The sequence below is a fragment of the Luteimonas changyuni genome (assembly GCF_039548395.1).
Lineage (GTDB): Bacteria > Pseudomonadota > Gammaproteobacteria > Xanthomonadales > Xanthomonadaceae > Luteimonas.
In genome coordinates this window covers 1-55,057 of sequence record NZ_JBCLUZ010000008.1, presented here as the reverse complement: position 1 = coordinate 55,057, position 55,057 = coordinate 1, and the positions used below count along the sequence as shown (strand labels likewise).

The following is a 55,057-nucleotide window of genomic DNA, read 5'->3' as shown; positions in this document are numbered from 1 at the left end:
GCCTGGTGGTGTTCATCATCGGCAAGCCGATGCTGATGGGCCGCGGCGAGCCGCGTGATCCGCAGCGGCTTGTGGCGCCGATGTTCGGCATCCGCTTCGAGTGGCTGCTCTACGCGCTCAGCTTCCTGACCGTGGGCCTGGTGTGGTGGATGATCCAGCACCAGAAGCTGGTCGGCTTCCTGCTGGGCGGCGCGGGCCTGATCCTGGTCTGCTACGTGCTCTACAAGGCGGTGTTCTCGATGCAGCGCGAAGAGCGCAACCGCATCTTCGCCGCGATGTACCTGATCATCGGCTCGATCCTGTTCTGGGCGCTGTTCGAGCAGGCCGGCGCGTCGCTGAACCTGTTCACCGACCGCTCGGTCGACCGCAATATCCTCGGCTGGGAAGTGCCGGCCTCGATGTTCCAGTCGCTGAACTCGATCTACATCGTCTGCCTGGCGCCTCTGTTCGCGATGATGTGGCTGGCCCTGGCCAGGCGCGGCCTCGAGCCGTCCACTCCCGCCAAGTTCGCACTCGGCGTGGTGCTGGTGGGCGCGGGCTTCCTCGCCCTGGTCGCCGGCGCCAATGCGTCGACCGTGGGCGCGACTCCGGTGATCTTCATCTTCGTGATCTACCTGATCCACACCCTCGGCGAACTGTGCCTGTCGCCGGTGGGGCTGTCGGCGATGAACCGGCTGACGCCGGCCCACATGGCCAGCCTGATCATGGGCACCTGGTTCTTCGCTTCGGCCACCGGCAACTTCGCCGCGGGCCTGATCTCGGCCGCCACCGGCGGCGAGGGCGCGGGTCCGGAGAAGGTGCTGGATGTCTATTCCAACGTCGGCTGGCTGGCGGTGGGCGTGGGCATCGTGATGCTGCTGATCGCACCGCTGGTGAAGAAGCTGATGCACCTCGACACCCTGCGCGACGACGATCTCGCCGGACAGGACGAGCTGGCCGAGCCGGCAGCGGCAGGCATCGACATCACCGAAGAGCGTCGCTGACGCGAGAGTGTGCGGGACGACCCGGTCCGATCGGCCGGGTCGTCCCTGATCGGATCGGTTTGGAATGCTTCAGGCCGGAGTGCTTCAGGCCTTGATGACCGGATCCACGCCCAGGCCCGAGGCCAGCGGGCCCAGGCGATCGCGATAGGGAAGCCAGTCGGGCGCACGCGGCGCCCGCAGCCCGGCGCGCACCTGCGCCGCGCTTGCGGTGGAAACGGCACCGCCGCCGCGCGCCGGCGTCAGCACGGCGGGATCGAAATCCAGGCCGATGTGCGCGAGGACGCGGTGCATGGTGGCGTCCGCGTCGCGCAGCAGGTCGTCATGGGCCACGTCGAGCAGCCTTGGGCCGGCCACGCCGTGCCAGTGCGCCATCAGCGCCGCGTGACCCTGGTGCCACGCCGCCAGTTCGCGCTGGTCATAGGACCAGCGCGCCGAACCGCCATAGAGCATGCGCAGGTTGGAGAAGCACACGTCCATCGGCGCGCGCCGGGTATGGATGAACCGCGCCCGCGGCAGTGCGCGCGCGATGCAGCCCAGCAGCAGGGAATTGGTGGGCAGCTTCTCCGTCCACAGGCCGCGGCCGCGCGCGCGCCATGCGTTCGCCTCGAGGAAGGCCCGGCCCAGCGCCGGCCAGTCGATCGTTTCCAGGCGATCGAGGAGCGCGGCGTCGATCAGGCCCTGGCCGCGATGGTCGGCGGCCAGCCGCAGAGCCGCGGCAAAGCCCATGCTTTCGCCGCCCTCGGCTACCGCGGGGTGGCCTCCAAGCATGCGTTCGAGCACCGTCGAGCCGGAGCGGAACAGGCCGACGATGAACACCGGTTGCTGCGCGCCAGCGCCCGGGTCATGGCCCGGACCGGCAAGGAATCCCGCGTCGCAGCGGTCGCGGATGGCTTCGAGCAGACGCAGGTCGTCGGCGACGTCGTAGCGCATGGCGGCGCGCTTGGCGCGCATGCCGCGCTCGAGCTCGGGCCAGGCGGCCGCGTGTTCGCCGAGCTCGTGCAGCTCGTCGAACAGGGAGTGGCTGAAGTGGATGTCGTGCTCGCTCCCCGGGGCGACGCGCGCCCGTTCGTCGCGCAGGCGGGCGATGCGCGCCGGCGTGCCCGTCGTGTCCTGCGCGCGCAGCTGTGACAGGCGGCGGTGGGCATGGGCGAAGTGCGGCGTCACGGCGATCGCCCGGTCCAGGTCCTCGCGGGCGCCGGCCATGTCGCCCAGGAACAGGCGCGTGCTGCCGCGCACGTAGCGCGCGGGGGCGTGGCCGGGGTCGCGGGCCACCGCGCGGTCCAGCCAGGCCATCCCGGCTTCGTGCAGGTCCTCGGCGCCAAGCAGGTCCGCCAGCGCGACCATGTCGTCGACGCTGGCCTGGTCGGCGCGCCCGGCAAGCGCGAGCGACAGCTCGGTCAGCGCGCGTGGCTCGTGCAGGTCGCGCAGCAGTCGCGCGAGCGCCAGCGCGTGCGGCCAGGAGCGGGGGCCGGCTGCGTGGGCCCGCATCGTGGCGGCATGCATGTCGCGGTAGCGGCCGGCGCGCGCCTGGGCCTTGGCCAATCCGAGCCAGGGCGCCGCATCGCCGGGTGCCGCGTCGGCCAGTCGTGCATAGGCAGCGGCGGCGCCGGCCCAGTCGCAGGCCGCGGCCAGTGCGTTGGCTTCCAGCCAGGCCTGGGCGTCGGGCAGGCTGGCGTCGTCCGAGCGGGTGTCTGCTTGCATCGTGACCAATCTACTAGAGCCCGTAGCGTTCGCCGAGCCTGTCCAGCATGCGCGAAAACTGCACGCGCTCGTCCTCGCTCAGCGGCGCCAGCAGTTCGCGCTCGTAGGCCAGCGCCAGCGGCGCGACCTGCGAATACACCTCGCGTCCGCCTTCGCTGAGTTCCAGCACCGAGCGCCGGCGGTCTTCGTCATGCATTTCCCGGTGCAGCAGGCCGCGCTCGAGCAGGCGGGCCACGGCGCGGCTCACCGCCACCTTGTCCATGGCGCTGCGTTCGGCGACGCCGGCGGCCGACAGCCCGGGGAAGCGGCCGAGCACGGCGATGATCCGCCACTCGGTGACGGCCAGGCCAAAGCGTTCTCCGTAGGCCTCGGCGATCTCCTGGCTGACCACGTTGGACAGCAGGCTGAGCTGGTAGGGCACGAAGCGCTCGAGGTCGAGGACCGCGTCGCCGGCGGCATCGATGGCGGGGGCGGTGGGGCCTTTCCTGTCTGGAGGCTGGGACATTGCTGCGCTGCGCCTTGCAACTAGTTTCATATGAAACTATAACATCGCATCCCTCCCGTCCACTGCAGGAGCCGCCATGAGCGCCCAGACCCAGACCCAGCCGAACCTCGGCATGCAGGTCACCACCTTTGAAAACCCGATGGGCATCAACGGCTTCGAGTTCGTCGAATTCGCCGCGCCCGCCGGCCGCGCCGACGCGATGCGCAGCTACCTGGAGAAGCTCGGCTTCACCGCGGTCGCAAGGCACCGCCAGCGCGCGATCACCCTGTACCGCCAGGGCACGATCAACTTCCTGCTCAACGAAGAGCCGGACTCCTTCGCATCGGACTTCGCCGCCAGCCACGGCCCCTCGGCCTGCGGCTTCGCGATCCGCTTCAAGCGCCCGGCGGGCGAAGTGCTCGAGCACGTGCTCGCCAACGGCGGCGAGAAGGCCGACCACAGGACCGATACCGGCGCCGTCGACTTCCCCGCGATCAAGGGCATCGGCGACTGCATGTTGTACCTCGTCGGCGACGGCGCCGACGTCTACGCCGACTACGCGCCGCTGCCGGGCGTCGACCAGCACCCGAAGGGCTTTGGCCTGACCTTCATCGACCACCTGACGCACAACCTGTTCCTGGGCAACATGCAGAAGTGGTCGGACTACTACGAGACGCTGTTCAACTTCCGCGAGATCCGCTACTTCGACATCAAGGGCTCCAAGACCGGCCTGCTGTCGAAGGCGATGACCGCGCCCGACGGCGTGGTCCGCATCCCGCTCAACGAGTCCAGCGACGAGAAGAGCCAGATCAACGAATACCTGCGCGACTACAAGGGCGAGGGCATCCAGCACATCGCGCTGTTCACCGACGACATCTACGCGTCGGTGGAGAAGATGCGCGAGGCCGGGATCGCCTTCCTCGACACGCCGGCCACCTACTTCGACGTCATCGACCAGCGCGTGCCCGACCATGGCGAGGACGTCGAGCGCCTGCGTCGCAACGCGATCCTGATCGACGCCGATCCGGAGACCAAGCAGCGCAAGCTGCTGCAGATCTTCGGCAAGAACGCGTTCGGGCCGATCTTCTTCGAGATCATCCAGCGCAAGGGCAACGAGGGCTTCGGCGAGGGCAACTTCCAGGCGCTGTTCGAGTCGATCGAGCGCGACCAGATGGAGCGCGGGGTGCTGTAAGCGCGCTTCGGAGGGGGAGGGAAGCGCGCGCTGCGCTTGCCCACCCGCGTAAATCCGTGGCAAACGCTTTTCCGGGAGACAGCCGTGGTCGATTACATGTCGGGTTTTGGCAACGAGTTCGCCACCGAAGCGGTGGCCGGGGCGCTGCCGGTGGGGCGGAACTCGCCGCAGCGGGTGGCGCACGGGCTCTATGCCGAGCAGCTCACGGGCACGGCGTTCACCGCGCCGCGCCACGCCAACCGGCGCAGCTGGCTGTACCGGATCCGTCCGGCGGCGATGCACGGCAGCTTCCAGCCGTATGCGCAGCCGCGCCTGCACGAGGATTTCGGCGATGGCCCGGTGACGCCGGACCAGCTGCGCTGGGATCCGCTGCCGATGCCTGCGGGCGGGACCCGGGTCGACTTCGTCGATGGCCTGTTCACCATGGCCGGCAACGGCGGTTCGCGCGCAGGCACGGGCGTCGGCATCCACATGTACGCGGCCAACGCTTCGATGCACGGCCGCTTCTTCTACAGCGCCGACGGCGAGCTGCTGATCGTCCCGCAGCAGGGTCGCCTGCGCATCGCCACCGAGCTCGGCGTGCTGGAGGTGGAGCCGCAGGAGATCGCGGTCATCCCGCGCGGCGTGCGCTTCCGGGTCGAGCTGCCTGATGCCGAAGGCGACGGCGGCACGGTGCGCGGCTACGTCTGCGAAAACTACGGCGCGCTGCTGCAGCTGCCCGACCTCGGCCCGATCGGCTCCAACGGCCTGGCAAACCCGCGCGACTTCCTGGCGCCGGTCGCGGCCTACGAGGAAGGCGAAGGCGACTTCGAACTCATCGCCAAGTTCCAGGGCCACCTGTGGCGCGCGGATATCGACCATTCGCCGCTGGACGTGGTCGCCTGGCACGGCAACTACGCGCCGTACAAATACGACCTGCGCCGCTTCAATGCCATCGGCTCGATCAGCTTCGACCATCCGGATCCGTCGATCTTCCTGGTGCTGCATTCGCCCAGCGACACGCCCGGCACCAGCAACATGGACTTCGCGATCTTCCCGCCGCGCTGGCTGGTGCAGCAGGACACCTTCCGCCCGCCGTGGTTCCACCGCAACGTCGCCAGCGAGTTCATGGGCCTGGTGCACGGCGCCTACGACGCCAAGGCCGAGGGTTTCGCGCCCGGCGGCTGCAGCCTGCACAACTGCATGACCGGGCACGGGCCCGATGCCGCGACCTTCGAGAAGGCCTCGGCGGCCGACCTGTCGCAGCCCGACGTGATCAGCGACACCATGGCCTTCATGTTCGAAACCCGCGCAGTGATCCGACCCACGCGGCAGGCGCTTGACGCCGCACACCGCCAGCGCGGCTACCAGGCGTGCTGGGCGGGTCTGCGCAGGCACTTCCAGGCCGGCGGCTGAGCGACACGGCGCGCCCGCCGCCGCCGCGCTGGCCTCGTCGCCGGATCTCCACACCGTCCGCGCACGGTTTTGTCGTAGCCTTGGACTTCCGCCATCCGGAGCAAGCGCATGCGTCGTGCCCCCACAGTTGTCCTGCTGTCCCTGACCCTGGCGCTCGCCGCCTGCGACGCCGAGCGCAGCGCCGAGAACGGCGTGGAGGCGGCCACCGACGCCATCGAGGCGATCGAGCCCGTGACCGAACCCGCGGCGGCCGCCGCGGCGATTCCGGCCGCGGGTGATTCACGCATGGACGGTTACGCGGACCTGGAGTTCGGCATGACCGCCGCGGAGGCGCGCGCGGACTGGAGCGGCAACCCGCTCGAATCCCTGGGCGAGCCTGCCGACGGCTCCAGCTGCCACCACCTGGTCCCGGCAGGCCAGGCGACGCCGGCCGACCTGGCCTTCATGTTCGAGGACGACCTGTTCGTCCGCTACAGCGTCGAGTCGACCGAAGTCACCGCTCCCGGCGGCGGCCGCGTCGGCATGGACGAGGCCACCCTGCAGGGCCTCTACGGCGAGCGGCTGCAGTCGGCCCCGCACAAGTACGTGGAAGGCGGCAAGGTGCTGATGAGCCCCGAGGACGGCGGCGCGCTGCCGTCGCGGCTGTTCTTCGAACTCGGCGCCGGCGGCGTCGTGAGCAGCTGGCGCGTGGGCATGGCGCCGCAGATCGGCTACGTCGAAGGCTGCAGCTGAGCGGACCTGGAAGCGGCGTGGCCGCGACCTGCTGTGCAATCGCGGCCGTGGCCGCTCCCACGGGAATGAGCGGCGCGGAGACAAGCGATGTTTGAGGCGATCGGCTTCACGATCCTCGGCCTGGTGCTGCTTGCACTGGGTGGCGACTCCCTGGTCAAGGGCGCGGCGGGCCTCGGCGAACGCCTGGGCATCCCGCGCTTCGCGGTCGGGCTCGGGCTGGTCGCGGTGGCGACGTCGCTGCCGGAGCTTGCGGTCAATGCGCGCGCGGTGGCGTCGGGCGACCGCGCGCTCGCGCTGGGCAACGCGGTCGGCAGCAACATCGTCAACGTCGGCCTGACCCTGGGGCTGGCGGCGCTGGCGGCGCCGCTGGTCATCCGCTGGCGGGCGCTGTCGCCGCTCCTGGCCGTGCTGCTGCTGTCGACGCTGGCGGTCGGAGGGCTCAGCCTGGACGGCGGCCTCTCGCGCATTGAAGGCGTTGTGCTGCTGCTGGTGTTCGTGGGCGTGGTGGCCTTCGTCGCCATGCGCGGCGATGACGAGTCGCCGGAGGTGCGCGCGGAGATCGATGCGTTCGCGACCACGCGCGGTGGGCTGGGCATGAACATCGTGCGGGTCGTGCTGGCCACGGTGCTGCTGTGGTTCGGCGCCGGCTGGATCGTGGCCCACATGCCGACGATCGGCCACGCCCTGGGCATGGACTCGCTGCTTGCCGGCCTGGTGCTGGTGGCGGTCGGCACGGCGCTGCCGGAGGCCGCCGCGGCGGTTGCCGCCGCGCGTCGCGGACAGGGCGACATCGTCGCCGGCCATGTGATCGGCTCCAGCCTGTTCAACCTGCTGGTGGTGCTGGGCGGCATGGCGGCGGTCGGCGGCACGGTGCCGGTGCCGGCCTCGTTCGTGCGCCTTGAACTGCCGGTGGCCTTCCTGTTCGCCCTGCTGCTGGTGCCGCTGCTGCGCGGCAATACCACGGTCAGCCGGGGCGAGGGCGGGATGTTGCTGGCCGCGCTGGCCGCCTGGCTCGTGCTGGAGGCCGCGCTGCTCGGCTGAGTTGGCCCGGGCCGGCGGCGGTCCGCCGGGCCGCGGCTCAGAAGCCTTCGTCGTCGCTGCCGTCCGGGCGCGGCGGCACATGGGTGTCCTCGTCGGACTTGCCCGGCAGCTGCGGCCACTCGTCCATCCGCAGTGACAGCGCGGCCTTGGACATCAGGTGCGCGCTGATCGGCGCGGTGATCAGCAGGAAGGCGACGATCAGCAGTTCGCGCGGCTGCGGGTCACTGCCCACGAACATGTGGTAGCCGACCGATGCGCTCAGCACGCAGCCCACGCCCAGGGTGCTGGCCTTGGTCGGCGCGTGCAGGCGCCGGAAGAACTCCGACAGCTTCACCAGACCCACTCCGCCCATCAGGATGAAGAAGCTGCCGACAAGCAGCAGCGCCACCAGCAGCAGTTCCCAGAAGACGTTCATTCGACGATGTCCCTCCGCATCACGTACTTGCTCAGCACCACCGTGCTGACGAAGCCGAGCATGGCGATGATCAGCGCCGCCTCGAAGTAGATGGCGCTCTTCAGGTGCATGCCCAGCAGCATGAGCTCGGCGATGGCGGTGACGTTGAGCGTGTCCAGGGCGACGATGCGGTCGGGCACGGTCGGGCCGCGCAGCAGGCGCCACAGCGCCAGCAGCATCGCCAGGCCGACCACGTACATCGACACGCCGATGGCGACATCGATCAGGCCGTGGCCGAAGACCTGGATGCCGGCGAGTTCGGGAGGGTTCACGGGAAGATCTCCATCAGCGGGCATTCGTAGCGGCGCTTGATGTCTGCCACCAGCGCGGCTTCGTCGGCAAGGTCGAGCACGTGTACCAGCAGGTAGCGACGGTCATCGGACAGCGCGGCGGTGACCGTGCCCGGGGTCAGGGTGATGCAGCACGCCAGCGCGGTGATGCCGTGGATGTTGCCGATGTCCAGCGGGTACCAGATGAAGCCGGAATGGATCCGCGACTCGCGGCCAAGCACCTGCCGCGCCACGCGTACGTTGGACATCAGGATGTCCCAGAGCAGCACGACCAGCAGCTTCGGCAGCGGGCGCAGGCTGCCGATGTTCGCGAACTCGCGATCGATCCGGGTGGCATACAGCGGGATCACCAGGCCCAGCAGCAGCGCCAGGGTGAGCTGCGCGGCGTTGACCTCGGACACCATCAGCAGCCAGAACACGGTGATGGACAGGGTGAGCGGCAGCGAGGGCAGCCAGCGGCGGTTCATGGCAGCCTCCTCTGCGGCATGGCGGCGCGCACCTGGTCGATATAGGTGGCCGGTGCCAGTAATTGTTCGGCGGTGGCGCGCGTGTAGGCAGTCACCGGGCCCGGAGCGACCGCCATGGCGACGCCGTACGACAGCAGCAGCATGGTGGCGATGGTCTCGGGCAGGCGCAGGCGCCCGCGCCCCTCGGCGGGGTGGTCGGGAAGGGCGTCGCCGGCGGCCGACAGCTCGGCTGCGGCGGGCTTCCAGAAGATGCGCGTTCCGGCACGGGTCAGTCCGACGATCACCAGCATGCTGCTGCCCAGGATCGCCGGCCACGCCCACTGGATGTCGACCTCGGGCACCGCCTGCAGCAGCAGGGTCTTGCCGATGAAGCCCGACAGCGGAGGCAGGCCGGCGACGGAAATCGCGCCGACCATGAACATGGCGCCGGCCATGATGCGCACGCCGGGCGCGGGGGCGAAGGCGCGCAGCGCATCGCCGGCGTCGCCGCGCCCGCGGCGGACGAGGTCGGCGACCAGGAACAGCGCGGCGGCGACGAAGGTGCTGTGCATCAGGTAGTAGAGGCCGGCGCCGATGGTGCCGGCGGTGCGCAGGCCGAAGGCGATGAACAGCGTGGTCGCCGAAACCAGCACCACGTAGGCCACCAGCACCCGCAGGCGCGACGCGGCGAGGACGCCAAGCGTGGCCAGCGCCAGCCCGCCGACCGCCGCCGGCAGGATCCAGTCCCAGCCGTAGCCGGCCATCGGCCCCGCGTCCTCGCCCAGCATCAGCGAACCCACGCGCAGCACGGCATAGATGCCGACCTTGGTCATGATCGCGAACAGCGCCGCGACCGCGGCCGGGGCGCGGGTATAGGCCTCGGGCAGCCACAGGTACAGCGGCATCAGCGCGGCCTTGGAGCAGAACACCACCAGCAGCAGGCCGATGGTGGCCTTGGCCAGCTTCAGGTCGCCGGGCGGGACCGTGGCTACGCGCGAGGCGAGTTCGGCCATGTTGAGCGTGCCGAACACGCCGTAGACCAGGCCGAGCGCGATCAGGAACAGGGTCGAGGCGGCGATGTTGAACGCCACGTAGTGCATGCCCGCGCTCATGCGCACGCCGCGGCCACCGGACAGCAGCAGGCCGTAGGACGCGATCAGCATGACCTCGAAGAACACGAACAGGTTGAAGACGTCGCCGGTCAGGAAGGCGCCGTTGATGCCCATCAGCTGCAGCTGGAACAGGGCATGGAAGTGCGGCGCACGCCGGTCCCAGCCGGAGCAGGCATGCAGCAGGCAGGCCACGCCCAGCAGCGACGTGGTGAGCACCATCATCGCCGAGAGCCGGTCGACCATCAGCGCGATGCCGATGCGCGCCGGCCAGTCGCCAAGCAGGTAGACCAGTACCGAACCCTCGTGGGCGCGGGCCACCAGCAGGATCGACGCCACCAGGGTGGCCAGCATGAAGGTCCACGCCACCGAGCGCTGCACGATGGTGCCCACGCGCCGGTGCTCGACGAACAGCGACAGCGCGCCGCCCAGCAGCGGCAGCAGGATGGGAAGGATCGGCAGCTGGCTCATCCGCGATCCCCGCTGCGGTCATCGCGCACGTCGCCGGCATCGACATGGTCGCTGTCGTTATCGGCGCGGCTGCGCATCGCCAGCACGATGAGGACCGCGGTCATCGCGAACGAAATCACGATCGCGGTGAGCACCAGCGCCTGCGGCAGCGGGTCGGTGTGGTTGGCGAGCGTCGCCTCCAGGCCCGGCTGCAGCACCGGCGGCTTGCCGATGGTGAGCCGGCCGCTGGAGAAGATCAGCAGGTTGGTGCCATAGGAGAGCAGGGTGAGGCCCAAAATCACGTCGAAGCTGCGCGCGCGCAGGACCAGGTACACGCCGGCGAACACCAGCACGGCGATACCGCTGGCAATGGCGAGTTCCATCAGTTGGCCTCCCCGGTGGTGGCGGAGCGGGTGGCGGGATCGATCGTGCCGCGATGGGCGATCATTTTCTTGGAGGGCTCGATGGTGCCCATCATCGACAGGATCAGCATGGTGCTTCCGAATACGACCAGGTACACGCCGAGGTCGAAGACCGCCGCGCTGGCCAGGGGGATCGTGCCCAGCAGCGGCAGCTCCAGGTCGTAGTGGCCGCTGGACAGGAAGGGCACGTCGAACAGCATCGCCGCCGCGCCCCCGAACAGCGCGATCAGCAGGCCGGCGCCGATCGCACGGATGTAGTCGAAGCCGAAGCGCGATTCCACCGAGGCCGCGCCCTGGATCACGTACTGGATCAGCAGCGGCACCGCCAGCGTCAGGCCGGCGATGAAGCCGCCGCCCGGCGAGTTGTGGCCGCGCAGGAACAGGAAGATCGACACCACGAGCGTCAGCGGGAACATCATCTGCGCAAGGTCGGCGGGCACCGGTAGCTTGACCGGCGGCCCGGGCATCACCTTTTCCGGCGCCATGCGCGCGCGGCGCAGCATGGCGTGCACCACCAGGCCGGCGATGCCGAACACGGTGATCTCGCCCAGGGTGTCGAAGCCGCGGAAGTCCACCAGGATCACGTTGACGATGTTGCTGCCCCAGGCTTCGGGCAGCGACCGGGCGGTGATTTCCGCGGCGACGCCGTTCGACGGTGGCCGGGTCATCATCGCCCAGGCCAGGCCGCCGGTGCCGACGCCTGCGACCAGGGCCACCGCGCCATCGCGCAGGCGGCGCGGCAGGGAGCGCAGGGGCGGCGAATCCTTGGGCAGGTAGTGCAGGCCCAGCAGCATCAGCGCCACCGTCACCAGCTCCACCAGCAGCTGGGTGAGCGCGAGGTCCGGCGCCGACAGCGCCACGAAGGTCATGCTTACCGCCAGGCCGCAGCCGCCCATCACCAGCACCGCCAACAGGCGGTGGCGGTACAGCGCCAGGGTGCCGAACGCGCAGCACACCAGCATCAGCCACAGCACCCAGGCCAGGCGCACCATTGGCTGGCCGGCGAACACTGTGGGCACGTCGGGGTCGCCCCAGGCGGCGATGAACGGCGCTGCGCCCGCGGCGATGGCCACCAGCACCAGCCACAGCAGGCTGCGCTGCATGCTGCCGTTGGCGATGGTGTGGGTGAAGCGGCGCCCGAGCCGGAACAGCGCCTCGATGTTGAGATGGAACAGCTTGCGGCCGAGCGACTGGCGCACGATGGCGTGCAGGTCGAACACGCGATTGAGGCCCAGGTACAGCAGTACGCCGCAGACCACCCCGCCCAGGCTCATCAGCAGCGGCGTGTTGATGCCATGCCAGACGGCCAGGCTGTACTCGGGCAGCGCGTCGCCAAGCACGCCCCGCGCCGCCGTCTGCAGGAAGGGCCCGATCGTCCACTGCGGCGCGATGCCCACGGCCACGCAGGCCACCACCAGGATCGCCACCGGCACCTGCATGAAGCGCGGCGGCTCGTGGACTTCGTTTTCGACCGCGCGCGGACCGCGGCCGAGGAAGGTGTCATGGACGAAGCGCAGGCTGTAGGCGACGCCGAAGGTCGCGAACAGGAAGGCGGCGATGGTGATGAACCAGCGCATCTCCTCGTGGCCCTCGATTTCCAGCGCCTGGGCGAAGAACATTTCCTTGGACAGGAAGCCGTTGAGCAGCGGGATGCCGGCCATCGCCAGCGAGGCGATGATCGCCAGCGCGCTGGTATAGGGCATGATCCTGCGCAGCCCGCCCAGGCGGCGCATGTCGCGGGTGCCGGTCTCGTGGTCGACGATGCCGGCGGCCATGAACAGCGAGGCCTTGAAGGTGGCGTGGTTGAGGATGTGGAACATCGCCGCGACCACCGCCATCGGCGTCGACAGGCCGAGCAGCAGCGTGATCAGGCCGAGGTGCGAGATGGTCGAATAGGCGAGCACGCCCTTCATGTCGTGCTGGAAGATCGCGTTCCATGCGCCGATCAGCAGCGTCAGCCCGCCGACGATGCTGACCGTATAGAAGAACAGGTCGGTGCCCGCCAGCGATGGATGCAGGCGCGCCAGCATGAACACGCCGGCCTTCACCATCGTCGCCGAATGCAGGTAGGCCGAGACCGGCGTCGGCGCCGCCATCGCGTGCGGCAGCCAGAAGTGGAACGGGAACTGCGCGCTCTTGGTGAACACGCCGGCCAGCACCAGGCCGAGGATCCAGGGATAGAGTTCGTGGGCGCGGATGGCGTCGCCCGCGGCCAGCACCGCATCGAGCTCGTAGCTGCCTACGACGCGGCCGATCAGCACCACGCCGCCGAGCAGCGCCAGGCCGCCGGCGGCGGTGATGGTCAGCGCCATGCGCGCGCCCTCGCGGGCGTCGTCGCGATGGAACCAGAAGCCGATCAGCAGGAACGAGCTGATCGATGTCAGCTCCCAGAACACCACCGTGAGCAGCAGGTTGCCCGACAGCACCATGCCCAGCATCGAGCCCATGAACAGCAGCAGGAAGCAGAAAAAACGCCGGGTCTTTTCCTGCGGGCCGAGGTAGTAGTGCGCGTACAGCACCACCAGCGCGCCGATGCCCAGCACCATGGCGGAGAACATCCAGCCCAGGCCGTCCAGGCGCAGGCTGAAGGCGAGGCCGGCCTGCGGCAGCCACTCGTGCATGGCGCGCGGGATGTCACCGGCCATCACCCCCGGCGTCAGCCAGGCCAGCACCGCCAGCGACAGCAGCGGGGCCAGGCCCGCCAGCCACGCGACCGCGCGCGCCGGTGCGTCGCGCAGTATCGCGAGCACCAGCGCCAGCACGAAGGGCAGGGCCAGCATGAGTTCGAGCATCGGTGTCCTTGGGTCTTGCCGTGGGGAGACCGCGCTCCGCACGGTCGTCCCGGGATTCTAACAGCGGTGGATATCGCTCCCGGTCATCGCGTCGCCTATCCTGAGTCGATGCACGTCCATCCAACGCACGCGGCCACGCCGCCACGGAATCCTTCCGCATGAGTGCCGGGCGGGGGCGGGCGCTGCTGTTCGGCGGCAGCGGGCAGGTGGGTGCCGCGGTGCTCGCGCGCCTGTTGCACGCGGGATGGGAAGTGGATGCGCTTTCGCGCAACGAACGCGCGCCGGCGCCGGAACTGCGGTGGTTGCGGGGCGGTTTCGATGCCATGCCTTCGCTGGCGGCGGATTACGACGCGGTCCTGAGCTGCGGTCCGCTGGACCGGTTCGCGCAGTGGTACACATCGGCCAAACTTGCATCGCCGCGCGTGGTCGCGTTCGGCTCGACCAGCCTTGCGGTCAAGCGCGCATCGGTCGATGCCGCCGAGCGTGACCTCGCGGCGCGCCTTGCCGCGGCCGAGGATGCGCTGTTCGCGGCGACGTTGGCACGCGGGGGCGATGCCATCGTGCTGCGCCCGACCCTGGTCTATGGCGCCGGCCGCGACCAGACCCTGAGCCGCATCGCCACGATGGCCAGGCGACGCGGATTGTTCGTGCTGCCGCGCGGGGCGACGGGCCTGCGCCAGCCGGTGCACGTCGACGACCTCGCCGCCACGGCGATGGCCGCGCTGGATCAGAGCGGCGTGGGCGGACGTGGCTATGACCTCCCCGGTGGCGAAACCCTGGCCTATCGCGAGATGGTGGCGCGCGTGCTGGCCGCGCTGCGGCCGCCGGCGCGGCTGCTGGAGCTGCCGGCGCCGCTGTTTGCGACGTTGGCCGCCGCGCTGCGCGCGAGCGGGCGGCTGCAGGGTTTCGGCGCGCAGGCACAGGCGCGCCTGCGCGAAGACCTGGTGTTCGACATCGCGCCGGCCACTGCCGCGCTGGGCCACGCGCCGCGGCCGTTTCGGCCCGATGCAACGATGTTCGATCCGGACTGATCCAGCCGGGTCGCGTTCAGATCTCGCGCGCCGGCGGCAGCGGCCGGGACTTGGCCAGCGCGCGCAGCGCGATCGCCACCACGCCACCCAGCACCAGGGCGCCGCCGATCCACAGCTGCGGCCCCGGGCTGTCGCCCCAGACGAAGATGCCCAGCAGCACCGCCAGGAGCGGCGTCAGCATCAGCCACGGCGTGAGCTGCGCCACGGGATGTCGCTGCAGCAGCAGGAAGTAGACGCCGTGGCCGAGCAGCGACGCCACCAGCGCCGAGTACGACACGCCGATCCACGCCCGCGGGCTGACCGTAGCCAGCGCCGCGATCCCGCCCGGTTCGAACACAAGGCTGAGCGCCATGAGCGGCAGCACCGCGATCAGCGCACTCCAGCCCTGCTGGGTGACCATGCCGATGCCGCCCAGGCGGCGCATCAGCACCGTGCCCAGCGCCAGGAAACCGGCCGAGACCAGCATCGCCGCGATCGCCGCCGGCTTCTCGATGATCGAGGGGTCGAAGCCGATCACCAGCACGCCGATGAAGCTGACCGCGATCGCGGTGCCGGTGCGCCAGGCGAAGCGCTCGCCCAGCACCACCCACGCCAGCAGCGCCGACATCGGCACGTAGCTCTGCATCACGATCGCCACCGCGGACAGCTCGCCGGCCAAGCGCAGCGCCCAGAAGCTGAGCCCGAAGTGGAGCACGTTCATGCACAGCGCCACCGCGAGGAAGCGCGGCCACTGCGCGCGCCGCACGGGTTTCAGGAACGGCAGCAGCACCAGGGCCACGATCGCCATCCGCAGCGCCGTGTACAGGAAGGCCGGCATCTCAAGCAGTGCGTAGGCCGAGAACAGGAAATTGCCTGCCCAGGCGACGCAGATGGTGAGGATCAGCAAGAGGTCACGTGGAGACATCGGCCATTGTCGCCCGTGCCGCTCCGCTGTGCCCGCCGACCCGGGCGATGGCCTTGGCACGCAGCGTTGCGCACCGCGATGTGGGAGCCGCCATGGCGGCGATGCTTCTTCCTACCAGCGCCAGCCGATGCGGCGATAGATCTTGGACAGCACCCACGCCGGCCCGATCAGGAGATAGACCAGGTCGGTGAGAAAGCTCGGTTTGCGGCCCTCGATGCGGTGGCCGACGAACTGCGCGATCCAGGCCACCACGAACACCGCGATCGCGAGCGCGAGCAGCCCGCGGGTCCCGAGCGCCCCGTGCAGCCACCAGGTGAGCGACGCCATCGCCAGCAGCACAAGCGCCATGCCGACGCCCAGCCGCCGCGAGCTGCGCTGGTAGAACAGCCAGGCCGCGAACATCGGCAGCGCCGCCCAGATCCCCGGCTTGAACAGGGTGCCCGGCGCCGGGATGCACCACAGCAGCGCGATCACGCTCCACAGGATCGCCGGCACGGCGAAGTAATGGATGGCCTGGTTGGTGTCGTTGCGGTGGTCGCCGGAGTAGTTGGCGAACCAGCGGTCGATCGGACGGTCTGCTTGGCTGCTGCCTGCCATGGTGGAACCCCCTGGATGCCTGGTGTGCCGAGAATAGGGCAATCAGGAGCGGTCGTCCGCAGCCATCGCCCGGGGCAGGTGCAGGCGGGCGCGCACTTCGGCGGCCACGCGCAGGGTCTCGCGCAGGGGCCGGGCGTCGAATGGCGTTGCCATGGCCTCGAGCGGACGCACCCGGCCGCGCGCCAGCAGTTCGTCCACGAAGCGCCGGGGGCGGCCGCGGATGGCCTCGGGTCGGTGCACGAACACCGGCGCCGCCGTGGCGCAGGCTTCGGACAGCATGTTCACCGAGTCCGCGCTGCAGGCGATGCGGTCGGCCCAGGCAAGCATGCCGGCATAGGGATTGGCGCCGTCCGCGACGTCGACCCAGGCCACGGTCGGCACCCGCTGCGGGCGGGCGCGCAATGCGCTGCAGACCTGCGGCGGCGTGCGCCGGGAAGCGGTGACCAGCAGGCTGCCGCCGGCGCGCTCGGCCATGGCTTCGGCCGCGTCCATCAGGGTTTCGAAATCGTTGAGGTCGAAGCCGGCGTGTGCGCTGGGTCCGCCGACCAGCACCGCGATCCGCGGCGAGGGCAGGGCGGCGAACGTGGCGAAGGCCTCGCGGCCGCGTGCCAGCCAGGCATCGTCCACGGCGTGCAGGCTGCCGAGCAGCGTCACGACGTTGTCGCCGCGCAGTCCGTCGTGCAGCGGCGCGACCACCACGTCCCAGAGCCGGGGTGGCAGGCGGGGATCGAGGATCTGGACCACGCGCGTGCCGCGTGCACGGAGGATGCGCGTGGCCAGCGCGGCCTGGCGACCGCAGCCCACGGCCAGTGCGGGCGCTGCCGCGAGGACCTGCGCGAAATCCGCTCCGAAGGCGCGCGCATCGCCCGGCAGTCGCCGCGGCGCCAGCCAGCGCCACGGCGCACGCGGGTCGAGCACCAGCTCGCGCGGTACGGGTGACGGCACGGGTGCGTGACCCGTTGCTGGCGTGGACATCGATGCGGTCGCCGACATCGACGCGCTTGAAGACGCAAGCGCCGCGGCCAGGGCCTGCGCCTGGCGCGCATTCCCCGCGCGTCCGTCGCTCAGCGCGACCACGCTTTCCGGGTCGCCGTCGATCGCGGTCATGACCATGCGTTGCAGCCGTGGGACGGTGGAGTCATCGCCGAAACTCTACACTGCGGCCTTCGCCTGCCGACCACGAGGGATCCCGATGTCCGATGTGCTGCCCGATGCCACGCTTGCCCGCCTGTTCCGCGAGGCCCGCTCCCACAACGCCATCGGCGGCGAGGTCGACGACGCCACCCTGCGCGCGCTGTACGACCTGCTGAAGTTCGGCCCCACCGAGGCCAACTCCTGCCCGGCGCGCTTCGTGTTCGTGCGCTCGCCCGAAGCCAAGGCGAAGCTGGCGCCGGCGCTCAGCGACGGCAACCGCGACAAGACCCTGGCGGCGCCGGTGACGGTGATCGTCGGCCACGACATGGCCTTCTACGACAAGCTGCCGGTGCTGTTCCCGCATACCGATGCGCGCTCCTGGTTCGCCGGTTCCGACGAGGCGCGGCTGGAGCGTGTCGGCCTGCGCGGATCGAGCATGCAGGGCGCCTACCTGATCATGGCCGCGCGCGCGCTCGGCCTGGACTGCGGGCCGATGAGCGGCTTCGACAACGGCATGGTCGACGAGGCCTTCTTCAAGGGGACCGCGATCCGCTCCAACATCCTGGTCAACCTGGGCCACGGCGACCCGGCGCAGCTTTTCCCGCGCTCGCCGCGGCTGCCCTTCGACGAGGCCGCGCGCATCGAATGAGCGCGGCAGGCAGCCACGCTGCGGCAGTACCGCGCCCGCGCCCGCGCCCGGCCGCGGCACGGGCGCACACCCGGCGCGATGGCATCGTGGCGACCGAAGCGTTCTCCCGCGGCGACGTGATCGCCCGCGAGTGGATGGGCTGGGGTGCGCTGCGCGTGCTGTCGCGACAGGACTGGGCACCCGGCACCACCCGCGACGATGGCCGCGTGGCCAATATGGAGCGGCTGCTGCTGGTGCTCGAGGGCGCGCTCGAGGTCGACTGTGGTGCTCTCGGCCAGCATCGCCTGGAGGCCAGCGACCTGCTGTGGATCAGCATCGGGCACGGCCTGCCGTCGCTGATGTCCAACGGATCGGCCACGGCGCCCCTGCGCCTGGTCGAATGCTGGCTGCTGCCTGATCGCGTCAACGCCACTCCGGCGGTCGCCTGTCGCCGTGTGGGGCATGGCGATATCGGTTTCGATGCCGACGGCGCCTGGGTCACGCTGGCGGCCGGTGACCGCGGCGGCGGCAACGACGGCGATAGCGGCAACCATGCCGGCAATGCCGGCGGCGGCAATGGCGCCCACATCGACGACGGTTCACTGCCACTGCGGCAGCGGGCGCGACTGATGGCGGTGCGAATTGCCGCGGGCGCAGCGATCGATGTGCCTGTCTGCCCCGGCGGCAGGTGTTGGCTTGAAGTGCTCGACGGCGGCGTGGCGGTCTCCGGCCACGGCAACAACGACGATGACGGCGGCGACCGCGACCGCGACCGCGACCGCGGCAGCGGCAGCGGCAGCGGCCGTGACGACGACGACGACGGCCCGCGGCTTGCCTCCGGCGACGGCATCGCCTGGACCGCCGGCAGCAGCGGTGCACCGTCCATCCTGACCGCCACCGCAGCGGGCACGGCCTGGCTGCTGCTGTTCGTGCTGCCCGCCTGATCCGGGCCACGCGGGCGCCGGCGCGCTAAACTGTGCGGGTCCCCCCAGCCCCGGTCACGTCACGATGTCCACCGCCACGTCGCAGCCCGTCCAGGCCAACGCCGAAAAGCAGTACGAGGTGCGTCGCGCCGACCTGCCGCTGAGCTGCCCGCTGCCGTCCATGGCGCTGTGGAACTCGCACCCGCGCGTGTACCTGCCGATCGAGGACGAAGGCGGACAGTCCGACTGCCCCTACTGCGGCGCCCACTTCGTCCTGGTCGACTGAGCCCGGCGCGCGGCGCCGCCGGCGCATGCCCCGGCCGCTGACCGTCCTGCAGCTGCTTCCGGCCCTGGAGTCGGGGGGCGTCGAGCGCTCCACCCTTGAAGTGTCGGCCGCCCTGGTGGCCGCCGGCCATCGCGCGCTGGTGGCATCCGCCGGGGGCCGGATGCTGCCGGCGCTGCTCGAGTCCGGAGCGGAGCACGTGGCGCTTGATATCGGCCGCAAGTCGCTTGCCACCCTGCGCCTGGTGCGTCCGCTGCGCCAGCTGATGGCCGAACAGGGCGTGGATATCGTGCACGCGCGTTCGCGGCTGCCGGCCTGGATCGGCTGGCGCGCGCTGCAAGGCCTGCCCGCAGGGTCGCGGCCGCGTCTTGTCACCACGGTCCACGGCCTCAATTCGCCTTCGCGCTACAGCCAGGTGATGGCCCGCGGCGAACGCGTCATCTGCGTATCAGCCACCGTGCGCGAACACCTGCTGCGGCACTACCCGGGGACCGATCCCGGCCGGCTGCGCGTCATCCCGCGCGGCATCGATCCGGCGGCCTTCCCGCGCGCACCGCTGCCGGACGGGGCGGCGCGGGCGGTGGCGGCCGCGGAGCACCCGCAGCTCGATGGCAACGGTCCGCTGCTGCTGATGCCGGGTCGCGGCACCCGGCTCAAGGGCCACGCGGACGCGCTCGACCTGCTTGCCGGCCTGCGCGCCGGTGGCCTGGACGCCAGGCTGTGGATGCCCGGCGCCCGCGACCCCGCGCGCGCGGCCTACGTCGCCGAGCTTGAAGCGCGCGCGCAGGCCCTTGGCGTCGCCGATGCCATGGCGATCACGCCGCCGACCGCGGCGATCGCCGAAGCCTATGCCGCCTGCGACCTGGTGCTGCAGCTTTCGCGCAAGCCCGAAGCCTTCGGCCGCACCGTGATCGAAGCCCTTTCCGTGGGCCGGCCCGTGCTTGGCTGGGACCACGGCGGCGTCGGTGAACTGCTGCGCGAGCTGCAGCCGGCTGGCGCGGTAGCGGCCTTCGACAACGCCGCACTGGGCGAGCGCGCACGGCGGATGCTTGCGCGCGACGCGCGGCTACCAGCTACGATTCCACCGGCTCCAGCCATGTATTCACTCCGGTCCATGCAGGACGCCACGCTCTCGGTCTATGACGAACTCCGCTGACACCACGCCCGCAACGCCGCACGCGACCGCCGCCGGGTGGCGCTGGGCGCCGCACTGGGTGCTGGTCTTCGTCGCGCTGTGGCCCGCGCCCGGTTATGCCGAAGCCATCGTGGCCCTCGGGGCGCTGGCGGTCATCATCAAGCTCGCGGCAACGCGCTTCCGCGGCGGCGCGACGCTGCTCAGCGGCCCGGCCTGGGCCCTGACCAGCGTGCTGTTCTTCGCCTACTGGCTGCCCGAACTGCTGTCGGCGGTGGGCTCGGTCGACCCGGCGCGCGCGCTGCGCGAGGCGGCGGTCGACCTGCGCTACCTGCCTTTCCTGTGGCTGGTGGCGATCGCGGTTGCCGACGACCGCGGCAGGCGGCTGACGTTCGGCGGCCTGGCGGTGATCGTGGCGGTGTGGGCCGCAGACGCGCTGGTGGAAGTGGCGTTCGATACCAGCCCGCTGTTCTGGGGCATCGACGCCGCCAAGCAGCTGATCAGCGGCCGCCCGATGTGCGGCCTGGACGAACTTGCACGCGCCGACCGCCTGGGCGGCGTGCTGGGTCCATGCAACCTCAAGCTCGGCCTGGTGCTGGCGAGCCTGTCGCCGTTCCTGCTGTACGCCGCCGGGCGCCGCTGGAAGACCGCGGGCTGGGTGCTTGCGGCCGCGGCGGTGGGCATCGTCATCGTATTCGCAGGCTCGCGCGCCTCGTGGCTGACCTACGGTCTGGTCCTGTTGCTCTCGGGCTGGCGCCTGCTGGGCTGGAAGCGGCTGCTGCTGGTGTTCGCCGCCGGGGCGGCGGTGACGGTGGCCGTGGGCCTGGCGTCGCCGGAGGTGCGCCTGCGCCTGGAGCGGACCTCGCACGCCTTCCAGGCCGGCGAGAATGGTGTCGATACCGCGCTCTCCGGCCGGACCCGGATCTGGGGCGCTGCGCTGTGCATGGTGCGGGAGCATCCGTTCAACGGCGTTGGTGCCCGCGGCTTCCGCGAGGCGTTCCCGGCCTGCGATGCCGAAGCCGGGACGATGGCCGCCTGGGGCGACGGACCGGCCCTGCACGCGCACCAGATCGTGCTCGAAGTGCTCAGCGAAACCGGCATCATCGGACTGCTGCTGTGGCTGTCGGGCGTGGCGCTGGCGGTGCGCGCCTGGCGCTTCGCGAGTGCCGCGGCGCGCGAACGCGCACGGCCGGCGATGCTGGCGCTGCTGGTCACGGTGTTCCCGCTCAACACCCACCTGGCGTTCTATTCGACCTTCTGGGGCGCCCTGACCCTGATGCTGGCGGCGCTGTATGCCGGCAGCCTGCTGGCTCGCGCCAACACCAGCGCGACGGCCCCGGGCGCGACATCCCCGGCTCCAGCCGCGGCAGTCCCGCCTCAGTAGGCCGAGCCGCCGTCGGGCTGGCGCTTGAAGCGGCGGTGGATCCAGAGGTACTGCGCCTGCGCCGCGCGCGCCATGGTTTCGATCGCGGCCATGACCTCGGCCGTGTCCGCGGTGGCATCGCGCGAGGGGTAGCCCTCGCTGGCCGGAAACAGGCGCAGGGTATAGCCACCGTCGTCGCGCCGCGCATGCTGGTAGAACAGCACCGCCGCGCCGGACATGCGCGCCAGCTGGTGGGTCGAGGTCAGGCTGTGCGCCGGCTGGCCGAAGAAAGGTACGTACACGCTGTCGCCGCGGCTCGGATCCTGGTCGGGCGCGTACCAGAGCAGGCCGCCGCGCTTGAGGTGGCGCACGGTGCCGCGCAGGTCCTGCTTCGGGAACATCGCCGCCGCGTAGCGCAGGCGGCCGCGGCGCACGGCCCATTCCATCGCCGGCTGCGCATGCGGGCGATACATGCCGGCCAGCGGCACGTAGTCACACATCAGCCGGCCGCAGACCTCCAGCGTGGTGAAGTGGCCGCTGACCACGATCACCCCGCGACCGCCTGCGCGCGCCGCCTCCATGTGTTCCAGGCCCTCGACCACGAGCCCGCGGCGCAGCGGCTCCACCGAGCCCCACCAGGCACGGGCGAATTCGAACAGGCCGATGCCGATGGCGGCGAAGTGCCGGCGCAGCAGCGCCTCGCGCGCGGCGGCGTCGAGCTCCGGGAAGCACAGTTCGAGGTTGCGCGCGGCCACGCGGCGGCGTGCGGGCAGCGCGCGCCGCAGCAGGCCGCCAACGGCGCGGCCAAGCGCGCGCTGCAGCGGCCACGGCAGGCGCGCCAGCAGCGCCATCGCGCCGATGCCCATCCATGTCGGCCAGTGGCGGGGTCCCAGCGGTGGTTTGTCCCGGTGCGTGGCCATGCGTTGATTCTAAGGGCTTCGCCGCGGCATGCGCCCGCGCACGCTGCGGCTTCGCTATCCTTGGCGCATGGAGGCCGCCCCCCGTGATCGCGCTGTCGAACGCCTGCTGCGCGGCCTGTATTCGGCCGCGCTGTACCTGCTCGTGCCGGTCACGGTCTACCACCTGATCTGGCGCGGTTTCCGCCAGCCCGAATACCTGGAGCGCTGGGGCGAGCGCTACGCCGCCTACCGCACGCCGCCGCTGGACGGCTGCGTGTGGGTGCACGCGGTCTCGGTGGGCGAGGTCACGGCCGCCGCGCCGCTGGTCAACGCCCTGCTGGAGCGGCGTCCCGACCTGCGCCTGCTGGTCACCACCATCACCCCGACCGGCTCGGCGCGCGTGCACGCGCTGTGGGGCGATCGCGTCGAGCACGTCTACCTGCCCTACGATCTATCCGGCGCGGTGCGCCGCTTCCTCGGCCATTTCCGCCCGCGGCTGGCGCTGGTGCTGGAAACCGAACTCTGGCCGAACCTGCTGTTCTGCTGCCGCGACCACGGTGTCCCTGCCTATCTCGTCAACGCGCGCCTGTCCGAACGCTCGCTGCGCGGCTACCGCGCCCTGCGTCCACTGATCGGTCGCGCCCTGCGCACGCTGGCCTGCGTGGCAGCGCAGTCGGAGGCTGACGCCGCGCGCTTCGTGCGCCTGGGCGCGGAGCCGGACGCGGTATCGGTGCTCGGCAACCTCAAGTTCGACGTCAAGGTCGACGGTGCCGCGCGCCGGATCGCGGCCGCGTTCGTCGAGCAAAGCGGTGAGCGCATGGCCTGGATCGCCGCCAGCACGCATCCCGAGGAAGAGGCCGCGGTGATCGCCATCCACCGCCGGCTGCGCGAACGCTGGCCGGACCTGATGCTGCTGTGGGCGCCGCGCCATCCGGAGCGCTTCCGCCCGGTGGCCCAGGCCTGCGTCGAGGCCGGCTGGCGGGTGGCCACGCGCAAGCTCACGCAATGGCCCGACCGCGACGACGATGTCTTCGTGATCGATACCCTGGGCGAGCTGGTGAATTTCTACGCCTGCGCGAAGGTGGCCTTCGTCGGCGGCAGCCTGCAGCCGGTGGGTGGACACAACCTCTTGGAGCCCGCGGCGCTGGGCGTGGCCGTGGTCACCGGGCCGCACCTGCACAACTTCGCCGACATCGCCCGGCAGATGGATGATGCCGGCGCCGTGCGCATCGGCGCGGACGCCGAGGCGGTGGGCGCCGCGGTGGAAGCGCTCCTGGGCGATGAAGGCGCGCGCGCGTCCATGGCCGAGCAGGGCCTGCGCCTGGTGATGGAAGGCCGCGGCGCGCTGGCGCGGACGATCGCGATGGTCACGCCGGAGCTGCCCCCGGCGTGACCCATAGCTGTGTTGCTCAGCCCTCGGCGCCGGTGTCCGGGGTTGCCGCGTCGACCGTGAGCAGGCGGTTGATGTCCTGCACGTTGGCGATGTCCAGGGTGCCCGCGGCCTGGGCCAGGAGCAGCCGGTTCTGCAGGTAGTTGTAGCGCGCCAGCGCGTACTGTTGCTCGGCGTTGAACAGGTTCTGCTGGTTGATCAGCACGTCGACCACGGTGCGGGTGCCCACTTCCAGGCCAACCTGGGACGCCTCGTACGCGCTGCGCGCCGAGATCAGCGCCTGGCGGCGGGCCTCGATCTCGCTGACGCCGGCGACCACCGTCTGGTATGCGTTGCGGGTGTTGCGGTCGAGCGCGCGGCGGGCCTGTTCCAGCTGCTGCTCGGAGATGTCGCGGCGCGACAGCGCCTGGCGGACCTGGGACTGGGTGGCGCCGCCGCTGAAGATCGGCACGCTCAGGGTCAGGCCGATGCTGTGTCCTTCGCCAGTGGACGTGCCGGCGCCGCCACCGGTGCCGAGATCGCCCCAGGCCGCGCCGTTGTCATAGCCGGCGCCAAGGGTGAGCCGCGGCAGGTGGCCGGAACGGGCCGTGTTGACGCTGTGTTCGGCGGCGCTGACGTTGTACTCGGCGGCGCGCAGCGAGGGGTTGTTCTCCAGGGCGCTTGCGAGCCAGCGGCCCAGCCCGTTGCCTTCCGGCGCTTCGGGCTGGAAGTCCTCCGGCAGCGCGCGCAGGGTGCGCACCGGGCGGCCGGTGATCTCCGCCAGGGCCTGGTAGGCGTCTTCGAGGGCATTGCGCGCGAGGATGGTGTTGGCGCGCGCGGCGTCGTACTGGGCGCGCGCCTCGTGCACGTCGGTGATCGGTGCCAGCCCGACCTCAAGGCGCTTGTCGGCGAAGTCGAACTGCTTCTGCAGCGCTTCTTCCGCGGCCTCGGCGGCGGCCAGGGTCTCGATCGCCACCAGCACGTTGAAATAGCTGGCCGAGGTGCGGGTGATCAGCTCGTCGTTGGCGGCCTCGAGGTCAAGCCCGGCTGCGGCGTCGAGGTCGCGCTGCGCGCGCAGGTTGGAGATCGCACCCAGGTCGAACACCGTCTGGCTGAGGTCCACGCCCACGCTGCGGCGGCGCGCGTCGCCGTCGACGCCGGCGGCGTAGCTGCGGTTGATCGATGCGCTGCCGTTGATCTGCGGCAGCAGGCTGGCGCGGGCTTGGACGCGGCCCTCGCGGCTGATGTCGCGGTTGGCTTCGGAGATCGCCAGCTGCGGATCGCTGCCGCGCGCCAGCTCGTAGGTCTGCAGCAGGTCTTCGGCCGATGCCGCGGCCGGCAGCAGGGCGAGAAGGAGCGCAAGGGCGAGGGGGCGACGGATCATCAGGGGAGGTCCTTGGTCGGGGCCGGCGGTCAGCCGGTGGTCAGAACGCGAATGCAGGCGCCGGCACGGCGCCGGCGAGATAGGCGATTTCGGTTTCGAACAACGATTCAATGCGCTTGCCGTTGACGTCGGCGTGCACGAGCACGGCCTCCATGGCCGGCGCGTGGCCGCGCACGATGAACATGCGGCCGCCGGGGCGCAGCCAGCCGATGAAGCGCTCCGGCACGATGTCGGCCGCGGCGCTGACGCAGATCGCGTCGAACTGGCGGCCCGGCTCCCAGGCGAATGCATCGGCATGGACCACAGAGACGTTGCTTGCGCCCTGCGCCAGCAGCGCGGCCTGCGCGCCCAGGGCGAGATCGGCGTGGCGTTCGATCGTGGTCACCGCGCGTGCAAGGCGGCCAATGCAGGCGGCCATGAAACCGCTGCCGGTGCCGATCTCGAGCACGTCTTCGGAGCCTTCCAGCGCCAGCGCCTGCAGCGCGCGGCCTTCGACCACCGGCTTCATCATCGATTCGCCGTGGGCCAGGGGCAGGGCGATATCGGCATAGGCCAGTGCACGATGCGCGGCCGGCACGAACGCGTCGCGCGGCAGGCGCAGCAGGACGTCGAGCACGCGGGGTTCAAGCACGTCCCACGGGCGGATCTGCTGCTCGACCATGGCTTCACGTGCTTTGGCGAAATCGAGGGTCATGATGTCGGGGCCTGGCGGGTCTGGGTGACCGGCCATTTTACGGTGTATTGGCGGGGGGTGCCGACAGCATCGCCGCGACCGGGTGCCGTGCCTGAGTGCCGGAAGTCACCGGGCCGCCCGGCGGGGCGCTCACGGCCCCGGGCGGCGGGCGTAGGCGCGCAGGAACAGTTCCACCGTCGCCTCCAGGTGCGCATCGACGTCGAAACCGGGCATGTCGCCGCAGCCCATCATCAGCCGGGGATGGAGTTCGCCCCTGAGCAGGGCGAAGAACTGGCTCGCCGCGCGCCCGGTGTCGGCCACGTCCAGTTCGCCGGTGGCCGTGCGGCGCGCCAGCAGCGCCGCGAACCCGGCCTGCAGGTGGCCGGCGCCGGCGTCCCAGAACATGCGCGCCAGCCTGGGATCCACCCGCGCGGGCCTGCAGACCAGGCGGAAGCCCGCGAGCGCTTCGGGCGAGGTCATCAGCGCGTGCACCGCGCGCGCGATGCCGACCAGGCGCGGCCGCAGCGGCGTGCCCGGCGATGGCGTGAACAGGGACGGCGGCACCTGCTGCTCGCAGTAGTACTCGACCGCAGCGGCGAACAGCGTGTCCTTGTCGCCGAAGTGGCTGTACACGGTGAGCTTGGAGACCCCGGCCAGGGCCGCGATCTGGTCCATGCTCACGCCCTCGAAGCCATGCTCGAGGAACATGCGCTGGGCCGCATCGAGGATCGCCGCGCCCTTGGCAAGGTCCTTGGGGCGGCCCGGTGCGGGGCGCGGGGCCACCGGCTGGTCGCTGGGCGTGGACATCGGTAAATACTAGACCGTGGAGTTCTGTAACCATAGCACTCGCCACTCCAAGCCCCGGCGCGCGGCCAGGATTCGATCGCCGCGGGCCGCGGCGGTACCGCGGCTAGCGGGGATGTGGGTGGGAACGGGATTGCGGATCGGCGTGGAGGCGGGGACCGGCGTGGGCAAGCAGTTCCGCGCGCGGCCCTGCCACCGGCGAAACATGCGCCAGCGCCGCCACGCCGGCGGTGGCGAAACCGGCCACCATCGCGGCCGCCGCGGCCTCCGCCCGCGCCCGCGATGCGAACCACGCGAAGCACGAGGGCCCACCGCCGGAGATGCTGGCGCCCAGCGCGCCACGTTCGAGCGCGGCCTGCTTCACCGCGGCGAAGCCCGGGATCAGCGGCGCGCGCCGCGGCTCCACCAGCACGTCGCGCAGGCCGTCGCCGATCAGCGCGGCGTCGGCGCGGGCCAGCCCGGTGAGGAACAGGGCCAGGTGCGTGGCGTGTTCGACCACCAGGGGCAGTGGACAGGGCTCGGCCAGGACCGCGCGCGCGTGGCGTGTTTCAAGCACCAGCTCCGGCTGCACGACCACGCAGTGCAGCCATTCCGGCACCTCCAGGCGCAGCAGCCGCGTGGGCGTGGCCAGCGCCACGCCACCGACCAGCATCGGGCCGACATTGTCGCCCTGCCGGCTGTGGGTCGAGGCCCACTCGCCTTCCAGCGCATAGGGGTAGAGCGCTTCGCGGGACAGCGGTTGCGCCAGCAGCGCGTTGGCCGCGACCAGGGCGGCCACGCAGGATGCCGCCGAGCCGCCGAGCCCCGAGCCCATCGGGATGCCCTTGTCGAGTTCGATCGCAAAGCCGTGGCCGAGTCCAAGCCCTTCGCGCAGCGTGATCAGCGCGCGCCCGGCGGTATTGGCCGCGGCGTCCAGGGGAATGCGCTCGATGCCACGCACCGGTCCGCGCACCGCGTCCACGCGCACCACCGGCTCTTCGATGACGCGAACCGTGGCGACGTCGCGCGGCCCGTCGATGACGTGCCCGAGCAGGTCGAAGCCGACGCCGATGTTGCCGACGCTTGCGGGTGCGAAAGCGCGGGCCTGGCGATGGTCTGGGGTCATGTCCGGATTGTCCCATCCCGCGGCCTGCGGTTCACGACGCCGCGCTGCGCTGAGCGCAGGCGCTGGCCTTTCCCCGGCCTGCATGCTCCAATTCCGGCCGAAGCGGGGGTACCACGGCCGGCACGGCGTGGTTGAGACAGACCCTTCGAACCTGATGCGGTTGATACCGCCGTAGGGAAGCTTCGCGACAGCGCCACCGGTCCCGGTGGGGCTGCTGCGCCTTCGCTTCGTCCAGCACGCGGGAGCCTCCCGCGGCACCCACAGGACGATGCCAATGAACGCAGTGCCTTCGCCCCTGCAGCAGCAGGCGCAACAGCTTTCCGAATCCGTCACCCGCCCGATTCCCGGGTCCCGCAAGATCTTCGTCGAAGGATCGCGCGCCGACCTGCGGGTGGCCATGCGCGAAATCGTGCAGACGCCGACCCCGACCCTGTTCGGCGGCGAGGACAATCCTTCGATCCCGGTCTACGACACCTCGGGGCCGTATACCGATCCGGATGCCGACATCGACCTCTCCGCGGGCTTGCCCGCGAAGCGCGCCGGCTGGATTGCCGAGCGCGGTGACACCGAGTGCCTGGATGTCCTGGGCTCCGCCTTCGGCCGCGGACGCGAGGCCGACACGCGCCTGGACGCGGTGCGGTTCCCGTCGCGCGCGCGGCCGCTGCGTGCCACGGCCGGCGCCAACGTCACCCAGATGCACTACGCCCGCCGCGGCATCATCACGCCGGAGATGGAGTACGTCGCCATTCGCGAAAACCAGCGGCTGGACTCCCTGCCGGGGCAGCCACAGCACCCGGGGCAATCGTTCGGGGCGTCGATCCCGGCGCGGATCACGCCGGAGTTCGTGCGCGACGAAATCGCCCGCGGCCGCGCGATCCTGCCCTGCAACATCAACCATCCCGAAAGCGAGCCGATGATCATCGGCCGCAACTTCCTCACCAAGATCAACGCCAACATCGGCAACAGCGCGGTGTCGTCGGGCATCGCGGAAGAGGTCGAGAAGCTGGTCTGGGCGATCCGCTGGGGCGCGGACAACGTGATGGACCTCAGCACCGGCAAGCACATCCACGAAACCCGCGAATGGATCATCCGCAACTCGCCGGTGCCGATCGGCACGGTGCCGATCTACCAGGCGCTGGAAAAGGTCGACGGTCGTGCCGAAGAGCTCAGCTGGGAGATCTTTCGCGACACCCTGGTCGAACAGGCCGAGCAGGGCGTGGACTACTTCACCATCCACGCCGGCGTGCTGCTGCGCCACGTGCCGCTGACCGCGAAGCGCGTCACCGGCATCGTCAGCCGCGGCGGCTCGATCATGGCCAAGTGGTGCCTGGCGCACCACCGCGAAAGCTTCCTCTACGAACGCTTCGAAGACATCTGCGACATCATGAAAGCCTACGACGTGGCCTTCTCGCTGGGTGATGGCCTGCGGCCGGGCTGCATCGCCGATGCCAACGACGCCGCCCAGTTCGCCGAGCTCGAGACCCTGGGCGAACTCACGAAGGTCGCCTGGGCGCATGACGTGCAATGCATGGTCGAAGGTCCCGGGCATGTGCCGATGCAGCTGATCAAGGAGAACATGGAAAAGCAGCTGGCCGAGTGTGGCGAAGCGCCGTTCTACACGCTTGGCCCGCTGACCACCGACATCGCGCCCGGCTACGACCACATCACCAGCGCGATCGGCGCGGCGATGATCGGCTGGTTCGGCACCGCGATGCTCTGTTACGTCACGCCCAAGGAGCACCTGGGCCTGCCCAACCGGCAGGACGTCCGCGACGGGATCATGGCCTACAGGATCGCGGCCCACGCCGCCGACCTGGCGAAGGGGCATCCCGGGTCCCAGGTGCGCGACAACGCCTTGAGCAAGGCGCGCTTCGAGTTCCGCTGGGAAGACCAGTTCAACCTCGGCCTGGACCCGGAGAAGGCCAGGGAGTTCCACGACGAGACCCTGCCGAAGGACGCGCACAAGCTGGCTCATTTCTGCTCCATGTGCGGCCCGCACTTCTGCTCGATGAAAATCAGCCGGGACGTGCGCGACTACGCCGCCGGCAACGACCTCGATGAAGAGCAGGCCCGGCAGGCGGGCATGGCCGGCAAGGCGGCCGAGTTCAGGGCGGCCGGCGCCGAGGTCTACCGGCGCGACTGAACGGAATCAAACGCGTGCCGCGGCGGGGCCCCTGCAGGGGTCCCGCTTCACGTGCGCGCCGCCGGCTGCGTGCTAGCGTCCGCAGCATTCAGATAGGAGCTTCGCCATGGCACGCATCCAACCGTCTTCATTCCGATGGCTGCTGGCCTCGCTTCTGCTCGGGCTGGTCACCGCCTGCGCCACCGGCCCGCGCATCAGCTCGGATTCCGACCCGCGCGTGGACTTCTCCGCCTACCGCACGTTCGCGTTCTACTCGCCCCTGGCGATCGAGCGCGAGGGCTATGCCAGCCTCGTCAGCGGTCGCATGAAGGCCGCGGCGCGCGCCGAGATGGAATCGCGCGGCTACCGCTACAGCGAGCAGGAGCCCGACCTGTGGCTCAACATCAACGCCTACATGCAACAGCGCACCGACGTCAGCACCATTCCCGACGTCGACTACGCCTACTACTACAGCTACCGGTATCGGGGCTACGTGGCCATGCCCTACTGGCATGACCGCACCACGGTGAGCCGCTACACCGAAGGTACGATGAACATCGACCTGGTGGATGCGGATCGCAATACGCTGGTCTGGGAAGGCATCGCCGTGGGTCGGGTCCGGCGCAACCAGGACCCGCTCGAGCGCGATGCGGCCATCGACAGCACGATTGCCGATATCTTCGCCGCCTATCCGCACCGCGCCGGAGCGCCTTGAGCGGCACTCGGCCGACCCGGCCACGCCGCGGGGCGGACGATGGTCGCCGCCTCAGCGCGTGAAAGCGGTCTGCAGGGAGGCGAGCCAGCCCTGCCAGCTGCCGCCGTCGCGGCTGGGGTCGTATTCGCTGCCCAGGGCCTGCATGCGCGCCCCAAGCGCGGCCTCGTCGAGGCCTTCGCCGGCCAGCTTTGAAAGATCATCGCGCACGGCGACGATCTCGGCGTCGGCTTCGCTGCCCAGGTAGGCATCGACGACACCGGTTGCGGTGTCGTGCTCCATCGCCCAGTCCTGGTGGAAATAGGCGGACAGGAAGTTCTCAAGCGCCGGGGTGTCGCTCATGCAGGGGCCTCGGGATCGTGATCAGGGCGTCGAAGGATAGCCGGTGACGATGCGATAGCCGGTGTCGAGCCGGTCCGAACGCTCCAGCACCAGACGTACGGAGAACACATCTTCGGCGCTGCTGTCGCCGCGCTTGACCGAGATGCCGGTGGTGGCGTCGAAGCTGGCGTCGATCACCAGGCGGTTGCCGCCCTGGCCGTCGACCCAGGCGTCGATGCGGCTCTGGTGCTCGGAGAGGGTGGCGGACACGAAGTGTTCGGCTTCCCCGATGTCGCGGAAGCTGGAAGCGGCGCTGATGTTGTCGTTGCGCACGCGGTCGACCAGCCACTCCTCGCTCTTGCCGACGTGGCGCTCGATCAGGTGGCCGCCGGCGTCTTCGTGGGCCTGGAGGCCGCCGCCGGGAACTTCGCCGGGCGCGTCGGGACCATCAGGGACGTCCGGGCCATCGACCTCATCGGCGCCCAGGTGGACGTCGAGTTCGTTGGCCGTGGCTTCGACCGCGTCGCGCTCGGCGCGCGGAAGCCGGCTCGTGTCGAGCTCGCCCAGGGCATCGCGGATACGGCCCAGCAGCGGGTCGAGGTGGTCGCCGAAGGTCTGGTCACCGCCGGCGAGGGAGATCGCGTCCCGTACCTGGCCGAGGAAGCTCTCGATGTCGCCGCCGTCGGCGAGGTCCTGGAGGTGGGAGACGAGATCGGCATCTGGATCGGCCGCCGCCGCCATGGCCATGCGGCCGGGAGACTGCTGGAGCGATGCCAGCGACCCTCCTGTCGCCGGGGAAAGGGCTTGGGTGACATCCATCACATGCGGCACCTCGTGTCGGGGGAGCCACGAAGCCTAGGGACCGCGCGCAGCCGTCGACAGCTGGTGCCTGCCCGAGGGTGGGCACTGCGCGCCATGCGTGCGCACGCGGCCCCGGCGCGGCACACTCCGCCGATGGTCGACATCCTCCGCAAGCCGATGCGCTGGTCCACCGCCGCGGCGAGGCATCCTTCGGCGCTGCTCCTGGCTGTGCAGCTGGCCAGCCTGCTGCTCTACCCGCTGATGGACGGCAGCGAAAGCCGCGTCCTGTTCAGCGCGTTCACCCTGGTGGCGGTGCCGCTGGCGGTCTGGGTGGTGTCGCGCAGCCACGCTGCAAACGGGTTCGCATGGGCGCTGGCCGTGCCCGCGATGCTGCTGGCCGGTGCTGCGATCGGCTTCGACCTGCCGCTGCTCGGGGTGGCCTCGGCCGCGCTGGAATCCGCGCTTTACTTCTACGCCGCCGGCGCGCTGATCGTGTACATGCTCGAGGATCACACGGTCACCGTCGACGAGCTGTTCGCGGCGGCCGCGGCGTTCACACTGCTGGCCTGGGGCTTCGCCTATGCCTTCCTGGTCTGCCAGGCGATCCTGCCGGCCAGCTTCACCGGCGTGGTCGAACCGGAACGGCCGCGACGCTGGATCGAACTGCTGTTCCTGAGCTTCTCGACGCTGTCGGGCACCGGCAACGGCGACATCATGCCGCTGACGCCCTATGCGCGGGTGCTGGTGATGCTGGAGCAGTTCGCGGGCGTGGGCTACATCGCCGCCGTGGTGTCACGGCTGATCGCGCTGAGCATCGTGCGCCAGCGTGGGCGCAGCCGGGACTGAGCGCCGGCGATCCGGGGAACCCTGCGTGCAGGTCCGGACGCCGGCATCCGGCGGCCCTTATGCCGCGCGGTAGCGCTCGATCGCCTCGAGCAGCAGGCCCTTGGCCTCGGCGGCGTTGCCCCAGCCTTCGATCTTGACCCACTTGCCCTTCTCGAGGTCCTTGTAGTGCTCGAAGAAGTGGCCGATGCGCTCCAGCCAGTGTCCCGAGACCTGGTCGATGTCGTGGATGTGCGCGTAGCCGGCGAACACCTTCGGCTCCGGCACCGCCAGCAGCTTCTCGTCGCTCCCAGCCTCGTCGGTCATCTTCAGCACGCCGACCGGGCGGCAGCGGATCACCGAACCCGGGACCAGCGGCAGCGGCAGGATCACCATCACGTCGGCCGGATCGCCGTCGCCGCAAACGGTGTTCGGGACGTAGCCGTAGTTGCAGGGGTAGCGCATGGGGGTCGACAGCACGCGGTCGACGAAGATCGCGCCGGACTCCTTGTCGACCTCGTACTTGACGGGCTCGGCGTCCTTGGGGATCTCGATGATGACGTTGATTTCGTCCGGCGGACTCTTGCCGGTAGTCACATGATCCAGGCCCATGGGTGCTCCAGTGGTGCGGGCGAACCGGGATGGCCGCTGCCGCGTAAGGGAAGGGCGCCCATTCTACGCGCCGCTGTTGCGACGCAGCAAAGGGCGTCGCAGGCGGTGCGCGGGGGATGAACAGGCGGCGGGCAGACCCGAGGTGGGGTACGCCCCAGCTTGGTGCGATTGACGGTCCGGTTACACAGTACGGCACCGTATCCACACCGAGAGCGCCCTGCATGAGCATCCAGTCCGCGAATTCCCTTCCAGGCGCCAGCGCCGCCGCCCAGTTCGAGCGCGCGGGCTACTGGAACAACCCCGACGCCCCGCACCAGCATGACCGCGGTGCCGAGGCCCTGGGTAGCGATGCCCCGGCGCCCCGCCAGGTCGACGTGGGCGGCACCGACGCCGTGGATGCCGACCAGGCGCCCGGGCAGGAGGAAGGTCGGACGATCGACGGCGGCTCCGACAATCCCGCCGGGCGCAGCCAGCGCAGCACGGTCGACGGCAAGCCGGTCGTGGTCGACCCGCTGCATTCCGAGAAGGGCCTGGAGGTGGCGCGCGAACGCACCATCGACGCCTGGAACCAGATCAGCAGCGACCAGCTGGTGTTCACCACCGGCGCCGGCAACGACAGCTTCGGCGTCAAGCAGCGCGACGACGGCACGCTCGACGTCAGCATCAACGGTGAGAACTACGAGGTGCATCTCGATCGCGGGCAGGAGCTGACGATCCGGGCGGGCGACGGCAACGACGTGATCGAGGTCGCGCCCAACGTCACGGTCAACATCGTGGTCGAGGGCGGCAAGGGCGACGACACCATCACCACCGGTGCCGGCGACGACCGCATCGACGGCGGCGAAGGCAACGACACCGTGTTCTCCGGCGCCGGCCGCGACGACATCTTCGGCCACGGCGGCAACGACGTGCTGACCGGTGGCGAAGGCGTCAACATCATCCACGGCGGCAACGGCGACGACGTGATCACCGCCGGCGCGGGCACCAACTTCATCGAGGGCGGCGCCGGCGACGACGTGATCCAGGGCGCCGGCACCAGCGACATCCTGTCCGGTGGCGTCGGCAACGACCGCATCGCCGCGGGCGACGGCAAGAGCACCATCTATACCGGTGCCGGCGACGACGCCGTGGACGGCGCCGGCGTCAACGCCACGGTCTACGCCGAGGTCGGCGACCTGATCAACTCGGCCACCGGCAGCAAGCCGACCGTGGTCAACGTCGCCATCGACGCCAATGCCGGCCATACCATCAAGGTCGAGGGTTCGGAAGGCTTCGTGCAGCGCATCCAGTCCGAGCTCGACTTCCTGCGCGCCTCGCCGGTGGGGCAGCAGATGCTCGCCGAGTTCGACAAGGCCGCCGACGTCAAGGGCAACATGGTCACGATCAAGGAGCTGGCCAACGAGCAGAACGGCTATGCCCAGACCTTCAGCCGCGACGCCGACATCGTGAACGGTCGCGCCGGCGCCGGCGGCAACGTCGACATCGTCTACAACCCGTCCTTCCACATGGATGCCTTCCCGGCCCCCGTGGTGGTGCTGTACCACGAGATGTCGCATGCCTACAACGGCGTGAACGGGAGCTTCCAGCCGGGTGAATACACCGGTCCGGGGCCTGACAACGGCACCGCCAACGCCGAGCGACAGGCCGTGGGCCTGGAGACCAGCGCACCCGCGTTCGACTTCGACGGCGATCGCTCGACTGCACCGACCACCGCCAACCCCGATCACCTGACCGAGAACGGCATCCGCGAGGAGCTGGGCATGCCGGACCGCCCGAGCTACGCGATCGAGTTCTGAACACATCCGGCTCGATGATGGTTCCGCGCAGCCTGCGTTCACCGCAGGCTGCGTGCGTTCGGTCATCCTGAGCGGTACCAACCAGGAGGCAGCACAGACATGGCCCTGAACATCATCCGGCACGCGGGCATCCTCGCGGCCGCCCTGTCGACCGCTGCAGTCGTGGCGCAGCCCGCGGTCGCGGGCGGACAAGTGGAGACCAACGCCGTGAACGAGGAAGACCAGGTGGCGCGCACCCGCGTGAGCGGGGAAGGGGCGATGCTCGAAGTCGCCTTCGACCCCGGCGCGCAGCGCCTGGCGGTGCGCTATCGCATCAGCAATGACGGCGACGCGCCGCTGGCGGTGTTCGATCGCGGCGACGTCCATTCGGTACTTAGCAAGCGCCTGGTGGCGGGTGAGGTGCCGGGGCCGAGGATGGAGGGCGGGGTCGACGGCCTCACCCTGTCGCATGCCGCGCAGGCGCTGCCGGATCCGGCACCGACGTCGCCGCCGACGCCTCTGGCCACGAAGCTCGGTCCGGGCGAACGCCTGGATGCCAGCTTCGATGTGGACCTGTCGCTGTCCCCCGCCAGCGTCGCGCGGGTGCGCTGGTGCCTGGGCGTGCTGCCCTTCGACGAGGCGGAGTTCAGGCCGGCGACCTCGGCGGGCGATGTCGCCCTGTGGTCGGCGCCCTTCAGCGTGATCGAGCGGCAGCAGTTGCTGTGCACGCCGTGGTTCGACATGGCGGCGGGGACGTTCGAAGGCGGCTGACGTGGGCGGGCGGTGACCGCCGCTGCGTACGAGCGGGCCTGAACGCAGAAGCGGCCCCGATGGGCCGCTTCTGCGTTGCAGGCCGGCACGGCCGGCGGGCGGCGTCGCTAGAGCAGCGGCACCAGCAACAGGGCCACGATGTTGGTGACCTTGATCAGCGGGTTCACCGCCGGACCCGCGGTGTCCTTGTAGGGATCGCCGACGGTATCGCCGGTGACCGCGGCCTTGTGCGCCTCGGAGCCCTTGCCGCCGTGGTGGCCTTCCTCGATGTACTTCTTGGCGTTGTCCCAGGCACCGCCGCCGGTGCACATCGAAATCGCCAGGAACAGGCCGGTCACGATGGTGCCCATCAGCAGGCCGCCGAGCGCGTCCGCGCCCAGCACCAGGCCGACGATGATCGGAATGGCCAGCGGCAGCAGCGAAGGCACGATCATCTCCCTGATTGCCGATCGCGTCAGCAGGTCGACCGCGCGGTCGTACTGCGGCTTGCCGGTGCCCTCCATGATCCCGGGGATCTCGCGGAACTGGCGCCGCACTTCCTCGACCACGGCGCCTGCCGCGCGACCCACGGCCTGCATCGCCATTGCGCCGAACAGGTACGGGATCATGCCGCCGATCAGCAGGCCGATGACCACGTTCGGGTTGTCGATGGAGAAGTTCACCGCGCGGCCCGAGGCTTCCAGCTTGTGCGCGTAGTCGGCGAACAGCACCAGTGCGGCCAGGCCCGCCGAACCGATCGCATAGCCCTTGGTCACCGCCTTGGTGGTGTTGCCCACGGCGTCGAGCGCGTCGGTGGTCTCGCGGATCTCCGGCGGCAGGCCGCTCATCTCGGCGATGCCGCCGGCGTTGTCGGTGATCGGGCCGTAGGCGTCGAGCGCCACGATCATGCCGGCCATCGACAGCATCGCGGTGGCGGCGATCGCCAGGCCGTAGAGCCCTGCGATCTCGTAGCAGCACCAGATCGCCGCGGCGACCGCGATCACCGGCGCCGCGGTCGACTTCATCGACACCGCGAGGCCTGCGATCACGTTGGTGCCATGGCCGGTTTCCGAGGCCCGGGCAACCTGCTGCACCGGCGCGTACTCGGTCGCGGTGTAGTACTCGGTGATCACCACCAGCGCCGCCGTCAGCACCAGGCCGATGATCGCGCACCAGAACAGCGGCATGGCGTGCTCGGGTCCGATCATGTTGTGGGTGATGAACCAGAAGGCGATCGCCGCCAGCACGCCCGACACCGCCAGGCCCCGGTACAGCGCGTTCATGATCTTGCCGCCCGGCCGCACCTTGACGAAGAAGGTGCCGATGATCGACGCGATGATCGACGCCGCGCCCAGCACCAGCGGATAGACCACGCCCGACCAGCCGTGGGTGCCGAAGAAGATGCCCGCCACCAGCATCGAGGCGATGATCGTGACCGCATAGGTCTCGAACAGGTCGGCCGCCATGCCGGCGCAGTCGCCGACGTTGTCGCCGACGTTGTCGGCGATCACCGCCGGGTTGCGCGGGTCGTCCTCGGGAATGCCGGCTTCGACCTTGCCCACGAGGTCCGCGCCGACGTCGGCACCCTTGGTGAAGATGCCGCCGCCAAGGCGCGCGAAGATCGAGATCAGCGAGGAGCCGAAGGCGAGGCCGATCATCGGCTGCAGCGCGGCCTCGACCGCCAGCGCGTCGCGGCCGTCGCCGATGACGTACATGAAGTAGCCGGCCACGCCCAGCAGGCCCAGGCCGACCACCAGCAGGCCGGTGACCGCACCGCCGCGGAAGCTGACCGCAAGCGCCTCGTTCAGCCCGACGGTGGCCGCCTGCGTGGTGCGCACGTTGGCACGCACCGAGACGAACATGCCGATGAAGCCGGCCACGCCCGAAAGCACCGCGCCGATCAGGAAGCCGATGGCGGTCGGCCAGCCGAGCGCCGGCACGAAGCCGATGACCAGGAACAGCACCACGCCGACGATGGCGATGGTGATGTATTGCCGCCGCAGGTAGGCGCCCGCGCCTTCCTGGATTGCCGCGGCGATCTGCTGCATGCGCTCGTTGCCCGCGGGTTGCGCCAGGATCCAGCGCGCTGAAACAATGCCGTAGATGATCGCCAGGCCGGCACAGGCAAGTGCCAGCCACAAAGCTTGTTGCTCGAGCATGAAACCCTCCCCAGGGTGTGGTCGGTGGCATCGGATTGGAGCTGGAACCGCCCGACTATGGCATAGGCTCCTGACGCGGTATTGCCGCGCTGCAGCGCGTGCGGACCGCGCCCCGGGGGAGGGCGTTCCTGGAAACGGGGGTGCGCATCACAGCGTGGAGGGCGGATTCAGGCGCCGCATGCCAGCCTGACCATCGCCCCGGTCCGAGGAATCCCCCGCGATGCGATCCGCCACTGCCTTCTGCCTGCTCGCCTTCGCCGCCGCGCCCGCGCTGGCCGGCGACCCGAAGCCCGAAATCACCCGTCCGGCGGCATCGGCGCAGGCGGTGGGCGTGGTCCACACGCTGCGCCAGATCCCGGAGGCCTGCGCGCGCATCGAAGGCGCGTTCACCGGCGATGCTGCCGATCCCTACCGCTTCGCCGTGGTCCGTACCAGCGCCAACTGCCAGCCGCGCGCCCGCTTCGTGGACGCGGCCAAGGCCAGGCCCTCGGTGGCGTCAGGCTGGGTGTTCAACGATGTGCTCAGGGTGCCGAGCGTGGAGTGCGCGTCGCGACAGGCAGTGGTGCGCGTGTGGCGCAAGCCGGTAGACCAGGCGATGGAGCTGGACGGCCAGGGCCAGTCGCGGATCTACATCGAAGAGTCGAAGCAGGCCGCCGCCGCCGGCAGGATCGCGGCGACCCCGATGTACGCCGCCGAGATGGGCGTGGAAGGCAAGGCCTGCGCGGCCGAGTGACGCGACGCTTGTTGCTGATGCGGCGGCTGCGGACACGGCTCCCGCTGACCGGGTTCCTGTAGGAGCAGCTATCGCTGCTCCCCGCTGGTCGTGTCCGTAGCCGCCCTTGCGGGTGGCTCAACGGTCGCAGCTATAGCTGCTCCTACGGGAGAGCTCAGCTTTCCCAGGCCGGCAGCTTTTTCGCAACGGCGACATTCTTCAGGGTGACGTACTTCGGCAGGCCGTCGCGACCGTAGGGCGGGTAGGCCTCGCCGCGGATGAGCGGCTCGAGATAGGTTCTCGCCGCGGCCGTGATGCCGTAGCCGTCGCGGCGGATGAAGCCCCTGGGCATGGTCTTTTCGCGGTTGGCGATCCGGGCCAGCGGCGCCGGCTCGATCTTCCAGCGATAGGGCGCGTCGGACGTGCGGACGATCGCCGGCATGGTCGCGTTGCGGCCCTCCAGGGCAAGGCGCACGGCGGCCTTGCCCACCGCCATGGCGTGGTCGAGGTCGGTCTTCGAGGCGATGTGGCGCGCCGAGCGCTGCAGGTAGTCGGGCAGGGTCCAGTGCACTTTCAGGTCGAGGCGGTCCTTCACCCGTCCCGCCAAGTAGGAGGCGACTCCGCCAAGCTGGGTGTGGCCGAACGAGTCCTTGCCGCCGCCCGCGTCCGCCACGAAGCTGCCGTCCGCTGTGCGGATGCCCTCGCTGGCCACGACCACGCAGTAGCCGACGCGATCGACGACCTTGCGCACCCGGGCCAGGAAGTCCTCCTCGTCGTAGGCGCGCTCCGGGAACAGGATCAGGTGCGGCGCCGCATCGGGGCCGTCGCCGGCCAGGCCCGCGGCGGCCGCCAGCCAGCCGGCGTGGCGGCCCATGGCCTCGTAGACGAACACCTTCGTGGAGGTGTCGGCCATCGCCGCGACGTCCAGCGCCGCCTCGCGCACCGAGACCGCGGTGTACTTGGCCGCCGAGCCGAAGCCGGGGCAGCAGTCGGTGACCACCAGGTCGTTGTCGACCGTCTTCGGCACGCCGATGCAGGTCAGCGGGTAGTCGAACTCAGCGGCCAGCTGCGAGACCTTGTGGGCGGTGTCCGCGGAATCATTGCCGCCGTTGTAGAGGAACCAGCGCACGTCGTGGGCGCGCAGCACGTCGAGCAGGCGCTCGTACTTGGCGCGGTCGGCGTCCAGTGATTTCAGCTTGTAGCGGCACGAGCCAAAGGCCCCGCCGGGAGTGTGGGCCAGGGCGCGGATCGCGGCCACGGGCTCCTTCGAGGTGTCGATCAGCTCCTCGCGCAGGGCGCCGAGGATGCCGTTGCGGCCGGCCAGCACGCGGACTTTTCGGGCGCGCGCTTCGGTGATGACAGCCGAGGCGGTGGCGTTGATGACGGCGGTGACGCCGCCGGACTGGGCGTAGAACAGGCAACCTTTGGGCATCTCGGGTCCGTGGGAAAGGGGCTTCGGGCCGGGGGGGTGATTACGGTAAGCTGGCGCGGTCGTGGCCGCAGGCGGTGGATTCTACGCCCCGCACCGTCCACGCCCCGAGACCACATGGAGCGTTCAATGCGACTGGTACTGCTTGGTGCGCCGGGTTCCGGCAAAGGGACGCAGGCCTCGCGCCTGAAGGAGCACCTGAAGGTGCCGCACGTGTCGACCGGCGACCTGCTGCGCGCGGAGGTCAAGGCCGGCAGCGCGCTGGGCCTGCAGGCGAAAGAGGTGATGGCCCGCGGCGAGCTGGTGTCCGACGCGATCCTGCTCGGCATGCTCGAGGACCGGCTCTCCCGCGACGACGTGGCCAATGGCTTCATCCTCGACGGCTATCCACGCAACCTGGCCCAGGCGGCCGCGCTCGACGCGCTGCTCGAGCGCATCGGCCAGCCGATGGACGCCGCGATCCAGCTGGAAGTCGACAACGAGCTGCTGATCGACCGCCTGGCCGGCCGCGCACAGGCCGAGGGCCGTTCCGACGACAATCCCGAGTCGGTCCGCAAGCGCCTGCAGGTCTATGACGAGCAGACCGCGCCGGTGATCGGCTACTACCGCGATGCCGGCAGGCTCGGCGTGGTGGACGGCGTCGGCACGCTCGACGAGGTCTTCGACCGCATCCGGGCGGCGCTCGCCCGGTCCTGACGCCTTGAAGCTGCATATCCTCGGCATCGCCGGCACCTTCATGGGCGGCGTGGCCGCACTGGCGCGCGAGCTCGGCCATGCGGTCGAGGGCAGCGACCAGGCGGTGTACCCACCGATGTCGACCCAGCTCGAGCGCCTCGGCATCGAGCTGCGCCAGGGCTACGACCCCGCCAATATCTCGGACGATTGCGACCAGGTGGTGATCGGCAACGCGCTGTCGCGCGGCAACGCCGCGGTCGAGCATGTGCTGGACCACGGCCTGGCCTACACCTCCGGCGCGGAGTGGCTGCGCGACGAGGTGCTGCCGGGGCGCGACACCATCGCTGTCGCCGGCACGCACGGGAAAACCACGACCACCACGATCCTCGCCTGGCTGCTCGAGGCCGCGGGGCGTCATCCCGGATTCCTGATCGGGGGCGTGGCGGAGGATTTCGGGGTGTCTGCGCGGATTGGCGGCATGCACGACGGTGTTCGGCGTCAGGGCCTTGAACACGCTCCCTTCGTGGTCGAAGCCGACGAATACGACACCGCCTTCTTCGACAAGCGCTCCAAGTTCGTGCACTACCGGCCGCTGGTGGCGGTGCTCAACAACCTCGAGTTCGACCACGCCGATATTTTCCCGGACCTGGCCGCGATCCAGCGCCAGTTCCACCATTTCGTGCGCACGGTTCCCGGCCGTGGGCGCCTGGTGGTCAACGGCGAGGACCCGCACCTGGCCGAAGTGCTGGCCATGGGCTGCTGGACGCCGGTCGTGCGCTTCGGCATCGACGGCGGCCAGGGCGCGCTGGACTGGAGCGCGCGGCTGCTGGCTGACGACGGCAGCGCCTTCGCCGTGCTGCACGCCGGGAAGGAAGTCGGCGTGGTGCGCTGGCCGCTGCTCGGCCGGCACAACGTGATGAATGCGCTCGGTGCCCTGGCCGCCTGCGATGCGGTGGGCGTCGATGTCGCCTCGGTACTGCCGGCGCTGGGAGCCTTCCGCAGCGTCAAGCGGCGCATGGAGCTGCTCGGCGCGGCCGCCGGGATCAGCGTCTATGACGACTTCGCCCACCATCCCACCGCCATCGCCACCACCCTGGAAGGCCTGCGGGCACGGGTCGGCGAGGGGCGGATCGTGGTGGCGATGGAGCCGCGCAGCAACTCGATGCGCCTTGGTGCGCACGCGAAGGCGTTGGCGCCCTCGCTCGCGCTGGCCGATGCGGTGGTGTTCCTCCATCGCGCCGGCCTGGAGTGGGATGCGGGCGCGGTGGTCGGCGGACTCCGCGGCGAGGGCGTTGCGGTATCCGATGTGGACGCGTTGCTGTCGAGCCTGCGTGCCCTCGTGCATGAAGGCGACCATGTGGTGTTCATGTCCAATGGCGGCTTCGACGGCGCGCCGCGTCGTTTCCTCGGCATGCTGCGCGGCGACTGAGGCCGCACCATGCCGTCGCCTCGCCGTGGCCTTGACGCGCACGGCGCGTAAACTGCGGGCGATGGCCGATCCACCGCTGCTTCCGCTGTTCCCGCTGCAGACCGTGCTGGTGCCCGGCGCGATGCTGGGCCTGCGCGTGTTCGAACCGCGCTACCTCGACCTTGTCGGCGAATGCGGTCGCCGCGGCAGCGGCTTCGGCGTTTGCCTGATCACCGAGGGCAGCGAGGTCGGCTCACCCGCGGTTCCGGCGGAGTTCGGCACCGAAGCGCTGATCGAGGACTTCGGCACCGACGAGGACGGCCTGCTGACCCTGCGCGTGCGCGGCGCGCGGCGGTTCCGCGTGGCGCGCACGGCGGTGCGCGACAGCGGCCTGGTCGAAGCCGAAGTGGAGTGGCGCGTGGACGAACCCGCCCATGCCCGGCTGCGCCCCGAGCACGCGCTGCTCGGCACCCTGCTGGAACGCATCTTCGACCAGGTCGGCCGGCCACCGGGCATCGAGCCGGGGTCCCAGGATGCCGCCGGGATCGGTTGGCGCCTGCTCGAGCTGTTGCCGATGCCCGAAGAGCGGCGGGTCGAACTGCTGGCCATCGACGATCCCCACGCCCGGCTCGAGGGCCTGCTGGCGCTGATCGGCTAGGGCCGGGCTCCGGCCACCGGCGGCAGCCGCAGGCGCAAGACCTGTTGGCCGGATGCCGGGTGCGGGTCTTCCCGCAGATCGGATCCGGCGAGGTCCTTGCGCAGCAGGGCGTAGGCGCTGCTGGTGTCCGCGTCGGGCGACCACAGTCCGAACAGGTCGAAGGGGCGCGCGTGGCTGAGGGTCTGGACCGTGCCGATCCAAAGCGGCGTGCCGTTGCGCGGCTGCCGCGGTGCGTGCCATAGGCGGAGCACCAGGATGCGGCCATCGTCGAGCGTGCGGCGCGCCAGCAGGGCTTCGGCGCTGGCGCCCAGGGTGGCCGGCAACACCTTCTGCTCCAGTGCCGGAGTGTCATCGTCAAGCAGCAGCAGGGTGTCGCTCCAGTCCGCCTGGGCCTGGATGATCCAGCCGCGCTGGCGGAGGTGTGTTTCCAGCGGCTGCAGCGGCCCGGCGACCTGCACATCCAGGGGCCAGCGGCGACTGGCGTCGCGCTCGTTGCGCTGCGAGGGCAGGGCCGCCCAGCCGTCCCGCCACCAGCTGTCGAGGTCGATGTTGGCCGGTGCCGGCTGCGGTGCGAAGCGCTCCAGCAACGGGTCCACCGCCCGCGGCGCGTGCCACAGGGCGGCCAGCAGGAAGGCGCCGTAGAACAGGCCTGCAAGCGGCCGCATCCAGAACGAGCGCGCCACGTGGCGGCGATAGGCGATGCCCAGCGCCAGCAACCATGCGACGCCCAGCAGCATGCCGCCGACCAGGTCGGTCAGCCAGTGCGCGCCCAGGTACAGCCGCGCGAAGCCCAGCACCGCCACCACCGCGCCGGAGACCAGGTAGGGCCAGACCCGCTGCCGCCCGGGGAGTTCGCGTGCGATCAGCACGGCGAAGAAGCCGAAGGTGATGGTGGTCATCGTCAGGCCCACCGAGGGGAAGCCGAAGCCGCTGAGCGCGGTCGGCGGGCGCGGCATGTCGATCGCCGCCTCCAGCGCCGCGGTCAGCACCAGGCCGAAGGCCAGCGCCGCCAGCCAGTGCGCCGCCGCCATCCAGCGCCGCCGCCACAGCAACCACAGCGTGGACAGCGCGATCGGCAGGCCGAGGACCACCGGGTCGCCGATCGACGCCAGCCCCGCCATCAGCCGGTCGGCCAGCGGGTTGCGCAGCGCGTACATGGCGTCGTGGATGCGCAGGTCCAGCGCCAGCGGCTCGCCGCGCGCCAGCATCGTCGCCAGCAGGGTGAACCAGGCCACGCCAATGGCCAGCAGGCAGGCTGCCAGCAGCACCAGCGAAGCGGATTCCGGGCGGTTGGGCGAGATCAGCGCGGCGGCGTAGCGGCCCAGGCGCGGGTGGTCGCGGGTCCAGCGCAGGGCGCGCGCCAGCAGCGCGTCGGCGTGGTTGGCGAACCAGCGATACGTATAGAGGACCAGCGACCAGGCCAGCGCGATCGCCGCCAGCAGCGCGGCGACCACCAGCGCAAGGCGGTCGGCGACCGCGGCCACCGCGTCGTAGGCCTCGCCAAGCAGCCAGCCCGGGCCGAGGAACAGCACCGCCCAGGAGATCGCGGCGACGATGCTCGCGGGAACGTAGCGGCGCAGCGGCATCCGCGACATGCCGGCGATCGCGGGCACGAAAGGACGCACCGGGCCGACATAGCGGGCGATGAAGATGCCCTTGATCTCGTTGCGCCGGAACAGCACTCCGGCGCGGTCGAGCAGCTGCGGGTACTTCCTGAAAGGCCAGGTGGCGCGCAGCTGCGGGCCCCAGCGGTAGCCGATCCAGTAGCTGCTGGCATCGCCGGCCAGTGCGCCAAGCGCTGCGCAGGCGATCGCGTATGGCCCCGAGATCTCGCCGAAGCCGATCAGCACGCCGATCGCGAACAGCAGCGGCAGCGCGGGGACGACGGCGCCGAGGATGATGACGGCATCGCAGAAGGCGATCAGGAAAATGGCGACGCCGGCGGCCACGGGGTGGGCGCCGATCCAGGTAACGAGGCTGTCGAACCAGGCACTCACCGCCGCGATTATGGCAGCCGGAGGTGGCCAAGCGCCGCCTACAATGTCGCCATGGATGATTCCGGTTCAGTGGAAGTGCGCGCGCTGAAGGCCGACAGCTTCGGCCGCATCGGTCTGATGCGCCGCGAAGGCGGGGACGCTCGGCCCGGTGCCGGGAACGCCGGCGCGACCCTGTTCGTGCGTCGCGACCTGCGCCACGTGCCGTGGTGGCTGCGGCTCCCCGCCTGGTGGCTGGCGCGGCGCGAGGCGCGCGGACTCGAAGCGGTGGCGGGGATGGCCGACGTCCCGCAGCTGCTGCGCTGGGACGGCCGCACGCTTGATCGCAGCTACATGCCCGGCGATGCGATGTACCAGCGCCCGCCGCACGGCGACGTCGCCTACTTCCGTCGCGCGCGTCGGCTGCTGCGGCAGCTGCACCACCACGGGCTGGCCCACAACGACCTGGCCAAGGAAGCCAACTGGCTGGTGCTCGAGGACGGCCGCCCGGCGATCATCGACTTCCAGCTGGCGGTGCGCGGCCGTCCGCGCTCACCCTGGATGCGCCTGCTCGCGCGCGAAGACCTGCGCCACCTGCTCAAGCACAAGCGCACTTACTGCCCGGACCGCATCACTCCGGTCGAGCGCCGCGTGCTCAAGCGCACCTCGTGGCTGCGAGACGCCTGGTTCGCCACCGGCAAGCCCGTCTACCGCTTCGTGACCCGCAAGGTGCTGAAGTGGGAAGACAACGAAGGCCGGGGCCCGAAGCCCTGAGGGCGTCCGCCACGACCCCATCGCCGGACCACCTGCGCCGCGCCCCACCGCAGGAGCAGCTATAGCTGCGACCCACCCCTCTTGAAGCAGCCGCTATCCACACCGATTCATCCCTGCGGAAGCCGCTACAGCCGCAACTCCCCCAAAGCCGTGACCCTGTCGGAGCCACGGCCGCCATGTCCTATCATCATCCGATCGCAGCTATAGCTGCTCTTACAGGGGGTGTCCTGCCATGACGTCCACACTTTCCGGCAAGACCCTCTTCATCACCGGCGGCTCGCGCGGCATCGGCCTGGCGATCGCGCTGCGCGCCGCGCGCGACGGCGCCAACATTGCCATCGCGGCCAAGTCGGATGTTGCCAACCCCAGGCTGCCGGGCACCATCCACACCGCCGCGAAGGCGGTCACCGACGCCGGCGGCCAGGCCCTGGCGCTGAAATGCGACATCCGCGAGGAGGACCAGGTGCGCGCCGCGGTCGCGGCCACCGTCGACGCCTTTGGCGGCATCGACATCCTGGTCAACAACGCCAGCGCGATCTGGCTGCGCGGCGCGCTCGATACGCCGATGAAGCGTTTCGACCTGATGCAGCAGGTCAACTCCCGCGGCAGCTTCCTCTGCGCCCAGGCCTGCCTGCCGCACCTGCTTGAGGCGCCGAACCCGCACATCCTCACCCTGGCGCCGCCGCCCTCGCTGGACCCGAAGTGGTGGGGTCCGCACACCGGCTACACCCTGGCCAAGATGGGCATGAGCTTCGTGACCCTCGGGCTTGCGGCCGAGTTCGGGCCGCAGGGCGTGGCGGTCAACGCACTGTGGCCGCGCACGATCATTGGCACCGATGCGCTGAACATGATCCCGGGCGTCGAGCCGGGCAACGGCCGTTCGCCGGAGATCATGGGCGACGCCGCCCACGCCGTGCTGGTGCGCCCCGCGGCGGACTTTGCCGGCAATTTCCTGATCGATGACGAGGTCCTGGCCGGGGCCGGCGTCACCGACCTGTCGGGCTACGCCATGGATCCGTCGAAGCCGCTGTTCCCGGACCTGTTCCTCGACTGAGCCCCGCCCCATGTCCGACACCGCCTCCCTCCTTGCCCTCGGTCGCGACCACTACCTGCCGGTCTACCGCCAGCGCGGGGTGGTGCTAGAACGCGGCGAAGGCGCCCGGGTCTGGGACAGCGAAGGCCGCGACTACATCGACTTCGCGGCCGGCATCGCGGTCTGCAGCCTGGGACACGCCGATCCCGACCTCGTCGCCGCCCTGGTCGAGCAGGCCGGCAAGCTCTGGCACACCAGCAACGTCTTCCACAGCGAGCCGCCGCTGCGCCTGGCGCAGGAACTCGTCCAGGCCTCGCGCTTTGCCGAGCGTGTGTTCCTCTGCAACTCCGGTGCCGAGGCCAACGAGGCGGCGATCAAGCTGGTACGCAAGTGGGCGGCCGCGCAGGGGCGGGGACCGGAGCGGCGGGTGATTCTCACCTTCCGCGGCAGTTTCCATGGACGGACGCTGGCCACGGTCACCGCGACCGCGCAGCCGAAGTACCAGGAAGGCTATGAGCCGCTGCCCGGCGGATTCAGCTACGTCGATTTCAATGACGTCGCGCAGCTAGAAGTGGCGATGGCCGGAGGCGACGTCGCCGCGGTCATGCTCGAGCCGGTGCAGGGCGAAGGCGGCGTGGTCGTGGCCGCGCCCGGCTTCCTGCAGGCGGTGCGCGCGCTGTGCGACCGGCACGGCGCGCTGCTGGTCCTCGACGAGATCCAGAGCGGCATGGGGCGCACGGGTGCGCTGTTCGCGCACTGGCACGATGGCGTAACCCCCGACATCGTCACCCTGGCCAAGGCGCTGGGAGGCGGCTTCCCGGTCGGCGCCATGCTGGTCGGGCCCAAGGCCGCCGGCGCCATGCAGTTCGGCGACCACGGCACGACCTTTGGCGGCAACCCGCTGGCGGCCGCGGTGGCGCGGGTGGCGCTGCGCAAGCTGGCTTCGCCGGAGGTCGCGGCCAACGTCGCGCGCCAGGAAGCCGCGCTGCGCGCGGGGCTCGCGGCCATCGATGCCCGGCACGATGTGTTCGGCGAGATCCGTGGGCGCGGCCTCATGCTCGGTGCGGTGTTGCGTCCGGAACATGCGGGTCGGGCTGCCGGCATCCTCGATCGTGCAGCCGCCCACGGCCTGCTGCTGCTGCAGGCAGGGCCTGACGTGCTGCGTTTCGTGCCCGCCCTGACCATCAGCGACGCCGAGATGGCGGAGGGCCTGGTGAGGCTCAAGGCCGCACTTGCCTGAACCGGCCTGGCGGGTCAGTCGACCTCCTGCGGCGGCAGCGCGCGGCCGCACTTGCGGCAGTGCCAGGCATCCGCTTCATGGTCGGGCAGGCCGCATTCGTCGCAGCGGACCTGGCGCCTGCGCGGCTGCAGCGAGCGCGCGAGCTCGGCGGTGTAGATGCCGGTCGGCACGGCGATGATGCTGTAGCCGATCACGATCAGCACCGAGGTGATGAAGCGGCCGAAGCCGGTGGTCGGCGCAACGTCGCCGAAACCCACGGTGCCGACGGTCACGATCGCCCAGTACATGCCCGTGGGGATGCTGGTGAAGCCGCGCTCGGGGCCTTCGACCACGTACATCAGCGCGCCGAAGATGACCACGATGGTCAGCAGCGTGGCGATGAACACGAAGATCTTGCGTCGGCTCCGCAGCAGTGCCTGGATCAGCACCCCGGCCTCGCTCGAGTACTCGACCAGCTTGAGCACGCGGAATATCCGCAGCAGGCGCAGCGCACGGATCACGGCGAACGAGGCGCCGGCCGGGAACAGCAGCGACAGGAAGGTGGGCAGGATCGCCAGCAGGTCGATCACCCCGAAGAAGCTGGTCGCGTAGCGCAGCGGTCGCCTGACCGTCCACAGGCGCACCGCATACTCGAAAGTGAATGCCAGCGTGAATATCCATTCCAGCGCGTACAGCCAGGCGTGCCAGCGGGCCTTCACCGCGGGAACGCTGTCCAGCATCACCACGGCCACGCTGGCGAGGATCACCAGGATCAGCACCAGGTCGAAGTTGCGTTCGTCCGGAGCGTCGTGATGGAAGATGCGCCGGTACCAGAGGTGGCGCGCACCGACGGTGGAGGCCGGCTGGAACTCCTTCTCGAACAGGCTCTTGCCGGCGTCAGCGGGATGCGGCATCGGCGACCACCTTGAACGCCTCGCGCGCCGCGGCCAGCGTGGCCTCGACCACCGCCTCGTCGTGGGCGCTGGAAACGAAGCCGGCCTCGTACGCCGATGGCGCCAGGAACACGCCGCGCTCCAGCATCGCGTGGAAGAAGCGTTTGAACGCCGCGCTGTCGCAGGCAATGGCGTCGTCATAGGTGTCGACCTTGCGGTCGGTGAAGAACAGCCCGTACATCGCGCCAACGCGGTTGGTGGTCAGCGGCACGCCGGCCTCGCGCGCGGCAGCCTCGAAGCCGTCGCACAGGGTGTTGGTGGTGGCTTCCAGGCGGTCGTGGAAGCCTGGCTCCTGCACCAGGTCCAGCATCGCCAGGCCCGCGGCCATCGCCACCGGGTTGCCGCTGAGCGTGCCGGCCTGGTAGATCGGGCCGGCCGGCGCGATCTGCTGCATCAGCTCGCGGCGGCCGCCATAGGCGCCCACCGGCATGCCGCCGCCGATGATCTTGCCGAAGGTGGTCAGGTCGGGCGTCACGCCATAGCGCGCCTGCGCGCCGCCGAGGGCCACGCGGAAGCCGGTCATCACTTCGTCGAAGATCAACAGCGCGCCGTGCTTCGTGCACAGCTCGCGCAGGTGCTGCAGATAGCCTTCGCGCGGCGGCAGGCAGTTGGCGTTGCCGACCACCGGCTCGATGATCACCGCAGCGACCTCGCTGCCGATGTCATCGAACAGCTTTGTCGCGGCCTCGAAATCGTTGTAGCTGATGGTGGAGGTCAGCTCGCCCAGCGCGGCCGGCACGCCCGGCGACGTCGGCACGCCGAGTGTCAGCATGCCGCTGCCGGCCTTCACCAGGAAGGAGTCGCCGTGGCCGTGGTAGCAGCCTTCGAACTTGACGATCCGCTGGCGGCCGGTGGCGCCGCGCGCCAGGCGCACCGCCGACAGCGTGGCCTCGGTGCCGGAGTTGACCATGCGCACCATTTCGCAGGACGGCACCAGGCGGGTGATGGTCTCGGCCATGGTCACCTCGGCCCGGCAGGGCGCGCCGAACGAGAGGCCGTTGCCGATCGCCGCCTGCACAGCTTCGCGCACCTTCGGGTGGTTGTGGCCGACGATCATCGGCCCCCAGGAGCCGACATAGTCTATGTAGCGGTTGCCGTCGACGTCATGCAGGCAAGCGCCATCGGCGCGCTCGACGAAAAACGGCTCACCGCCGACCGACTTGAACGCGCGTACCGGCGAATTGACCCCGCCCGGGATCAGCTCAACGGCGCGGGAGAACAGGGCGTGTGACGTGTCGTGTTTCATCGCGATGGATTCCTGTAGTAGCGCCGGCAGGCGCGAATGGCGTGATGGTGATTGTCGCGGACGCCATGGCGCCGCGCGGGACGCGCCCGGTGCAACCGGCTCTAGGCGACAGGTGCCTCGAACGCCTGGAGGTAGGACTGCGCCGCGGCCACCGGATCAGGCGCGTCGAAGACGCCGCTGATCACCGCGACCAGGTCCGCGCCGGCATCGACCACGATACGGGCATTGTCCGGCGTGACCCCGCCAATGGCCACCCGCGGCAGGCCGAACTTCGCCGCGCTGTGCAGCAGCCCGGGCGTTGCACGGCGGGCCAGCGGCTTGGTCGGTGAGGGAAAGAACGCGCCGAACGCCAGATAGTCGGCGCCCGCGGCCGCTGCCCGTTCCGCGTGCCGCAGGCTGTCATAGCAGGAGGCGCCGATGATCGCGCGGCCGCCAAGCGCCTCGCGCGCGGCGCGGATGTCGCCGTCGCCTTCGCCCAGGTGCACGCCATCGGCGCCGCAGGCAAGCGCAAGCCGCCAGTCGTCGTTGATCAGGAGCGGTACGCCGCGCTCACGGCAAAGCGGCAGCAAGGCTGCAATCTGTGCGCGCGCCAGCGTGGCGTCGGCAAGCTTGTTGCGGTACTGCAGCAGCGCCGCCTTCGCGAGCACCGCCGAGACCCGGGCCAGCAGGCGCGACGTGTCGGGCTCGTCCGGCGTCAGCAGATAGAGACCGCGCGCGTGGGCCTGCAGGCGTGGAGGCGTTGCCTCGGACATGGCGTGGTTTCCTGTCGATGGGCGTGATGGGAGAATGGCGGCCCGCGCCGTGCGCGACCGGAACGCATTATCCGATGAACGACACCACCGCCTACCGCACTTGGATGTGCGTGGTCTGCGGCTTCATCTATGACGAAGCCCTGGGCCTGCCCGAAGAAGGCATCGCCCCCGGAACGCGCTGGGAGGATGTCCCCGACACCTGGACCTGTCCGGACTGCGGCGTGACCAAGGACGATTTCGAGATGATGGCGCTCTGAACCGCCCCGGGTGACCGCATTCAGCGCCCGGGAGCGATGCCCGGGCCGAGTTCCAGCGCGGCGCCATCTTCCAGCCCCAGCCGGCGAGCCTCGCCGGCATTGAGCTCAAGCACGTACAGCGCCGGCGCCCGGCTTGGATAGGGCGGGCAGCGGTCTCCCGCCGAGCACGGCGGCACTCCGCGCTGCTGTGACACCAGGCGCAGCGATGCGTCGAAATACAGGATGTCCAGCGGGATCCGCGTGTTCTTCATCCAGTAGGCCTGGCGCTCTTCCCGCTCATGGATGAACAGCATGCCGTGGCCATCCGCCAGCGAGTCCCGGAACATCAGGCCACGCGCCCGCGCCTCGTCATCGGCTGCCACCTCGACCATATAGCGGTCGCCGGCGAGTTCCACCCAGGCTCCGTCACTGGCGCACGCGGACGCAAGCATGGTGGTGCAGCACAGCATCAAGGCAACAAAGGACATGCGCATGGGCGACATCTCTGGGCATATAGAGGGTGTGCGCCAACACTCCGGGAGAGGCGCGGCGCGGTCAAGTGGAATGACTTTCATCCGACCCCTTCCCAAATTCCTCCCGGCGCTGCACAATGCGCGCCCCGCCAAGCAGCGGCCGGCACCGCCGGCAACCGCGAAGCAGGGAAGAACGAAAAGCCACTTCACAGGGTGTTGACGTTCTTCGAAACCGCGCTAAGATGTGCGGCTCCCCTGACGGAAACGGCCTCCGGGCCACGACGACAAGGGAGGCTGGAATCAACCCCAGACAGGGTGTTGACGAAAGCGAAAGTCGCGCTAAGATGGGCGGCTCGCTTCGGACAAACGGTCACTGACCGCCAACTCCGAAGCACGCTGAAGGAGACGCCCTCAGGGTGTTGACGGAAGCAAAAGTCGCGCTATAATGGGCGGCTCGCTTCGGACAAACGGTCACCGACCGCCACCTCCGAAGCACGCTGAAGAAAATACCTCAACAGGGTGTTGACGGAAGCAAAAACCGCGCTACAATGTGCGGCTCGCCTCGGAGGAAACGACGGGGCAACGGGAAAGGCGCTGAGGCCGATCCCCATGATCTTTGACAGTGTGCGCAGGTGACTTGTGCGGGCGTCTGGCAAGTGGATGGTTGTCCATATTGCAGACGTTCGTAACAAGAGCAACAAATCAAGCAAATGCAGAAATGCATGCGAGTGATTCGAGCTCGGGACGACGACTGCACTCAAAGCGTTTGGACTTCGGTCCATGCAATTTCAAGTGAAGAGTTTGATCCTGGCTCAGAGTGAACGCTGGCGGCAGGCCTAACACATGCAAGTCGAACGGCAGCACAGGAGAGCTTGCTCTCCGGGTGGCGAGTGGCGGACGGGTGAGGAATACATCGGAATCTGCCTATTTGTGGGGGATAACCTCGGGAAACCGGGACTAATACCGCATACGACCTACGGGTGAAAGCGGAGGACCTTCGGGCTTCGCGCAGATAGATGAGCCGATGTCGGATTAGCTAGTTGGAGGGGTAATGGCCCACCAAGGCGACGATCCGTAGCTGGTCTGAGAGGATGATCAGCCACACTGGGACTGAGACACGGCCCAGACTCCTACGGGAGGCAGCAGTGGGGAATATTGGACAATGGGCGAAAGCCTGATCCAGCCATGCCGCGTGAGTGAAGAAGGCCTTCGGGTTGTAAAGCTCTTTTGTTGGGGAAGAAAAGCAATCGGTTAATACCCGGTTGTTCTGACGGTACCCAAAGAATAAGCACCGGCTAACTTCGTGCCAGCAGCCGCGGTAATACGAAGGGTGCAAGCGTTACTCGGAATTACTGGGCGTAAAGCGTGCGTAGGTGGTTCGTTAAGTCTGATGTGAAAGCCCCGGGCTCAACCTGGGAATTGCATTGGATACTGGCGGGCTAGAGTACGGTAGAGGGTGGCGGAATTCCTGGTGTAGCAGTGAAATGCGTAGATATCAGGAGGAACATCCGTGGCGAAGGCGGCCACCTGGACCAGTACTGACACTGAGGCACGAAAGCGTGGGGAGCAAACAGGATTAGATACCCTGGTAGTCCACGCCCTAAACGATGCGAACTGGATGTTGGGGACAATTGAGTCTTCAGTATCGAAGCTAACGCGTTAAGTTCGCCGCCTGGGGAGTACGGTCGCAAGACTGAAACTCAAAGGAATTGACGGGGGCCCGCACAAGCGGTGGAGTATGTGGTTTAATTCGATGCAACGCGAAGAACCTTACCTGGCCTTGACATGTCGAGAACTTTCCAGAGATGGATTGGTGCCTTCGGGAACTCGAACACAGGTGCTGCATGGCTGTCGTCAGCTCGTGTCGTGAGATGTTGGGTTAAGTCCCGCAACGAGCGCAACCCTTGTCCTTATTTGCCAGCACGTAATGGTGGGAACTCTAAGGAGACCGCCGGTGACAAACCGGAGGAAGGTGGGGATGACGTCAAGTCATCATGGCCCTTACGGCCAGGGCTACACACGTACTACAATGGTCAGGACAGAGGGCTGCAAACCCGCGAGGGCAAGCCAATCCCAGAAACCTGATCTCAGTCCGGATCGGAGTCTGCAACTCGACTCCGTGAAGTCGGAATCGCTAGTAATCGCAGATCAGCATTGCTGCGGTGAATACGTTCCCGGGCCTTGTACACACCGCCCGTCACACCACGGGAGTCTGTTGCACCAGAAGCAGGTAGCTTAACCTTCGGGAGGGCGCTTGCCACGGTGTGGCCGATGACTGGGGTGAAGTCGTAACAAGGTAGCCGTATCGGAAGGTGCGGCTGGATCACCTCCTTTAGAGACTAAAGACAGCTAATTGCCTGTCAGGCGTCCGCACAAGTGACCTGCATCCAGGAGTTCCACGGCGAAAGCCGGGGGACCGACCCCGTTTTTGGGGCCTTAGCTCAGCTGGGAGAGCACCTGCTTTGCAAGCAGGGGGTCGTCGGTTCGATCCCGACAGGCTCCACCACGCTGGGGAAGACATTGGGTCTGTAGCTCAGGTGGTTAGAGCGCACCCCTGATAAGGGTGAGGCCGGTGGTTCGAGTCCTCCCAGACCCACCATTCCTGGATGATCTGCGCACACACTGAAGATTTAGAAGCGGGACGGCATTGTGGCCGGTCCGCGTTCTTTGAAAATCAGGGACGTAGCGAGCGTTTGAGACGAATATCCAAACGTGTCGTTGAGGCTAAGGCGGGGCCCTAGAGGCCCTACATAAATTGAGTGGTTATATTCACGTCCGTGCTTTGTACGCATGGACTGCATATGGCTCCGAGGCGACTTGGGGTTATATGGTCAAGTGAATAAGCGCACACGGTGGATGCCTTGGCGGTCAGAGGCGATGAAGGACGTGGTAGCCTGCGAAAAGTGTCGGGGAGCTGGCAACAAGCTTTGATCCGGCAATGTCCGAATGGGGAAACCCACTCCGCAAGGAGTATTGCATGGTGAATACATAGCCATGCAAGGCGAACCCGGGGAACTGAAATATCTAAGTACCCGGAGGAAAAGAAATCAACCGAGATTCCCCTAGTAGCGACGAGCGAACGGGGAGCAGCCCAAAAGTTGTTCCGGTTCTAGCAAAACAGTCTGGAAAGACTGGCCATAGAAGGTGACAGCCCTGTATGCGAAAGGGCCGGAATGATGATAAGTGAGTAGGGCGGGGCACGAGAAACCCTGTCTGAACATGGGGGGACCATCCTCCAAGGCTAAATACTCCTGACCGACCGATAGTGAACCAGTACCGTGAGGGAAAGGCGAAAAGAACCCCGGTGAGGGGAGTGAAATAGACCCTGAAACCGTGTGCGTACAAGCAGTAGGAGCTCCTTCGTGGAGTGACTGCGTACCTTTTGTATAATGGGTCAGCGACTTACTGTTCGTGGCGAGCTTAACCGTATAGGGGAGGCGAAGGGAAACCGAGTCTGATAAGGGCGCATAGTCGCGGGCAGTAGACCCGAAACCGGGTGATCTAGTCATGCCCAGGGTGAAGGTACCGTAACAGGTACTGGAGGCCCGAACCCACTCCCGTTGCAAAGGTAGGGGATGAGGTGTGATTAGGAGTGAAAAGCTAATCGAACCCGGAGATAGCTGGTTCTCCTCGAAAGCTATTTAGGTAGCGCCTCGCACGAATCTTCTTGGGGGTAGAGCACTGTTATGGCTAGGGGGTCATTGCGACTTACCAAACCATTG

Annotated in this window: 51 protein-coding genes, 2 tRNA genes, 2 rRNA genes and 1 riboswitch (1 of these 56 cut by a window edge); of the genes, 29 read left to right on the top strand and 26 right to left on the bottom strand. The window is 69.4% G+C overall.

The genetic code is table 11. From position 1 onward, the window contains the following. Positions 1-983, top strand: partial view of a peptide MFS transporter gene (locus WCD84_RS05185; RefSeq protein ID WP_343254779.1) — the 3' portion only. It extends 589 nt beyond the left edge of the window; the window shows 983 of its 1,572 coding nt (coding positions 590-1,572); its start codon lies off the left edge, out of view; its stop codon occupies positions 981-983. An 84-nt stretch (positions 984-1,067) separates the two neighbouring features. Here WCD84_RS05185 and WCD84_RS05180 read toward each other — a convergent pair whose 3' ends face one another. Next, on the bottom strand, positions 1,068-2,684 hold the full coding sequence (locus tag WCD84_RS05180; protein WP_343280648.1) for a tetratricopeptide repeat-containing sulfotransferase family protein: 1,617 nt from the start codon (positions 2,682-2,684) through the stop codon (positions 1,068-1,070). A gap of 13 nt (positions 2,685-2,697) precedes the next feature. Next, positions 2,698-3,189 carry a MarR family winged helix-turn-helix transcriptional regulator gene (locus WCD84_RS05175; protein WP_343280647.1) on the bottom strand — a complete coding sequence of 164 codons (492 nt, stop codon included), beginning with the start codon at positions 3,187-3,189 and terminating at the stop codon, positions 2,698-2,700. 76 nt (positions 3,190-3,265) lie between these two features. On the opposite strand from WCD84_RS05175, the gene hppD reads away from it, so the two are divergent. The 4 genes from hppD (at position 3,266) to WCD84_RS05155 (ending at position 7,528) form a co-directional block, all read left to right on the top strand. After that, positions 3,266-4,360: a 4-hydroxyphenylpyruvate dioxygenase gene (gene hppD / locus WCD84_RS05170; protein WP_343280646.1), complete on the top strand. Its 1,095-nt coding sequence runs from the start codon at positions 3,266-3,268 to the stop codon at positions 4,358-4,360. A gap of 96 nt (positions 4,361-4,456) precedes the next feature. Continuing rightward, positions 4,457-5,755 carry a homogentisate 1,2-dioxygenase gene (hmgA, locus tag WCD84_RS05165; protein ID WP_343280655.1) on the top strand — a complete coding sequence of 433 codons (1,299 nt, stop codon included), beginning with the start codon at positions 4,457-4,459 and terminating at the stop codon, positions 5,753-5,755. Positions 5,756-5,863: 108 nt separating this feature from the next. Beyond that, positions 5,864-6,487, top strand: a complete 624-nt coding sequence (locus WCD84_RS05160) for a lectin (RefSeq protein WP_343254775.1) — start codon at positions 5,864-5,866, stop codon at positions 6,485-6,487. Between the two features lie 87 nt (positions 6,488-6,574). Then, a complete protein-coding gene (locus WCD84_RS05155) occupies positions 6,575-7,528 on the top strand; it encodes a sodium:calcium antiporter (RefSeq protein WP_343254774.1) in 954 nt (317 codons plus the stop codon). Positions 7,529-7,565: 37 nt separating this feature from the next. Here WCD84_RS05155 and WCD84_RS05150 read toward each other — a convergent pair whose 3' ends face one another. From WCD84_RS05150 to WCD84_RS05125, 6 genes are all read right to left on the bottom strand, one after another. Further along, positions 7,566-7,943: a Na+/H+ antiporter subunit G gene (locus WCD84_RS05150; protein WP_343254773.1), complete on the bottom strand. Its 378-nt coding sequence runs from the start codon at positions 7,941-7,943 to the stop codon at positions 7,566-7,568. Continuing rightward, positions 7,940-8,182 carry a K+/H+ antiporter subunit F gene (locus tag WCD84_RS05145; protein ID WP_343280654.1) on the bottom strand — a complete coding sequence of 81 codons (243 nt, stop codon included), beginning with the start codon at positions 8,180-8,182 and terminating at the stop codon, positions 7,940-7,942. The genes WCD84_RS05150 and WCD84_RS05145 overlap by 4 nt, the downstream gene beginning before the upstream one ends. 68 nt (positions 8,183-8,250) lie before the next feature. Next, positions 8,251-8,739 (bottom strand): Na+/H+ antiporter subunit E, encoded by a 489-nt coding sequence (locus WCD84_RS05140; RefSeq protein ID WP_343254772.1) that lies wholly within the window; start codon positions 8,737-8,739, stop codon positions 8,251-8,253. Further along, positions 8,736-10,298 carry a monovalent cation/H+ antiporter subunit D gene (locus WCD84_RS05135; protein ID WP_343280645.1) on the bottom strand — a complete coding sequence of 521 codons (1,563 nt, stop codon included), beginning with the start codon at positions 10,296-10,298 and terminating at the stop codon, positions 8,736-8,738. Before WCD84_RS05135 ends, WCD84_RS05140 begins: the two co-directional genes overlap by 4 nt. Beyond that, positions 10,295-10,660: a Na+/H+ antiporter subunit C gene (locus WCD84_RS05130; protein WP_343254770.1), complete on the bottom strand. Its 366-nt coding sequence runs from the start codon at positions 10,658-10,660 to the stop codon at positions 10,295-10,297. The genes WCD84_RS05135 and WCD84_RS05130 overlap by 4 nt, the downstream gene beginning before the upstream one ends. Next, the gene (locus tag WCD84_RS05125; protein ID WP_343280644.1) at positions 10,660-13,491 is read right to left on the bottom strand and encodes a monovalent cation/H+ antiporter subunit A; all 2,832 of its coding nucleotides are present in this window, start codon (positions 13,489-13,491) and stop codon (positions 10,660-10,662) included. Before WCD84_RS05125 ends, WCD84_RS05130 begins: the two co-directional genes overlap by 1 nt. A gap of 158 nt (positions 13,492-13,649) precedes the next feature. Here WCD84_RS05125 and WCD84_RS05120 point away from each other — a divergent pair, with 158 nt between their 5' ends. Further along, positions 13,650-14,522 (top strand): NAD-dependent epimerase/dehydratase family protein, encoded by an 873-nt coding sequence (locus WCD84_RS05120; protein WP_343280643.1) that lies wholly within the window; start codon positions 13,650-13,652, stop codon positions 14,520-14,522. Between the two features lie 16 nt (positions 14,523-14,538). Here WCD84_RS05120 and WCD84_RS05115 read toward each other — a convergent pair whose 3' ends face one another. From WCD84_RS05115 to WCD84_RS05105, 3 genes are all read right to left on the bottom strand, one after another. Then, positions 14,539-15,426, bottom strand: a complete 888-nt coding sequence (locus WCD84_RS05115; RefSeq protein WP_343280642.1) for a DMT family transporter — start codon at positions 15,424-15,426, stop codon at positions 14,539-14,541. Positions 15,427-15,537: 111 nt separating this feature from the next. Continuing rightward, positions 15,538-16,023 (bottom strand): Mpo1 family 2-hydroxy fatty acid dioxygenase, encoded by a 486-nt coding sequence (locus WCD84_RS05110; protein WP_343280641.1) that lies wholly within the window; start codon positions 16,021-16,023, stop codon positions 15,538-15,540. A 42-nt stretch (positions 16,024-16,065) separates the two neighbouring features. After that, positions 16,066-17,130 (bottom strand): mitochondrial fission ELM1 family protein, encoded by a 1,065-nt coding sequence (locus tag WCD84_RS05105; RefSeq protein WP_343280640.1) that lies wholly within the window; start codon positions 17,128-17,130, stop codon positions 16,066-16,068. A gap of 85 nt (positions 17,131-17,215) precedes the next feature. Between WCD84_RS05105 and WCD84_RS05100 the strand changes: the two genes are divergently transcribed. From WCD84_RS05100 to WCD84_RS05080, 5 genes are all read left to right on the top strand, one after another. Beyond that, a complete protein-coding gene (locus WCD84_RS05100; RefSeq protein WP_343280639.1) occupies positions 17,216-17,806 on the top strand; it encodes a malonic semialdehyde reductase in 591 nt (196 codons plus the stop codon). Positions 17,807-17,892: 86 nt separating this feature from the next. Next, positions 17,893-18,729, top strand: a complete 837-nt coding sequence (locus WCD84_RS05095) for a pirin family protein (protein ID WP_343280638.1) — start codon at positions 17,893-17,895, stop codon at positions 18,727-18,729. A gap of 64 nt (positions 18,730-18,793) precedes the next feature. Then, on the top strand, positions 18,794-18,994 hold the full coding sequence (locus WCD84_RS05090; protein WP_343254762.1) for a zinc-finger domain-containing protein: 201 nt from the start codon (positions 18,794-18,796) through the stop codon (positions 18,992-18,994). Positions 18,995-19,019: 25 nt separating this feature from the next. After that, on the top strand, positions 19,020-20,147 hold the full coding sequence (locus tag WCD84_RS05085; protein WP_343280637.1) for a glycosyltransferase: 1,128 nt from the start codon (positions 19,020-19,022) through the stop codon (positions 20,145-20,147). Next, positions 20,131-21,507: an O-antigen ligase family protein gene (locus tag WCD84_RS05080; protein ID WP_343280636.1), complete on the top strand. Its 1,377-nt coding sequence runs from the start codon at positions 20,131-20,133 to the stop codon at positions 21,505-21,507. The genes WCD84_RS05085 and WCD84_RS05080 overlap by 17 nt, the downstream gene beginning before the upstream one ends. Here WCD84_RS05080 and lpxL read toward each other — a convergent pair. Further along, complete coding sequence (gene lpxL, locus WCD84_RS05075; protein ID WP_343280635.1) at positions 21,501-22,406, bottom strand: LpxL/LpxP family Kdo(2)-lipid IV(A) lauroyl/palmitoleoyl acyltransferase; 906 nt, start codon at positions 22,404-22,406, stop codon at positions 21,501-21,503. The genes WCD84_RS05080 and lpxL overlap by 7 nt on opposite strands. A 67-nt stretch (positions 22,407-22,473) precedes the next feature. Between lpxL and waaA the strand changes: the two genes are divergently transcribed. Beyond that, a complete protein-coding gene (gene waaA / locus WCD84_RS05070) occupies positions 22,474-23,778 on the top strand; it encodes a lipid IV(A) 3-deoxy-D-manno-octulosonic acid transferase (protein WP_343280634.1) in 1,305 nt (434 codons plus the stop codon). A 16-nt stretch (positions 23,779-23,794) separates the two neighbouring features. Here the strand turns inward: waaA and WCD84_RS05065 are convergent, their stop codons facing one another. The 4 genes from WCD84_RS05065 to WCD84_RS05050 form a co-directional block, all read right to left on the bottom strand. Further along, complete coding sequence (locus tag WCD84_RS05065; RefSeq protein ID WP_343280633.1) at positions 23,795-25,138, bottom strand: TolC family outer membrane protein; 1,344 nt, start codon at positions 25,136-25,138, stop codon at positions 23,795-23,797. A 40-nt stretch (positions 25,139-25,178) separates the two neighbouring features. Beyond that, a complete protein-coding gene (locus WCD84_RS05060) occupies positions 25,179-25,832 on the bottom strand; it encodes a protein-L-isoaspartate O-methyltransferase family protein (protein WP_343254757.1) in 654 nt (217 codons plus the stop codon). 129 nt (positions 25,833-25,961) lie between these two features. Further along, on the bottom strand, positions 25,962-26,618 hold the full coding sequence (locus WCD84_RS05055; RefSeq protein WP_343280632.1) for a TetR/AcrR family transcriptional regulator: 657 nt from the start codon (positions 26,616-26,618) through the stop codon (positions 25,962-25,964). 103 nt (positions 26,619-26,721) lie between these two features. After that, positions 26,722-27,720, bottom strand: coding sequence for a homoserine kinase (locus WCD84_RS05050; RefSeq protein ID WP_343280631.1), 999 nt, complete (start codon positions 27,718-27,720; stop codon positions 26,722-26,724). 94 nt (positions 27,721-27,814) lie between these two features. Then, positions 27,815-27,916, top strand: a riboswitch (TPP riboswitch). 78 nt (positions 27,917-27,994) lie between these two features. Between WCD84_RS05050 and thiC the strand changes: the two genes are divergently transcribed. Then, positions 27,995-29,863: a phosphomethylpyrimidine synthase ThiC gene (thiC, locus tag WCD84_RS05045; RefSeq protein ID WP_343280630.1), complete on the top strand. Its 1,869-nt coding sequence runs from the start codon at positions 27,995-27,997 to the stop codon at positions 29,861-29,863. 106 nt (positions 29,864-29,969) lie between these two features. Further along, positions 29,970-30,557, top strand: coding sequence for a DUF4136 domain-containing protein (locus WCD84_RS05040; RefSeq protein WP_343254753.1), 588 nt, complete (start codon positions 29,970-29,972; stop codon positions 30,555-30,557). 51 nt (positions 30,558-30,608) lie between these two features. Here WCD84_RS05040 and WCD84_RS05035 read toward each other — a convergent pair whose 3' ends face one another. Beyond that, entirely contained in the window at positions 30,609-30,896 is a 288-nt protein-coding gene (locus WCD84_RS05035) for a contact-dependent growth inhibition system immunity protein (protein ID WP_343280629.1), read from the bottom strand. A 21-nt stretch (positions 30,897-30,917) separates the two neighbouring features. Beyond that, positions 30,918-31,694 (bottom strand): RNase A-like domain-containing protein, encoded by a 777-nt coding sequence (locus WCD84_RS05030; RefSeq protein ID WP_343280628.1) that lies wholly within the window; start codon positions 31,692-31,694, stop codon positions 30,918-30,920. A gap of 135 nt (positions 31,695-31,829) precedes the next feature. On the opposite strand from WCD84_RS05030, the gene WCD84_RS05025 reads away from it, so the two are divergent. Continuing rightward, positions 31,830-32,522 (top strand): potassium channel family protein, encoded by a 693-nt coding sequence (locus tag WCD84_RS05025; RefSeq protein WP_343280627.1) that lies wholly within the window; start codon positions 31,830-31,832, stop codon positions 32,520-32,522. Positions 32,523-32,579: 57 nt separating this feature from the next. Here the strand turns inward: WCD84_RS05025 and ppa are convergent, their stop codons facing one another. Continuing rightward, positions 32,580-33,110 carry an inorganic diphosphatase gene (ppa, locus tag WCD84_RS05020; RefSeq protein ID WP_343279010.1) on the bottom strand — a complete coding sequence of 177 codons (531 nt, stop codon included), beginning with the start codon at positions 33,108-33,110 and terminating at the stop codon, positions 32,580-32,582. 221 nt (positions 33,111-33,331) lie between these two features. Here ppa and WCD84_RS05015 point away from each other — a divergent pair, with 221 nt between their 5' ends. Both WCD84_RS05015 and WCD84_RS05010 read left to right on the top strand, forming a co-directional pair. Beyond that, on the top strand, positions 33,332-34,906 hold the full coding sequence (locus WCD84_RS05015; protein ID WP_343280626.1) for a M91 family zinc metallopeptidase: 1,575 nt from the start codon (positions 33,332-33,334) through the stop codon (positions 34,904-34,906). Between the two features lie 99 nt (positions 34,907-35,005). Next, entirely contained in the window at positions 35,006-35,656 is a 651-nt protein-coding gene (locus WCD84_RS05010; protein ID WP_343254747.1) for a hypothetical protein, read from the top strand. Between the two features lie 107 nt (positions 35,657-35,763). Here WCD84_RS05010 and WCD84_RS05005 read toward each other — a convergent pair whose 3' ends face one another. Continuing rightward, the gene (locus WCD84_RS05005; RefSeq protein ID WP_343254746.1) at positions 35,764-37,794 is read right to left on the bottom strand and encodes a sodium-translocating pyrophosphatase; all 2,031 of its coding nucleotides are present in this window, start codon (positions 37,792-37,794) and stop codon (positions 35,764-35,766) included. A 220-nt stretch (positions 37,795-38,014) separates the two neighbouring features. Here WCD84_RS05005 and WCD84_RS05000 point away from each other — a divergent pair, with 220 nt between their 5' ends. Next, complete coding sequence (locus tag WCD84_RS05000) at positions 38,015-38,527, top strand: hypothetical protein (protein ID WP_343254745.1); 513 nt, start codon at positions 38,015-38,017, stop codon at positions 38,525-38,527. A gap of 154 nt (positions 38,528-38,681) precedes the next feature. Here WCD84_RS05000 and WCD84_RS04995 read toward each other — a convergent pair whose 3' ends face one another. Continuing rightward, complete coding sequence (locus tag WCD84_RS04995) at positions 38,682-39,938, bottom strand: 6-phosphofructokinase (RefSeq protein ID WP_343280625.1); 1,257 nt, start codon at positions 39,936-39,938, stop codon at positions 38,682-38,684. 126 nt (positions 39,939-40,064) lie between these two features. Here WCD84_RS04995 and WCD84_RS04990 point away from each other — a divergent pair, with 126 nt between their 5' ends. The 3 genes from WCD84_RS04990 (at position 40,065) to WCD84_RS04980 (ending at position 42,676) form a co-directional block, all read left to right on the top strand. Next, positions 40,065-40,631: an adenylate kinase gene (locus tag WCD84_RS04990; protein WP_343280624.1), complete on the top strand. Its 567-nt coding sequence runs from the start codon at positions 40,065-40,067 to the stop codon at positions 40,629-40,631. Between the two features lie 40 nt (positions 40,632-40,671). Continuing rightward, a complete protein-coding gene (mpl, locus tag WCD84_RS04985; protein WP_449280065.1) occupies positions 40,672-42,039 on the top strand; it encodes a UDP-N-acetylmuramate:L-alanyl-gamma-D-glutamyl-meso-diaminopimelate ligase in 1,368 nt (455 codons plus the stop codon). A 61-nt stretch (positions 42,040-42,100) separates the two neighbouring features. Continuing rightward, entirely contained in the window at positions 42,101-42,676 is a 576-nt protein-coding gene (locus WCD84_RS04980; RefSeq protein ID WP_343280623.1) for an LON peptidase substrate-binding domain-containing protein, read from the top strand. Here WCD84_RS04980 and WCD84_RS04975 read toward each other — a convergent pair. Next, positions 42,673-44,673 carry a bifunctional DedA family/phosphatase PAP2 family protein gene (locus WCD84_RS04975; RefSeq protein ID WP_343280622.1) on the bottom strand — a complete coding sequence of 667 codons (2,001 nt, stop codon included), beginning with the start codon at positions 44,671-44,673 and terminating at the stop codon, positions 42,673-42,675. The two genes, WCD84_RS04980 and WCD84_RS04975, sit on opposite strands and share 4 nt — an antisense overlap. Before the next feature lie 51 nt (positions 44,674-44,724). On the opposite strand from WCD84_RS04975, the gene WCD84_RS04970 reads away from it, so the two are divergent. The 3 genes from WCD84_RS04970 (at position 44,725) to WCD84_RS04960 (ending at position 47,696) form a co-directional block, all read left to right on the top strand. Continuing rightward, positions 44,725-45,423, top strand: coding sequence for a serine/threonine protein kinase (locus tag WCD84_RS04970; protein ID WP_343280621.1), 699 nt, complete (start codon positions 44,725-44,727; stop codon positions 45,421-45,423). 232 nt (positions 45,424-45,655) lie between these two features. After that, on the top strand, positions 45,656-46,477 hold the full coding sequence (locus tag WCD84_RS04965; RefSeq protein ID WP_343280620.1) for an SDR family oxidoreductase: 822 nt from the start codon (positions 45,656-45,658) through the stop codon (positions 46,475-46,477). A 10-nt stretch (positions 46,478-46,487) separates the two neighbouring features. Continuing rightward, entirely contained in the window at positions 46,488-47,696 is a 1,209-nt protein-coding gene (locus tag WCD84_RS04960) for an acetylornithine transaminase (RefSeq protein WP_343280619.1), read from the top strand. A gap of 14 nt (positions 47,697-47,710) precedes the next feature. Here the strand turns inward: WCD84_RS04960 and WCD84_RS04955 are convergent, their stop codons facing one another. From WCD84_RS04955 to thiE, 3 genes are all read right to left on the bottom strand, one after another. Then, on the bottom strand, positions 47,711-48,589 hold the full coding sequence (locus WCD84_RS04955; RefSeq protein WP_343254737.1) for an ion transporter: 879 nt from the start codon (positions 48,587-48,589) through the stop codon (positions 47,711-47,713). Next, positions 48,573-49,874, bottom strand: a complete 1,302-nt coding sequence (hemL, locus tag WCD84_RS04950; protein ID WP_343280618.1) for a glutamate-1-semialdehyde 2,1-aminomutase — start codon at positions 49,872-49,874, stop codon at positions 48,573-48,575. Before hemL ends, WCD84_RS04955 begins: the two co-directional genes overlap by 17 nt. A gap of 101 nt (positions 49,875-49,975) precedes the next feature. Then, positions 49,976-50,626, bottom strand: a complete 651-nt coding sequence (gene thiE / locus WCD84_RS04945) for a thiamine phosphate synthase (RefSeq protein ID WP_343280617.1) — start codon at positions 50,624-50,626, stop codon at positions 49,976-49,978. Between the two features lie 26 nt (positions 50,627-50,652). On the opposite strand from thiE, the gene WCD84_RS04940 reads away from it, so the two are divergent. Beyond that, positions 50,653-50,883 (top strand): rubredoxin, encoded by a 231-nt coding sequence (locus tag WCD84_RS04940; protein ID WP_343254792.1) that lies wholly within the window; start codon positions 50,653-50,655, stop codon positions 50,881-50,883. 20 nt (positions 50,884-50,903) lie between these two features. Here the strand turns inward: WCD84_RS04940 and WCD84_RS04935 are convergent, their stop codons facing one another. After that, complete coding sequence (locus tag WCD84_RS04935; RefSeq protein WP_343280616.1) at positions 50,904-51,350, bottom strand: DUF192 domain-containing protein; 447 nt, start codon at positions 51,348-51,350, stop codon at positions 50,904-50,906. 774 nt (positions 51,351-52,124) lie between these two features. Between WCD84_RS04935 and WCD84_RS04930 the strand changes: the two genes are divergently transcribed. The 4 genes from WCD84_RS04930 to WCD84_RS04915 all read left to right on the top strand — a co-directional run. After that, positions 52,125-53,669 (top strand): 16S ribosomal RNA (locus WCD84_RS04930). Between the two features lie 96 nt (positions 53,670-53,765). Continuing rightward, positions 53,766-53,841: transfer RNA gene (locus WCD84_RS04925), tRNA-Ala, on the top strand. A 16-nt stretch (positions 53,842-53,857) separates the two neighbouring features. Continuing rightward, positions 53,858-53,934, top strand: a tRNA-Ile gene (locus WCD84_RS04920). A gap of 230 nt (positions 53,935-54,164) precedes the next feature. Then, positions 54,165-55,057 (top strand): 23S ribosomal RNA (locus tag WCD84_RS04915); the annotation flags it as partial.

Bases quoted from the DNA above. Each gene is read 5' to 3' on its own strand.
- WCD84_RS05180 (WP_343280648.1), bottom strand. From the start codon at position 2,684: ATGCAAGCAGACACCCGCTCGGACGACGCCAGCCTGCCCGACGCCCAG.
- WCD84_RS05175 (WP_343280647.1), bottom strand. From the start codon at position 3,189: ATGTCCCAGCCTCCAGACAGGAAAGGCCCCACCGCCCCCGCCATCGAT.
- hppD (WP_343280646.1), top strand. From the start codon at position 3,266: ATGAGCGCCCAGACCCAGACCCAGCCGAACCTCGGCATGCAGGTCACC.
- hmgA (WP_343280655.1), top strand. From the start codon at position 4,457: ATGTCGGGTTTTGGCAACGAGTTCGCCACCGAAGCGGTGGCCGGGGCG.
- WCD84_RS05160 (WP_343254775.1), top strand. From the start codon at position 5,864: ATGCGTCGTGCCCCCACAGTTGTCCTGCTGTCCCTGACCCTGGCGCTC.
- WCD84_RS05155 (WP_343254774.1), top strand. From the start codon at position 6,575: ATGTTTGAGGCGATCGGCTTCACGATCCTCGGCCTGGTGCTGCTTGCA.
- WCD84_RS05150 (WP_343254773.1), bottom strand. From the start codon at position 7,943: ATGAACGTCTTCTGGGAACTGCTGCTGGTGGCGCTGCTGCTTGTCGGC.
- WCD84_RS05145 (WP_343280654.1), bottom strand. From the start codon at position 8,182: ATGTACGTGGTCGGCCTGGCGATGCTGCTGGCGCTGTGGCGCCTGCTG.
- WCD84_RS05140 (WP_343254772.1), bottom strand. From the start codon at position 8,739: ATGAACCGCCGCTGGCTGCCCTCGCTGCCGCTCACCCTGTCCATCACC.
- WCD84_RS05135 (WP_343280645.1), bottom strand. From the start codon at position 10,298: ATGAGCCAGCTGCCGATCCTTCCCATCCTGCTGCCGCTGCTGGGCGGC.
- WCD84_RS05130 (WP_343254770.1), bottom strand. From the start codon at position 10,660: ATGGAACTCGCCATTGCCAGCGGTATCGCCGTGCTGGTGTTCGCCGGC.
- WCD84_RS05125 (WP_343280644.1), bottom strand. From the start codon at position 13,491: ATGCTCGAACTCATGCTGGCCCTGCCCTTCGTGCTGGCGCTGGTGCTC.
- WCD84_RS05120 (WP_343280643.1), top strand. From the start codon at position 13,650: ATGAGTGCCGGGCGGGGGCGGGCGCTGCTGTTCGGCGGCAGCGGGCAG.
- WCD84_RS05115 (WP_343280642.1), bottom strand. From the start codon at position 15,426: ATGTCTCCACGTGACCTCTTGCTGATCCTCACCATCTGCGTCGCCTGG.
- WCD84_RS05110 (WP_343280641.1), bottom strand. From the start codon at position 16,023: ATGGCAGGCAGCAGCCAAGCAGACCGTCCGATCGACCGCTGGTTCGCC.
- WCD84_RS05105 (WP_343280640.1), bottom strand. From the start codon at position 17,130: ATGACCGCGATCGACGGCGACCCGGAAAGCGTGGTCGCGCTGAGCGAC.
- WCD84_RS05100 (WP_343280639.1), top strand. From the start codon at position 17,216: ATGTCCGATGTGCTGCCCGATGCCACGCTTGCCCGCCTGTTCCGCGAG.
- WCD84_RS05090 (WP_343254762.1), top strand. From the start codon at position 18,794: ATGTCCACCGCCACGTCGCAGCCCGTCCAGGCCAACGCCGAAAAGCAG.
- WCD84_RS05085 (WP_343280637.1), top strand. From the start codon at position 19,020: ATGCCCCGGCCGCTGACCGTCCTGCAGCTGCTTCCGGCCCTGGAGTCG.
- WCD84_RS05080 (WP_343280636.1), top strand. From the start codon at position 20,131: ATGACGAACTCCGCTGACACCACGCCCGCAACGCCGCACGCGACCGCC.
- lpxL (WP_343280635.1), bottom strand. From the start codon at position 22,406: ATGGCCACGCACCGGGACAAACCACCGCTGGGACCCCGCCACTGGCCG.
- waaA (WP_343280634.1), top strand. From the start codon at position 22,474: ATGGAGGCCGCCCCCCGTGATCGCGCTGTCGAACGCCTGCTGCGCGGC.
- WCD84_RS05065 (WP_343280633.1), bottom strand. From the start codon at position 25,138: ATGATCCGTCGCCCCCTCGCCCTTGCGCTCCTTCTCGCCCTGCTGCCG.
- WCD84_RS05060 (WP_343254757.1), bottom strand. From the start codon at position 25,832: ATGACCCTCGATTTCGCCAAAGCACGTGAAGCCATGGTCGAGCAGCAG.
- WCD84_RS05055 (WP_343280632.1), bottom strand. From the start codon at position 26,618: ATGTCCACGCCCAGCGACCAGCCGGTGGCCCCGCGCCCCGCACCGGGC.
- WCD84_RS05050 (WP_343280631.1), bottom strand. From the start codon at position 27,720: ATGACCCCAGACCATCGCCAGGCCCGCGCTTTCGCACCCGCAAGCGTC.
- thiC (WP_343280630.1), top strand. From the start codon at position 27,995: ATGAACGCAGTGCCTTCGCCCCTGCAGCAGCAGGCGCAACAGCTTTCC.
- WCD84_RS05040 (WP_343254753.1), top strand. From the start codon at position 29,970: ATGGCACGCATCCAACCGTCTTCATTCCGATGGCTGCTGGCCTCGCTT.
- WCD84_RS05035 (WP_343280629.1), bottom strand. From the start codon at position 30,896: ATGAGCGACACCCCGGCGCTTGAGAACTTCCTGTCCGCCTATTTCCAC.
- WCD84_RS05030 (WP_343280628.1), bottom strand. From the start codon at position 31,694: ATGGATGTCACCCAAGCCCTTTCCCCGGCGACAGGAGGGTCGCTGGCA.
- WCD84_RS05025 (WP_343280627.1), top strand. From the start codon at position 31,830: ATGGTCGACATCCTCCGCAAGCCGATGCGCTGGTCCACCGCCGCGGCG.
- ppa (WP_343279010.1), bottom strand. From the start codon at position 33,110: ATGGGCCTGGATCATGTGACTACCGGCAAGAGTCCGCCGGACGAAATC.
- WCD84_RS05015 (WP_343280626.1), top strand. From the start codon at position 33,332: ATGAGCATCCAGTCCGCGAATTCCCTTCCAGGCGCCAGCGCCGCCGCC.
- WCD84_RS05010 (WP_343254747.1), top strand. From the start codon at position 35,006: ATGGCCCTGAACATCATCCGGCACGCGGGCATCCTCGCGGCCGCCCTG.
- WCD84_RS05005 (WP_343254746.1), bottom strand. From the start codon at position 37,794: ATGCTCGAGCAACAAGCTTTGTGGCTGGCACTTGCCTGTGCCGGCCTG.
- WCD84_RS05000 (WP_343254745.1), top strand. From the start codon at position 38,015: ATGCGATCCGCCACTGCCTTCTGCCTGCTCGCCTTCGCCGCCGCGCCC.
- WCD84_RS04995 (WP_343280625.1), bottom strand. From the start codon at position 39,938: ATGCCCAAAGGTTGCCTGTTCTACGCCCAGTCCGGCGGCGTCACCGCC.
- WCD84_RS04990 (WP_343280624.1), top strand. From the start codon at position 40,065: ATGCGACTGGTACTGCTTGGTGCGCCGGGTTCCGGCAAAGGGACGCAG.
- mpl (WP_449280065.1), top strand. From the start codon at position 40,672: ATGGGCGGCGTGGCCGCACTGGCGCGCGAGCTCGGCCATGCGGTCGAG.
- WCD84_RS04980 (WP_343280623.1), top strand. From the start codon at position 42,101: ATGGCCGATCCACCGCTGCTTCCGCTGTTCCCGCTGCAGACCGTGCTG.
- WCD84_RS04970 (WP_343280621.1), top strand. From the start codon at position 44,725: ATGGATGATTCCGGTTCAGTGGAAGTGCGCGCGCTGAAGGCCGACAGC.
- WCD84_RS04965 (WP_343280620.1), top strand. From the start codon at position 45,656: ATGACGTCCACACTTTCCGGCAAGACCCTCTTCATCACCGGCGGCTCG.
- WCD84_RS04960 (WP_343280619.1), top strand. From the start codon at position 46,488: ATGTCCGACACCGCCTCCCTCCTTGCCCTCGGTCGCGACCACTACCTG.
- WCD84_RS04955 (WP_343254737.1), bottom strand. From the start codon at position 48,589: ATGCCGCATCCCGCTGACGCCGGCAAGAGCCTGTTCGAGAAGGAGTTC.
- hemL (WP_343280618.1), bottom strand. From the start codon at position 49,874: ATGAAACACGACACGTCACACGCCCTGTTCTCCCGCGCCGTTGAGCTG.
- thiE (WP_343280617.1), bottom strand. From the start codon at position 50,626: ATGTCCGAGGCAACGCCTCCACGCCTGCAGGCCCACGCGCGCGGTCTC.
- WCD84_RS04940 (WP_343254792.1), top strand. From the start codon at position 50,653: ATGGGAGAATGGCGGCCCGCGCCGTGCGCGACCGGAACGCATTATCCG.
- WCD84_RS04935 (WP_343280616.1), bottom strand. From the start codon at position 51,350: ATGTCCTTTGTTGCCTTGATGCTGTGCTGCACCACCATGCTTGCGTCC.